The following is a 57,671-nucleotide window of genomic DNA, read 5'->3' on the forward strand; positions in this document are numbered from 1 at the left end:
GATCGGGCGGACGCAGTGGCCGGGGCGGATGCGCGATCTCAGCTAATGTCCTTCACGATCCGGCCGCGCTGGACCACCGTTTTGACCTGGCCGGGGTCGTCGAAGACGGGCGGACCGGAGCCGAAGACCGTGAAATCGGGCAGTTTCCCGGACCGATGGTGCCGATCTGGTTCTCCATGCGCAGCACTCGAGCGTTGTCCCGGGTCGCGGACAAGAGTGCCTGCACAGGGGACTCGACATCGGATCGCAACACCAATTCGCGCCCACGATGTGCCTTGTTCGGGCCGACGTAGTCCGAACTGGAGCCGACGAGCACAACGGCTGCGCGCGCCACGCGGATGACATCGATCATCCCTTCGAGGGCCTTGCCGATCCGGCCACCCATGTGCGCCGACAAGCCGACGTCGGCGGGGTCCGTCAAGAGCGCGTGCACGACGGCCACAGTAGGGACAAGGGCCACGCCGCGCTTGGCCATCATCGTGGCCATGTGATCGTCGATCTGGGAGCCGTGTTCCACGTATTGCCCGCCCACTTCGATGTCCGTGCGCAGGTCGGCGTTATTGTGCGCCTGCACGTACGGTATCGATCGTCCATTGTGGAACGCATGGTTGCTCTTCTCGCTCGCAAGCGTCGATCCGATCTCGACCGCCTGTTTCGTTCACGACCACCGTCATTCGTTGTCGAGAGAGAGCGTGGGCCGCGACAGTTGTCTACCGCGGCCGGGGCTATTCGCCCAGCAGAATTGGCGAGACCGCGGATGCGAGGGAAACGGCCCGGAAAATGCTCCGGGAACCGTCAGGGAGGAAAGATGAGCGCGGAACTCGGCGCAGACGCAGTGGTGGTGGGCGCGGGGGTGATCGGCTCGGCCATCGCGCTGGAGCTGGCCAGAGCCGGACGCCAGGTGCGGGGTTGTTCGCGGTGCTCATCGGTTTGACCGAGGCTCCTTCGTGGGGCTGGTCGTCCACGAAGTTCGTTGCGCTCCTCGCGGCGGGAGCGGCGCTCCTGGTCGCGTTCGCAGTGGTCGAAGTGAAGATCGAGCGGCCATTGATCGACCTGCGTATCGGCGGGAAGCCGGTGATCGTCACCTGCGTGGCCGCATTCGCGGTCGGCTGGGCGACGTACGCGGTCTTCCTTTCCATCCCGACGATCGTGGCGGCGCCTCCCGCCGCCGGATACGGACTCGGCGGGACGGCCGCCACCGCCGGATTGCTGTTGCTGCCCGTGGGCGTGGTCGGTGCGGTAGCGGCGACCGTGACCGGACGGCTGGAGCGGCTGCTCGGCAGCAAGACGCTGATGACCTTGTCCTGCGTGCCGGTGGTGGCCTCGTCAGCGATCCTGTTCCTGGCCCGGCACGACGCCGTCGTGCTGGCGCTCGCCGCGGGTCTGGGAGGGCTCGGCGTCGGCGTCGGGCTGACCGAGGCGATGAACATCGTGTCGTCGTCCGTGCCCGCGGAGCGTCTGGCCAGTGCCAGCGGCTTCATTCTGATCGTGCGCACCGTTGCCGGGACGCTGGGCGCGCAGGTGTCAGGCAGTGTCCTGGCCAGCGACCTCGTTCCGGGGACGCCCTTGCCCACGTGGGGTTCCTTCAACGCGACCTTCGTCATCGCGAGCGCGGTAGGCCTCTTGGCGATCATGGCGAGCCTGACGCTGCCGCGACGACTGGCGGCGGCATGATCACCCGCCACAACGACCAGCCAGCCGCGACCGCAAGCCAGTCCGGCTCGGAGCGCACGAGCGCACTAGGAGGATGCATGGACCACCACGCTGTCGCGAAGGACTGGGCAGGAGAATTGACCGCGGTCCGGCACGATGAGAAGACCGGCGCGCACTTCGTCATCGCGGTGCACTCGACGCGGCTCGGTCCTGCGACGGGCGGTACCCGCGCGATGGTGTACCCGGACGTTGCGGATGCCGTGGTGGACGCCCGGCGGCTCGCCGGCGCCATGACCTACAAGACCGCACTCGCCGGATTGCCGATGGGCGGTGGGAAATCGGTCATCGCGCTGCCGGCGCCGCGGGCGGAACTCGACTCCGCGACCTGGCGGCGCATCCTCGACGTGCACGCCGCGAACCTCCAGCTGTTCAACGGTTCGTTCTGGACGGGCCCTGATGTCGGCACCGAGTCCGCCGACATGGACGTCCTGCGTCGCAGCACCGATTACGTGTTCGGCCGCTCGCCCGAGGCCGGCGGCCCCGGTTCGAGCGCGGAGAACACGGCGGTGGGCGTTTTCGCCGCCGTTCGAGCCGCCGCGCGGGAGGCCGGCTGCGGGGAACTCGCCGGACTGCGAGTGCTTGTCTCGGGGCTCGGTGCCGTCGGGTCAAGGGTGGCCGAGTTCGCCCGCGAGGCGGGTGCCCGGCTCATGGTCGCGGACATCGCCGACGACCGCTGCGCGCCGTTCGCGGAGCAAGGTGCCAGGCTGGTGCCGGTCGACGAGGTGACCACGACCGAATGCGACCTGCTCGTTCCGTGTGCCACCGGCGGGCTGATCACCGAGCAAGTAGCCGAAACCGTGCCGTGTGCGGCGATCGCTGGCGCGGCGAACAACATCCTCGGCGACGACGCCGCCGCTGAGGTGCTGCGGCGGCGTGGAATCTGCTATGCGCCTGACTTCGTCACCAACGCCGGCGGGGTGATCCACCTCGTCGGACGTGAGATCCTGGGGTGGTCCGCGGACGAGGTGCTAGCACGGGTGCAGGAGATCGGCCAGACCGTCGAAACGATCTTCAAGACGGCCAGTACCCAGGACATCAGCACGGACGCCGCGGCGCGGCAGCTCGCGGAATCCAACCTCGCCGCCGCCCCGCCCGGTCGGGTCAGCTGATTCGGCACCGATCGAGGGGCTCCGGACCCGCCGGAGAGCCACGCAGACGCTTCCCGGGAGCGGGCGAATCGCCCGCACACTGCCGCAGGCCCGCCACGCTCTACTAACGACCGATAGTATTGCCTGGTCGGGCACTGTGGCGCGAGGAGGTCGTTCATGACAGCGGGGATTTCCGAGCCGGGGCCTGGCTGCGCTGATCGGTCGCCCGCCGTATCGACCACCTCACCGTTCCTGCTCACCGAAGATCCGTCGGTCGCCGACCGGATCGCCGCGCTGGGCGAACCGCGCCGGTACCGGGCCGGCGAGTTCGTCTACCGCCAGGGCTCCACCTCGGAGTACTTCTACCAGGTCAAATGCGGGCGGTTGCGGCTCTATCTCACCCGTGCGGACGGCTCCGAGCGCGTGCTGTCGTACGCCGAACCCGGCGCCGGGTTCGGCGAGTCGACGTGTTTCGACGGACTGCCGCGGTACGCGTCCTGCGTCGCGATCACCGACAGCGAAGTCCTGGCCATCAGCCGGCAGGCGATCGTCGACATCGGCCGCCGGCGTCCGGAAATCCTGCTCGAGATGACCCGGCGAGTCTCGCGCAAGTCGCGGCTGTTCGCCATGCACATCGCCGCTGACGGCCTGCCGGCCCGCGGCCGGGTCGCCCTGCTGTTCGACCACCTGGTGGAGGCTTATGGCGTCGAACGGCCCGACGGGTCCGTCGGGCTGCGCGTGCAGTACTCCCTGGACGAACTGTCGTTGATGGTCGGCGTGACCAGGGTGACCATGAGCCGGGTGCTGGCCCAGCTCATCGAGGACGACATCGTGCGCCGCTGTGGGCGGCAACTCGTGCTGCCGAGCCTGGACGCGCTGCGGCGGGTGGCCGGCGACTACCGGCCCTGACCGGAATACGCCGGCCGAATTCGCGGCCGCGTATCGCATGTTACGGACAGTCCCGCCGGTCCGGAGAGACGCTCTCGGTCGTTCGTCACCTACGAAGTCGTGGAGTGTGCATGACGATCGACGCCAGGCCGGTCGACCGGCCTCACCAGGCGGACGTCGCGCTGGAGGACCGTTTCCGGCTGGAGGATGGCCGCGTCTTTCTCACCGGCGTGCAGTCGCTGGTCCGCGCTCCGATGGACCAGGCGCGGCGGGACCGTCGGGCCGGGCTCAGGACAGGCACGTTCATCAGCGGGTATCCGGGCTCGCCGCTCGGCGGATACGACTTGGCGCTCCAGCAGAACCGCGAGCTTCTCGCCGAGTACGACATCGTGCACCAGATGGGCCAGAACGAGGAGCTCGCGGCGGCGGCCCTCATGGGAACGCAGTTGCTGGAACGGTATCCGCACAGCCGGTACGACGGGGTGACGGGGTTCTGGTACGGCAAGGGGCCCGGCCTCGACCGCGCCGGGGATTCCCTGCGCCACGGCAACTTCGGCGGCACGACCGCCAACGGCGCCGTGGTGATCCTCAGCGGCGAGGACCACGAGGCGAAGAGCTCGTCGCTGCCGTACGAGCAGGAGTTCGCCTTCGCCCACGCCGGCATCCCCGTGCTCTATCCGTCCTCGGTGGAGGAGTTTCTCTCCTACACCCTGCACGCGGTCGCGATGTCCCGGTTCTCCGGCTGCTGGGTCGCGATGAAGCTCATCGGCCAGCTGTGCGACGGCGGCCAGACGATCGACCTGTCCCCGGACAGCCCCCGCATCGTGGTGCCCGAGTTCGAGATCGACGGCAAGCCGTTCCGCAAGCGGCAGGAACACAATTTCTTCCCCGGCGCGGTGGTCGAGACCGAGCGGCACGTGTTCACCGAACGCCATCCGGCGGCGATCGCGTACGCCCGGGCCAACGGCCTCAACGAGGTCCGGGTCCGCAGCTCTGCCGACACCCTCGGCCTGATCACCGCCGGGAAGAGCTACACGGACACGCGGCAGGCGCTGAGCGATCTGGGGATCGGGGAAGACGACCTCCGGGCCGCCGGCGTCCGGCTGATCAAGGTCGGTGCCCTCTATCCTCTCGACGACGAGTTCGTCCGCTCGGCGACCGCTGGCCTCGACGAGGTCCTCGTCATCGAAGAAAAGCGGCCCATCCTCGAAGACGCAGTCAAGGCCGCGGTGTGCAACCTCGCCGACGGCCCGCAGGTGCACGGCAAACGCGACGCCGGCGGCAAGCCCCGGTTCGCCGAGTACGGCAGCCTCGACGCTGATGCGGTCACTGCCGGGCTGGCTCCGGTCCTGCGGGCGCGCCTCCGCGAACGGATCAGCATCACCCGCCGGCTCGACGAGTTGGAGAAGACGCGTGCGCGCGACTATGCGGCCACGTTCAAGCGAGCCCCCAACTACTGCTCAGGGTGCCCGCACAACGTCTCGACGAAGGTGCTCGACGGTCAGGTGGCGTGGGGCGCGCCGGGCTGCCATATTTTCGCCGGTATCATGGAGCAGCCGGAACGGCGCATCGACGCGGCGTTCCCGCTCGGCGGCGAAGGCGTGGCCTGGATCGGCCTGAGCTCCTTCACCGATCGGGACCACGTCATCCAGAACCAGGGCGACGGCAGCCTGTTCCACTCCAGCTACTTGAGCATCCGGTTCTCCATCGCCGCGGGCGTCAAGATGACCTACCGGATCCTCTACAACGGCGCCGTGGCCAACACCGGGGCGCAGAAACCCATCGGTGCCTCGGAAGTCCCCAAGCTGGCCAAGTTGCTCGCGCTCGAAGGCGTCACCAAGATCGCGATCATCGCCGAGGACCCGAAGGTCTACCGCAAGGCCGATCTGCCCGCCATCGCGTCCGTGCACGATGCCGGTGCGGTCGATGCGGTGCTCCGCGACTTGGAGCAGACCGACGGCGTCACGATTTTCCTGTATGACGGTGAATGCGCCAACGAGCGCCGGCGCCGCCGCAAGCGCGGTACCGCGCCGAAGGCGACCAAGTTCGTCGTCATCAACGAAGACGTGTGCGAAAACTGCGGTGACTGCGGCGAGATCACCAACTGCATGTCGCTGCACAAGACCGACACGGAGTTCGGCCCGAAGACACAGGTGCACCAGTCCTCGTGCAACCAAGACCATTCGTGCCTCAAGGGCGACTGCCCGTCCTTCCTGACGGTGTACAGCGAGGACGGTCTCGCCAAGCCGGCCTACACCCCGGTAGGCCCAGACGAATTGCCGGAACCTGAACGGCCCGCGCTGGATCGCCCGTACCACGTCTTCATTCCCGGGGTGGGCGGCACCGGCGTGCTGACGCTCAACTCCATGCTCGCGTGGGCCGCGCTCATCGACGGCGCCGAGGCGGTCAGCTACGACCAGACCGGAGCGGCTCAAAAGTGGGGCTCGGTGCTCAGCAGCCTGGTGCTCAGCCCGCGCGGCACCCGGGCCGCCGGGAACAAGGTCGGGGTCGCCAAAGCGGATCTCTACCTCGCGGCCGATGTCATGGCCGCGGCCGACCCGGCGAACCTGGACCGCTGCTCTCCCGAGCACACCGCGGCCGTGATCAACACTGGCCTGCTGCCCAGCGGCGAGATGATCCGCAACAGCCGGCTGGAAGTCTCCGCCGATCCGATGGCCGAGTCAGTCGCGCGATTCAGCTCGCGGGTGGTCACCGTGGACGCGCGGGCGATCGCCGAAACGGTGTTCGGCGATTATATGGCCACGAACATGGTCTCCCTCGGTGCCGCGTACCAGGCAGGGCTCCTCCCGATCTCCGCGACGGCGATCGAACGCGCCATCGAGCTCAACGGGACGGCGAAAGCCCAGAACCTGCAGGCATTCCGGTACGGCAGGCTCGCCATGACCGACCCGGGCCGCGTCCGCGACCTGATCTCCCCGCGGCCGCGGGACGCCGAAGCCGAGAGGCAGCACGCGCGAGGGCAACTGAAGGAAAAGGACCGGGCCGCGTACGACGCTCTGATGGACCGGGTCGGTCCATTGTCCGAAGAGGACCGTCGGCTGCTGGCCGTGCGGATCGGCGAGCTCATCGCGTATCAGGATGCCGGGTACGCCACCCGTTACGTCGATGTCGTTCTCGACGTCGCCGAACGAGAACGCGCGCGGCTGGGCGAGCGGACGGGCCTGGTGATCACCCGGGAAGTCGTCCGCAATCTGTACAAGCTCATGGCCTACAAGGACGAGTACGAAGTCGCCAGGCTCCACCTGCGGGCGAGCCGGGAGCAGAAGGCGGCCAGCGTCTTCGCCGGTGCCACCAAGGTCAAGTACAACCTGCACCCGCCGATACTGCGCGCGATGGGGATGAAGAACAAGATATCGATCTCGGAGCGCTGGCTGAATCCCGCCTTCACCGGCTTGACCTGGATGCGCCGGCTGCGCGGGACACGGCTGGACCCGTTCGGCCGCGACCGCGTGCGCGTGGAGGAACGCCGGCTCATCGGCTGGTACATCGACCTCGTCCAGTCCGCGATGGACGAACTGAAACTGCAGAACAAGGCCGCGGTGCTGGACATCGCGCGGCTGCCCGACAGCATCCGCGGCTACGAGGACATCAAGCTGCGCTCGGCCGCGGAAGCGGTGGCCCACGCGGAGGTCCTTCGCGGACGGCTCGCGAACACGTTGTCCCTGCCCCTGCTGACGAACACGGAGAACTGACCGCCATGCCCGACAAGACCACCACTGCCGACTTCACCGGCGACTTCGAGAAGGATTCGGCTCTCGCGTCGGAGCACTTCGCAGCCCTGGACGTGGAGATCGCCGCGCTGCCGCCCAAACCCGAACGCTCCGCCGACGACCAGGCCCGCGCCGACGAGATCCTCGAGCGGGGCCGCGCGGCACGGGAGAAGTTCCTCGGCTGGCACGTCGAAGCCGTGTACGACGCGGTGACTGAGCACTGCACCCGCAACCTCCGGGTCGCCGAGATGGCCTATGCGGTCGCCGACCTCGTGCCCGGTCTCGTGCCGACCCGTGCCCGCATCGCCGAAGAACGCCGGCACCCGCAGAAAGACAAGGAAGGCTGGGAGTTCGACCAGGGCATCCTGATTTCCCGGGTGCTCGACAACGCGCGTACCGGCTACCACCTGATGCACGCGATGACTCAACCGCGCCGCGAAGCCCTCGAACTGCTCGACGAACTGCGCCGGACCGACCGGGTCGACCTGGGCACCAGCCTGGTCGAGCGGCGCGGCAACGTCGGGCACCTGACGATCCAGCACCACAAGTACCTCAACGCCGAGGACGACGAGTCCACCGCGGCGATGGAGACCGCGACGGACCTCATCCTGCTCGACGACCGCATCGATGTCGGCGTGCTGCGCGGTGCCGAGGCCGTGCACCCCAAGTACGCGGGCCGTCGCGTCTTCGACAGCGGCGTGAACCTCACCCGGCTCTACCACGGCGAGGTCTCGCTGATCGAGTTCTTCGTCGAACGCGAACTCGGTCTGATCAACAAGTGGTTCCGGGGACACTCCCTCGGCACGGGCGAGGTGTCGATCGTCGAGAACCGGCACGAGAAGCCGTGGATCGCCGCCGTCGACACCCACGCCATCGGCGGCGGCTGCCAGTACCTGCTGGTCATGGACCGAGTCGTGGCCCGTTCGGGCGCCTTCGTGAACCTGCCCGCTCGCAAGGAGGGCTTCCTTCCCGGCTGCGGCAACATGCGGCTGCCGCGGTTCGTCGGCGAGAAGGTGGCCCGCCAGGGCATCTTCTTCAACCGCGACATCTACGTCGACTCTCCGGAAGGCCGCCAGATCGTCGACGACCTCGTCACGGACGAAGCCGGGATGCAGGCGGCGATCGCGGAGGCGGTGGACGCCCTGTCCGCCACCGGTTCGGTCGGGGTCAACGCCAACCGCACGCAACTGCGGGTGGGCGCCGAACCGCTCGAGATGTTCCGCCACTACATGGCCAACCACGTGATCGGCCAGGCGCGGTGCATGTACTCCCCGGCCATCATCCGCAACCTCGAGTTGGCCTGGGACCCCAAACGGCGCGGCGGTGTCAAGTGAGCACCAGTGAACCAGGCTCTGCGGCAATATCGGGACGGTCCGGCACCGTCGCGAAGATCGTCGGCGACGCGGACTGCGTGCACCGGGGCGGCTACGACGTCCTGTCCACGCCCTCGGTCGTGCGGCTGCTCGAGGAGGCCGCGATGGCCGCCATCGAACCCGCCATCCGTCCAGGCCAGGACAGCGTCGGCACCACGGTCGACATCGCCCATGTACGCCCGAGCGTGCGCGGCCAGTCAGTCACCGCGCGGGCCACTGTGACCGCCGTCGACCGGCGCCGCATCTCTTTCGAGGTGGAAGTGACCGACGACGTGGAGGTCATCGCGCACGGCCGCCACGAGCGCTTCATCGTCGACGACACCGCGCTCGAGGGAAGGCTCGCCGAGAAAGCCCGCTTGGCGGAACGGACGCGCGAAGAACAAGGGACGACGGCGTGAGCACCCCGCCAGCATCCGCGTTGTCGTACGCCTGCGGCGTCGCCGACCGGCCGCTGCTGGGGGAGACCATCGGGGCCAACCTGCGGCGGATCGCCGACCGGCACGGGGACCGCACCGCGCTGGTCGACCTGACCCACCACGCCCGCTACACCTTCGAGGAGCTGTGGGCCGAGACCGGGCGGGTCGCGGCCGGGCTGCACGACCGGGGCGTGCGGCGCGGCGACCGCGTCGGAGTGTGGGCGGCCAACCGGCACGAGTGGGTAGTACTGCAGTTCGCGGCGGCGCGGCTCGGCGCCGTCCTGGTCACGCTGAACCCGACCTATCAGACCGCCGAGCTCGCCTATGCCCTCGCGCAGTCGGAGACGTCGCTTCTGCTGCACGCCGCGTGGTTCAGGACGACCGACTGCCGCCAGGTCGTGGCCGACGCCCGCGAACGCTGCCCCCTGCTGCGCGAGACGATCGTGTTCGAAGAAGGCTGGACCGACCTCGACGGAGACCTTTCCGCGGTCGAACGCTGCGAGAGCGAAGTCGACTTCGACGATCCGGTCGCGATCCAATACACCTCGGGCACTACCGGGCGGCCCAAAGGCGCCACCCTCACCCACCACAATCTGCTCAACAACGGGTACACCGTCACGTCGGCCATCGGCTTCACCGAACGCGACCGGGTGTGCGTGCCGGTGCCGCTCTTCCACTGCTTCGGGATGGTCCTCGGCACGCTCGGCGCGAGTTCGCACGGAGCCGCGCTCGTGCTGCCCGGCGGGACGTTCGACGCCCTTCGCACCCTGGAGGCCGTGGCCGCCGAGCACTGCACGGCGGTCTACGGCGTGCCCACGATGTACCTGGCCATGCTCGAACATCCGGACGTGGCCGACTTCGTCCACGACGACCTGCGCACCGGCCTGATCGGCGGTGCGCCGTGCCCGCCCGACTTGGTGCGGCGGATCCGCACCGAGTTGCACGTGCCCGAGCTGTCGACGGTATGCGGCATGACGGAGACCTCGCCGATCTCCACCCAAACCTTGCCGAGCGACCCCGTCCGAGCGCGCGACGGCACAGTCGGCCGGCCCGCCCCGCATGTCGAGGTCAAGATCGTGGATCCGGTGACCGGACTCACGGTGCCGGTTGGCGCCGTCGGAGAGCAATGCACCCGCGGGTACGGAGTGATGGCCGGTTACTGGGACGACGACGCCGCGACGCGCGAGTCGATCAGCCCCTCCGGCTGGATGCGGACGGGCGACCTGGCTGTGATGGACGAGAGCGGCTACGTGACTCTCGTCGGCAGGCTCAAGGACGTCATCATCCGCGGTGGCGAGAACATCTATCCTCGCGAAATCGAAGAACTGCTGCGCGAACACCCGGCCGTCAGCGATGTATATGTCATCGGCGTGCCGCACGAGCGCTACGGCGAACAAGTGATGGCTTGGGTCCGGCTGCGCACTGGTGCGCACGCCGTGGCCGACGAGCTCGCCGAGTTCTGCTCCGGCCGCATCAGCCGTTCGAAGATTCCTTCGCTGTGGCGGTTCACCGACGACTTTCCCGCTACGGGCAGCGGAAAAATCCAAAAGTTCCGCATGCGCGAAATCGCCGTCGCTGAACTCGGGCTCGGCGAATCCGCCTCGCCCGCGCTACCGCATCAGCAGCCGACGTCCGTGTAGCCCTTTGCTTCCCCGCACCTCGCCCGGAAGGAACCCCATGGTCAGAACAGACGGACCGCGCGGCAATCCGATGACAAGGATCGCCCTGGCGAGCATGATCGGAACCGTCATCGAGTTCTACGACTTCTTCGTCTACGGCACCGCCGCGGCCTTGGTGTTCAACAAGGTCTTCTTCCCGGAACTGGGCGCTGCGCGTGGCACTGCGCTCGCCTTCGCCACGTTCGGTGTCGCCTTCGTGGCCAGGCCGCTGGGGGCAGTCGTCTTCGGCCACTTCGGCGACCGCATCGGGCGCAAGCGCACGTTGGTGACCACACTGCTCATCATGGGGTTCGCCACCGTCGCGATCGGGCTCCTGCCGTCGGCGAGTTCGGTCGGGATCGCCGCACCGCTGGCGCTTGTGGTCCTGCGCGTCGCCCAGGGCGTGGCTGTCGGGGGAGAGTGGGCCGGCGCGACGTTGCTGACCGCGGAGAACGCTCCGAAGGCCAAGCGGGGCAAGTACGCGTTGTACCCGCAGCTGGGGCCGTCGGTGGCCTTCGCGTTGTCCAGCGCGACCTTCCTGGGCACCGCGTTGACGATGAGCAACGAGGCTTTCGTCGCATGGGGCTGGCGTCTGCCGTTCCTGGGCAGCCTGCTGCTGGTGGCGCTAGGGCTCTATGTCCGGTTGAACCTCGAGGAAACCCGCGAATTCGCGACGGCCAAGGCGAAGAACTCGGTTGCCAAGATTCCGATGTTCGAAGTGGCCACCCGTCAGCCGTTGCAGGTACTCATGGCCGCCCTCACCACAACGACGGTCTTCGCGTTCTTCTACATCGGCGTCACGTATCTGACCACCTATGGCACTGCCGTGCTGCACCATCCGCGCACGACAGTGCTGGCGTTCGGGATTTTCGGCGGAATCGCCTTCGCGGTGACCACAATCCTCGGCGCAATCGCGTCGGACCGGTTCGGTCGCAGGCGGACGGTCCTTGTCGGCAACCTGGCGTCGGCGGCGGTCGGCCTGGCCATCTTCCCGATACTCGACCTCGGGACCCCGCTGGCGTTCGTCGTCGGGCTGTGCGTGCTGCTAGGGGTCGTCGGCATCGCGTACGGCCCGGTCGGGGCCTTGCTCCCGGAACTGTTCGCCGCCCGATACCGCTACACCGGTGCTGGCCTCGCCTACAACCTCGCCGGTGTCGTCGGCGGCGCGGTTACGCCGCTGTTCGCGACGCAGCTGGTGGTTGCCTACGGGAGCACCGCCCTCGGCGGGTTCCTCTGCGGACTGGCTCTGCTCAGCACGCTTTGCACCTTGGCGCTGCGCGACACCCGCGACCTCGACATGGCCGATGCCCCTGTCGGCTCTGGCACGGGACAGCCGGGGACCGGGGCATCGCTATCATCACCGGGTGGCGAGTTCCAAGACGTCGGCGGGGCGTAGCGAGGGCAAGACGGCCGTGAGTCCCGGTGCCGTCCGAGAGGCCGCGTTGACGCTGTTCGCCGAGCGGGGCTATCACGGCACCGCGCTGAGCCAGATCGCCGAGGCGCTGGGCATCCGCACGCCGAGCCTGTACAACCACATGAAGGCCAAACAGGACCTGCTGCGCGACATCATCCGGGAAACCAGCGAGCAGGTGTGGTCGGACCACGAGCAGGCGGTGCACGGGGTGGGCGACGTCGTCGAACGCTTGCGACGGTCCGTGCGCGTCTACGCCCTGCGGCACGCCACGCGCCGCCGCGAGGCGCTGATCGTGAACCGCGACGTCGCCAGTCTCGAAGAACCCGTTCATTCGGAGGTTCTCGAACTCCGTCGACGCCACGCGAACGCGATCCGGGACCTGATCGAGGAGGGGGTCGCCGCCGGCCGGTTCACGGAGGAAGACCCCACCCTGGCCGCCTTCGGCATCCTCGAGATGTGCGTGAGCATCGCCCGCTGGTTCCGCGAGGACGGCCCGCAGTCCGCCGAAGCCGTCGCCGAGACGTACAGCCGCTACGCACTCCGCATCGCCGGCCTGCACTGAGCGAGCCTGCCACCGGGCAGGGCTGAGGCCGCGAGGGTGCGGAACCCGCCTGCTGAGCCCTGGCCTTCTCGTCGCGACTGGCATCGAGTGCCCGGGCGTTCTCCTCTTGTGGGTTCGGGAAGCGCTGACTATGCTCTTGAAGCTAACTATCATTAGTTAGTCGCAGGAGTGCTCATGCTCAAAGTCGAGCTGATCCGTCCCGTGCCCCAGCTGCTCGTCGAGCAAGCCGAGCGATGGGGAGACAAGATCGCTTTCAGCGACGACCGCCGATCGGTCGGTTACCGGGAGCTGGCCGAGCGGACCCGCAGGGTGGCGGGCCACCTCGCCGCCGCGGGGGTCGCCAGCGGCGATCGCGTGTTGATCTACCTGGACAACAGCACTGACATCGCCGAGGCATACCTCATGACGACGAGGGCTTCGCTGGTCGGCGTTTGCGTGAACGCCGATGCCGCTCCTGCGGAGATCGAGTACATGTTCGCTGATTCCGGCGCATCGGTGATCGTCACGGACCGGGCGCACGCCGCGCACGCGCGCCAGCTGGCGGGCGTCGGGGGAGCTGTGGTCCTGGTGGTCGGATCCGGGCGGATCGACGGCGCACAGTCCTATGAGGAGCTGGCCGGAACCGAGCCCGACCGGCCGCCGCGCGACGACCTCGGCCTGGACGAGGTCGCGTGGATGCTCTACACGTCGGGCACCACCGGCCGGCCGAAAGGGGTGCTGCTGACCCAGCGAAGCTGCCTGTGGGTGGTCGCCGCCTGCTGGGCTCCGATCGCCGGACTGTCCGAAGAGGACCGGGTGCTGTGCCCGCTCCCGCTGTTCCACTCGTACGCGCTGGTCCTGTGCGTGCTGGGCGTGTTCGCCACGGGAGCGTCCGAGCACATCATGACCAAGTTCTCGCCGCGACGGGTGCTGGAGCTGGTGGCGGCGGAGAACTTCACGATCTTGCCCGGGGTGCCGACGATGTTTCAGTACCTCGTGCATTCCGCGCGGGAGCGCACTGTCCGCAGTGGTGGGTTGCGGTTGTGCGTTTCGGCCGGGGCGATCCTGCCCGTCGCCCTGAACTCCGAGTTCGAACAGGTTTTCGGGGTGCCGCTGATCGAGGGCTACGGGATCACCGAAACCTCGACGATGGTCACGATGAACACCGTCGAAGGCGGGCGGGTGCTGGGCTCGTGCGGACTTCCGATGCCGGGCGTCGGCGTGCGCCTGGTGGATCCGGCGACCGGCGACGACGTGGCTGTGGGCGAGGAGGGCGAAGTCTGGGTCAGCGGACCCAACGTGATGCGTGGCTATCACAACCGTGTCGAGGCGACCGCCGAGGTGCTGCGCCACGGCTGGTACCGGACCGGGGACCTGGGGCGGCGTGATCCCAACGGGTTTCTGACCATCAGCGGCCGGACCAAGGAGCTGATCATCCGGGGCGGGGAGAACATCTACCCCGCGGAGGTCGAAGCCGTGCTCCTCAAGTCGCCGCAGGTCCGCGACGCAGCCGTGGTGGCGCGCGACCACGCCGACCTCGGCGAGGTGCCGGTGGCGTTCGTCGTCGCGGAGAATCCCGGGACGCTGGACGTCGAGGCGCTGCTGCGGGAGTGCGCTCGCGAGCTCTCCGGGTTCAAGGTGCCCGCCGAAATCGTCGAGGTCGAGGCGATTCCCCGAACGGCATCGGGGAAGATCATGCGCTTCCTGCTCCGGGAGCAGCTGCCCGCGTCCACCTGAAGACCCTCGCGCGCCATTGACCCGGGCACCTTCTGCCTCTACAGTACAAACTAACGTTAATTAGTAAGGTGGCTTCTGTGGAGCTTTCCCACACCTTCACCGTGAACCTGCCGGTCGACGACGCGTGGCGGGTCCTGACCGACCTGGAACGCGTCGCGCCCTGCCTGCCGGGCGCGTCGCTGCACGGCGTAGAAGGCGACGTGTACAGCGGTTCGGTGAAGATCAAGGTCGGCCCTGTCGCGGCGCGGTACAGCGGGACCGCCCGATTCGCCGAGAAGGACGCGAACGCGCACCGCGCGGTGGTTCGGGCCGAAGGCAAGGACGCGGGCGGACAGGGCAACGCCGCGGCGACGGTGACGATGCTCCTGGCCGAACAGGGCTCGGGGACCAAGGTCGACGTCCGCACCGAACTCGACCTTTCCGGTCGCGTGGCCCAGTTCGGCCGCGGAGTGATCTCCGACGTGACCAGCAGGCTGATCGGGCAGTTCGTCCAGCGGCTGGAGGCCGAATTCGCCCCCGGCGCCGCTTCGGCCGACGCGCCGCCAGCGCCGCAAGCGGTCCATTCCGACGGCGAATCCGATGCCGACGTGCTCGACGTGTTCTCCGGCATGGGTGGTCTGATCGCCAAGCGCGCCCTCCCGGTGGCTGCCGGGCTGCTCGCCGTCCTGGCCGGGATCCTGTTGCGCCGCAACCGCAAACCCACGCGCGCCGGCTCCGCGTCGGCCGGCGCGCCTGTCGTGATCAATCTGTCGTTCCCGGCCCAGGGCACCCGGGTCTACTCCGAGGAGACCGTCCGATGACTGACCAGCTGATCCGTGAATCCTCGCTCTACATCGGCGGTGACTGGGTCGCCGGGCACGGCGACGACAGCGAGGTGGAGAACCCGGCTACCGAACAGGTCACCGGCGTGGTGACTCAAGGTTCGGAGTCCGACGTCGAGGACGCGGTGGCCGCCGCCCGCACGGCCTTCCCGCGATGGTCGGCGACCTCGGTGGCGCAGCGGGCCGCCGCGCTGCGCCGCCTGCATGACGTCATCGCGGAGCGGGCCGACCTCTTCGCCGGCCTCATCACCCGGGAACAGGGTTCCCCGCCGCCGATCGCACGGAAACTGCACGTGGACGTGCCGCTCGCAGTCATCGCCCGCACCGCCGACGCGCTCGAGGAATTCCCCTTCCGCCGGGACCTCGGCCACTCGGTGATCCTGCGCGAACCCGTGGGTGTGGTCGGCGCGATCACTCCGTGGAACCTTCCGCTGAACCAGGTGGTCGTCAAGGTCGTGCCCGCGATCGCGGCGGGTTGCCCGGTCGTGCTCAAACCGGCGGCACTGACGCCGCTGAGCGCCTTCGAGCTCGCCAGGGCCTTCGAGACCGCCGGGTTCCCGCCCGGGGTGCTCAACCTGGTTACCGGCGGTGGCCGGGTGGTCGGAGACCTCTTGTCCCGCCACCCCGGCATCGATCACGTGTCGTTCACCGGATCCACTGCGGTCGGTCGGCAGGTCGCCGCGGCCGCCGCCGAGACCGTCAAGGGCGTCACCCTGGAACTCGGCGGCAAGTCCGCGAGCGTGGTGCTCTCGGACGTGTCCGATGAGCTGCTGGCGAAGGCAGTCAAGGTGACCGTCGCGAACTGCTTCCTCAACGGCGGCCAGACCTGCACGGCGTTGTCGCGCCTCATCGTCCCGGCTTCCCGGCTGGCGCAGGCGGAAGAGCTCGCCGCGGCGGCGGCGGCGAAGTACGTGCCCGGCGAGCGGCTCGGCCCCCTCATCTCCGCGGGGCAGCGCAAGGAAGTGGAGAGTTTCCTCGAGCCGCAGGGGGCGAAGCTCGTCACCGGCGGCGGCGCGTTGCCCGAGAAGGGGTATTTCGTCGCCCCGGCGGTGTTCAGCGACGTTGACCCGTCGTCGCGGCTCGCGCAGGAAGAGATCTTCGGTCCGGTTCTGTCGATCCTGTCCGCCGAATCGGACGACCACGCGGTCGAACTGGCCAACGATTCGATCTACGGGCTGGGCGGCGCGCTGTGGATCGAAGACAAGGAACAGGCGCTCGACTGGGCCGCACGGATCCGCACCGGTCAGCTCGACGTCAACGCGGCTCCGTTCAACCCGCGCGCGCCCTTCGGCGGCTACAAGCAGTCAGGCATCGGGCGGGAGATCGGCGACTACGGCATCGAGGACGTTCTCGAGATCAAGGCGGTGCAGCTGTGACAGACGGATTCCGGGTGGAAGTGAACGCGCTCGTGTTGCGTTCGACGGAGAAGCCGATGGAGGTCGAGCGGATCCGCCTGCGCGACGTAGGCCCGGGCGACGTCCGGGTGCGGATCGAAGCCACCGGGGTGTGCCATTCGGACCTTTCGCTCGCGCGCGGCGTGCTGGCGCAGCAGCTGCCCGCCGTCCTGGGCCACGAGGCGTGCGGAACCGTCGTGGAAGCGGGCTCGGATGTCGAGAACCTGCGGGAAGGCGACCGGGTCATCCTGCTGTGGATCACGCCGTGCGGCCACTGCGCCAGCTGCGCGCGCGACGAGCCGCACCTGTGCGTCAACGGTTCCGCCCGCGGTGCCGAGCCGTATGCGCTCGACTCGTCCGGAGAACCGGTCTATCCGGGGCTGACCGTAGGCTCGTTCGCCGAGCAGACCGTGGTTCCGGCCGCGGCCGCGGTCAAGGTTCCCGACGACATCAGCACCGCGGACGCCGCCCTGCTGGGCTGCGCCGTCACCACGGGCGTGGGAGCCGTCACCAAGACGGCTGCGGTCACCGCCGGTTCGTCCGTGGTGGTCCTCGGACTCGGTGGCGTCGGCCTCGCCGCCGTGCAGGGAGCCCGGCTCGCCGGCGCCACGACCGTGATCGGCGTGGACCGCAACCCCGACAAGGCGGAGCTGGCCGCTCAGCTCGGCGCGCACCACTTCGTGCCCGCCGACGACAACACCCGGAAAGCCGTCCGTGCGCTCACCGGCAAGGAGGGCGCGGACTTCGCCTTCGACTGCGTCGGTTCCGCCCGCACGATCCGCGAAGCCTGGGGGATGACCCGGCGCGGCGGAACCGCGTGCGTGGTGGGCATCGGAGGCAAGGAAGACCAGGTCGCCTTCAGCGCGCTCGAACTGTTCCACTTCGCCCGCACCTTGGTCGGATGCGTTGCCGGCTCCCTGGACGCCAACCGCGATCTGCCGCGCTACTTCGACCATATCCGGGAAGGACGGCTCGACCTCGCGGCCATGGTCACCGGCAGCGGCAAACTGTCCGATGTGGACGCCGCGCTGGAAGAAATGGCGGCCGGCAGGGGGATCCGCACTCTTGTCGTGCCGGAGAGCGCGCAATGAAGGTCGGAGCGCTGAGCGTCGAGCCGGTATACGACGGCTACGGCCGGGAACCCGCCCGCGAAGTGCTCACCCTTGCCGGCGTTTCCGACCCGTGGTCGTGCCACGAGCACCTCCTCGACGAATCGGGCAGGCTGCATCTGGAACTCGGCGGTTTCCTCGTCCGGACGGGGGAAAGGGTCATTCTGGTCGACGCGGGCGTCGGCACGATCGACAACGACAAGTACCACGGCGGGCAGTTCCTGGAGAGCCTGCGCGCACTCGGGGTGGATCCCCCCGAAGTCACCGACGTCGTGTTCACGCACTTGCATTTCGACCATGTCGGCTGGGCGACCAAGAAGGGCCGAGTCGTGTTCCCGAACGCGACCTACCGCGTGCATCGAGCCGACTGGGCCCACTTCGTGGAGAGCCCCGATGCCGATCCGGGCGCGGTGCGCAAGCTCTCGCCGTTGACCGATCGCCTGGAAACGTTCGAGTACGACACCAGCCTCGCTCCTGGCTTCGACGCCAGGCACCTGCCCGGGCACACCCCCGGAACCGCGGTGTACGTCGTGTCGAGCGAAGGCGAGCGGGCGATGCTGCTCGGCGATGTCGCCCATTCTCCGGTCGAACTCACCGACCCGGCGTGGGAAGCGGTGTTCGACCTCGATCCGGTGGCCGCCCGCAAGGTGCGCGCGGAACTCGTCGAGGTCGTCGCCGACCGGCCCGACGTGCTTGCCGCGGCGCACTTTCCGCCCGGACGGCTGATCACAGTGGACGGCGAGCGCCGGTTCGCCCAACTCGAAAAGGAATGACCATGGATCTTCAGCTCCAAGGGAAGAACGTCCTCGTCACCGGTGCCGGGCAGGGGCTGGGGCGGGCGATCGGGCTCGCCTTCGCCGGGGAAGGCGCCAACGTGGCTTTCCACTACAACTCCTCGGCCGATGGCGCGGAGGAAGCCGCCAAGGAAGCAGCCGCGCTCGGCGTCAGGGCGATGGCCGTGAGTGCGAACCTGCAGGACGGCGAGTCGGTGGCGCGGGCCGTGTCCGAGGTCGCCGACCAGCTGGGCTCGATCGACGTGCTGGTCAACAACGCCGCCGCGACCCAGAGCAAGCCCTTCCTCGAGACCACCGAGGAGGACTGGGCGCCGCAGATCGGGGTCACGGTCGAGGGGACGCTCCGCGTCACCCAGGCCGTGGCCCGGCAGATGGCGGACAACGGGGGCGGATCGATCGTCAGCCTGATGGGCGACTCCGGCCGCGTCGGCGAGTCGCGGCTGCTCGTCACCGCGACCACCCGCTCGACCACTGTCGGCCTGACCAAGTCCCTTGCCAAGGAACTTGCGCGACACAAGATCCGCGCGAACGCCGTCTCGATCGCACTGGTGCGGACCCAGAGCCTCGACGCGCACACCGGCAACGCAGACGACGACAAGATGAAGAAGATCCTTTCCGCATACCCGCTGCGCCGCCTTGGCACGCCCGAGGACATCACCCCGACCATCCTGCTGCTGGCCTCGCCGCGGTCGTCGTGGACCACGGGACAGATCGTGTCGGTCAACGGCGGGTACGCGATGCCATGACCGCGCACCGCGAGGAACCCGACGACGGACACGCGGTCGGCCGGACCGTCCGTCGCAAAGAGGACGCCCGGTTGCTGACCGGGCGGGGCCGGTACGTCTCTGACCTGCAGCTGCCGAGGATGCGGCACATCGCATTTCTGCGCAGCCCCTACGGCCACGCGCGCATCAACTCCGTCGACACCTCGGCCGCCGAGGGCGCGGCGCGAGCGGTGTTCAGCGGCGACCACCCCGCATTCGCGGCTGTCTCCCTGCGCGCACGGTCCGCGCTCCCGTCCTATGTGGAGACTGAACAGCCGATACTCGCCAAGGAAAAAGTACGTTTCGCCGGAGAGCCGGTCGCCGTCGTGGTGTGCGATGACCGGTACCAGGCAGAGGACGCCCTCGAGCTGATCGACGTGGACTACGAGCCGTTGCCCGCCACGGTCACCGCCTGGACGGAACCGGCGGAGCCCTTGCACGCCGACGCGCCCGACAACGTCTTGCTGGAACGCACCTTCGACACGGGCGAGGTGGCGGAGGCGATGGCGGGCGCGCACCTCGTGGTCGAGCGGGAGCTGATCACCAACCGGCACGCGGGCAACCCGATGGAATGCCGGGCCGGGGCAGCGGTCTGGGATGGCGAGCGCCTGACTTTCTGGTCCGGGACTCAGGTTCCCCACCTAGCGCGGAACATGCTGGCCGAACTGCTCGGCCTCCCCGAAGGCACGGTGCGCGTCATCGCACCCGACGTCGGCGGCGGGTTCGGCGTCAAGGCGGTCTTGTACCCGGAGGACGTCGCCGTGTGTCTCGTGGCGCGGCGGATGCCCGGCGTTCCGGTGAAGTGGGTCGAAGACCGGGCGGAGCACTTGCTCGCCGCTACCCACGCCCGTGACCACCGATACCGGATGCGGGCCGGGTTCACGGCGGAGGGCGCGCTGGTCGCCGTGGACGCCGACGTCACGTGCAACGTGGGGGCGTATTCGGTCTATCCCTGGACGGCGGGGATCGAGCCGTTGATGGCGGGCGGGCTGCTGTCCGGCCCGTACCGGTTGCAGCACTACCGCTGCACGGTCCGAGGAGTCGCCACCAACACGGCTCCTTCCGGCCCCTACCGCGGTGTCGCCCGCCCGGCGAGCGTTTTCGCCATGGAATCCGTGCTCGACGAAGCGGCCGGCCTTCTTGGAATGTCCAGTGTGGACATTCGGCGGCGGAACCTGATCACCCCGGCCGAAATTCCGTACCGGATGCCGTCGCGGCTCGTCGACGACTCCGGCTGGTACGGGGAATGCCTGGAGAAGGCGATCGCCGCGATCGGCCACGAGGACTTCCTCGCCGAGCAGCGCCGGCGGCGCGAGCGAGGAGAGAACCCGATCGGGCTCGGAATGGCCTGCTACAACGAGCTCACCGGCCTCGGCCGGGCCGCCGCGGCGGGTCCGCGGATGCCGTTCCGCACCGGGCACGACGCGTGCACGGTGCGGGTCGACCCGGACGGCCGGGTGACCGTTCTGTCCGGGGTGACCTCGCAGGGCCAGGGCCTGGAAACCACCGTCGCGCAGGTCGTGGCGGACGCGGTCGGCGTGCGCTTCGAGGACGTCGACGTGCGCATCGGCGACACGAACGAGTCTCTCTGGGGTTTCGGCGCGTTCTCGTCCCGTCAAGCGGTGATCGGCGGCGGTGCCGCCCACCGCGCCGGGCAGACGGTCCGCGAGAAGATCCGCAGGCTGGCGAGCGAGCTGTACGAGGTCAGCCCGGACGATTTGGAGATCCGGGCGGGCGAGATCTGCGTCGCCGGCGACCCGAAGCCCCTCGGCACTCTCGCCGAAGTCGCCCGGGTCGCCTACCTCGAGTCCAACCGGCTGCCCGAGGGCATCGAGCCCGGCTTGGAGGCGACGAAGTTCTACGACCCGATCCGCGGGGCGTTCGCCGCCGGCGCGCAGGCGGCCGTTGTCGAAGTCGACCGGGCGACCGGGGAAATCCGGATCCTCAAGTGGGTGTGCGTGGAAGACGCCGGCACGGTGATCAATCCGCAGATCGTCGAGGGACAGATAGCCGGTTCCATCGCACAGGGCATCGGGGGAGCGCTGTACGAGCACCTGATCTACGACGACGCCGGGAACCTGTCCACCGGCACGCTGATGGACTACCTGATGCCCAGCAGCGCCGAGGTCCCGGACCTCGTCATCGATCACCTGTCCAAGCCCGCGGACAACCCGTTGGGGGTGCGCGGAGTGGGGGAGGGAGGCACGCTGGGGCCGAACGCCGTGCTGGCCGGAGCCGTCGCCGACGCCCTCGGAGTCCGGATCACCCGCCTGCCGCTGTCGCCCGCTGCGGTCTGGGAGGCATTGCGATGATCACCGCGGAGGAGAAGGAAGGCGTCGGGCTGATCGTTCTCGACCGCCACCGCAAGCGCAACGCCCTCGATGTCGGACATCTCGACGAGTTGCGCGCGGCGGTCGAGAAGTTCGCCGGTGCTGTCCGGGCGATCGTCGTGACCGGCGCGGGCACCAGCTTCTGCGCCGGTGCCGATCTCGGCGGCGTCTACGGCGAAGGGTTCCGGACCGCGCTCTATGCCACGTTGCGAGCCATCGTCGCAGCGCCGGTACCCGTGATCGCGGCGGTAAACGGTCCCGCCATCGGCGCCGGGACGCAGCTCGCGATCGCCTGCGACCTTCGCGTCGCCGCCGACACCGCCGTTTTCGCCGTGCCGACGGCGCGCAACGGCCTCGCCGTCGACCCGTGGACCGTGCGGCGGCTCGCCTTGCTCGCGGGCGGAGGACCGGCACGCGCGATGCTGCTCGGGGCCGAAACGCTGGATGCGCGCCGGGCGCAGAGCTGCGGCTTGGCGGACCGGCTCGGTCCGCTGGCTGATGCGATGGCGTGGGCGCGGGAGATCGCGGAACTCGCGCCGCTGTCTCTCCAGTACGCCAAAACCGCACTGGAATCGATGTTCGAGCCGCGCCCGGTGGAGCCACGGCTCGGTGAGCTCTTCGATTCTTGCTGGAGCAGCGAGGATTTCGCGGAAAGCCGGCGTGCCCGCGCCGAGAAACGCGCCCCGCGTTTCGAAGGGCGCTGAAAGGTCTGTCATGAAACCCGCACCGTTCGACTACCACCGGGCCACTTGCGTCCGGGACGCCGTTCAGGCATTGGCCGACGCGGACGGCGACGCCAAGATCATCGCTGGCGGCCAGAGCCTGGTGCCAGTTTTGGCGGTGCGCATGGCCCGGCCCAAGGTGCTCGTGGACATCAACCGCATTCCCGGCCTGTCGATGATCGTGCCCGTCGACGGGGGCGTCCGGATCGGCGCGCTGGTCCGCCACGCCCGCCTGGCGGAGCAGACCGCGCATCCGATGCTGGCCGAAGCGGCCCGTTGGATCGGCCACGCGGCGATCCGGTCCCGCGGCACCAGCGGCGGGAGCCTCGCCCACGCCGATCCGGCAGCCGAACTGCCCGTGGTCGCCGCGGCGCTGGAAGCGACCATCCACCTTGCGAGCCCGCGAGGCACCCGCACGAGTTCCGCGGCGGATTTTTGCGTCGGCGCCCTCGAGACCACGCTCGAGGAAGACGAGATGATCACGGCGATCGACATGCCGTTGCCGCAGCGGTGGGGCTTCGCGGAATTCTCCCGCAGGCATGGCGACTTCGGCCTGGTCACGGTCGCCGCCGCGGAGGTTGGCGGGCACTGGCGGATCGCGGTCGGCGGAGTCGGCGGAGTTCCGGTTCGCGTCAAGGAGGCTGAACAGTTGCACGACTCGGGCGCGCCTCTGGAAAAGGTGACGGCCGCCGCCGTCGCCGCCATCTCGCCCGGCTCGGACATCCACGCCTCAGCCGAGTACCGGAGAGCGATGACTGCGGAGTTCGTCCGCCGTGCCCTTGTCCAGCAGAAGGAGCGTGCCGCGGCATGAAGGTCGAATTCACCGTCAACGGCGATCGCCGCACCGTCGAGGTCGAACCGCGGCGCACCCTCGCCGACGCTCTCCGCGAGGATCTGGGCCTCACCGGCACCCATGTCGGCTGCGAGCATGGAGTGTGCGGCGCGTGCACGGTGCTCGTCGACGGGGAGCCGGTCCGCGCGTGCCTCATGTTCGGCGTCCAGGCCGACGGCGCCTCGGTCACGACCGTGGAGGGCATGGCTGGGGAGGACGGCAGCCTGCATCCGCTGCAGGAAGCTTTTTCGACCCGCCACGGGCTCCAATGCGGTTTCTGCACTCCGGGCATGCTGATGTCCGCGCTCGACCTGCTCAACCGCGAGGAACGGCCGTGCCGGGCGCGCATTCGCGAGGAGCTGTCGGGCAACATCTGCCGTTGCACCGGATATGTCGGCATCGTCGACGCGGTCGAGGCCGCAGCCGGCGAGCTGGGCACCGGAGCGGAGCCGGCGTGACGCGTCACGGCGCCGTGCTGCGGCTTCGCGGGCGGCCCGCGGCCGAGCTGCGACGGACCTGCGTGGCGCTCGACGAGGCGGGCTGCGACACGATCTACCTCGAGCAGGACTTCACCGCTTGCGCCGCCGTGGCCGCGCTGGCCCGGCGAGCGCGCGTCTGCTGCCTCACCACGTCCAGGGACTCCGCGGCCGTGGCGCGCGCAGCGGAAACTCTGGACTACTTCAGCGACGGCCGCTTCATCCTCGGACTCGGCCCGCTGGCCGCCGAGGACGGCCCCTACAGCGACGCGGCCGCGGCTGAAAGAACGATCGAGGAAGTGCTCGAGCGGGTAAGGAAACTCCCGGTACTCGTGGCCGGCGACGGTCCCGGTCCCGGGCGGCTGGCAGCCCGGGTGGCCGGATCCTGGCTGACCGCCGCGTCGCCGGACGGACTCCGGGACTGGCGCGGCGAGGTGCGGCGAGCCAGCCGGCTCGGCGCAAGCATTCCTCGCAGCGACGGTGCGGTCGCCCATGTCCGGCCTGAGGCTGAGGAGGTCGTGGCACCGCTCACGCGTGTCTTGCGATCAGCGGACGAGGCGGTCGCCTGGCTCGAAGCGGCCACGGCCTGAGCGCGGCCGAATCGCGCCCTCCCGTCAGCGAGGGTGTGGTGTTGGAGGCGCTGTCCGCCATGGCGCACCTGCCGACGTGAGTGAATACGGCGTTGCTCCCAGCTGTCCCCCAGCCCGGAAGTCGCGAGGGTCCGACCGCAGCGCGTTGATCCGGCATGGCCCTGGCTGCCTCCGGAACCTCGAGCCGTCAAGCACTCATCCTGCATGAGGAGGCAGGATATTGCCCTGTAGTGCAATTTATGAGCATGAGATGCTTCTCAAGTGCAAGATACGGGGTTGAAGATAGCATCGAATGCTATGTCTTTTGAATTATCGTGCTATGTATGAGCGAGTTGGTGTTGACCGAAGGTGAGCGGGTCAGGGCAGGCGAGCGTCTGCTGGCCCTCCTGGACCGGTACGAGCGAGAGCTCCCGCAGGCGGAGGTGCTTCCCGAGCCGGACCGGGAGCGGCTGGCGGATCTGCTGGCGAATTCGATGCCCGACAAGGGGATCGGCGTCGACGGCCTGTTCGACCGGTTCGAGGACACGATCCTGCCGAGCTCGACCAGGGTGGCCCACCCTCGCTTCCTCGCCTATGTGCTCGGGCCGCCCAACGGAGTCGCGGCCTACGCGGAGGCAGTCGCAGCCACGATCAACCAGAACTGCAACTTCTGGCAGCTCTCGCCGGCCGCGAGCGTTGTCGAGCGGTCCGTAGTGGAGTGGCTGGCCGGGGTCGTGGGTTTTCCGACTGCGGCCAAGGGCATTCTGACTGCGGGCGGTTCTCTGGCTACTCTGCAGGCTCTCGCTACCGCGCTGAACGATCGGGTGCCGGGGTTCCGGCAGAGCGGCCTCCAGCGCTCGGCTGCCCCGCTGGTTGTCTACACCTCCGTCGAGGCGCACCGCAGCGTCGACAAGGCCGCAGTGATTTTGGGCGTCGGCATCGAGAACGTGCGCCACATTCCTACTGACGACCAGAACCGGATGGACGTCGCCGCTCTGGCCGCGGCCATCGATGCGGACCGCCGAGCAGGCCGCGAGCCGTGGTGCGTGGTGGCGACCTGCGGCACTGTCGCAACCGGCTCGGTCGACCCGCTCGAGGCGATCGCCGACCTGTGCGCCGAGCAGGAGCTGTGGCTGCACGTCGACGGTGCCTACGGGGCTCTTTTCCTGCTGTGCGAGGAAATACGCGAGCTCATGGGCGGTGCCGCGCGGGCGGACTCGATCACCCTGGACCCGCACAAGCTCCTGTTCGCCCCGATGGAAGCAGGATGTCTCCTAGTGCGTGACGGCGCTAAGCTGCGCGCGGCGCACGCATTCGATTCCTCGTACCTTACTGTCACCGAAGATCCCTTGATGACCGACTACATGGACTACGGGTTTCAGCTGTCACGGAACTTCAAGGCTCTCAAGGTCTGGAGCGCGCTGCAGGCATTCGGAGTGGATGCCTTCCGCGACGCCACCCGCCGCACGCTCCGGCTCGCGCAGCACCTCGGGCGGGGGATCGAGGCCGTTCCCGGCTTGACCCTGCTAGCACCCGTCACGCTGACAGCCGTTTGTTTCGTGGTCGATGGGGCTTCTGAAGCCGAGCAGACCGCACTGATCAAGGCCTTCGCCGAGGAGAACACCGCTCTGCTCGGGCCGGTGGTGATCAACGGCAAGCACGGCATCCGGGCTTGCATCACCAATCACCGCACCACAATCGACGACATCGAGTTAATCCTCACGCGCCTGCGGGAGGTCGTCGAGAAGCGGGAGGCGGGGTGCCTGCCGGCCTCCCTGGGCTGAATGGCGAATCGTCGGTGTCGAGGGGCGTCCTCCAGTCACTCGGCTGGCGGATACCCAGTCCATTCTCCTGCCGGCAACAGCACTGGGCATTCCGGGACTGGCCGCGGTGAATGTCCATTTCAGTCTCGAGGTCATCGGCAGGCGTTCCGCACCCTGAGGGAGGACGAGGGGCGCACGCCGCGTCGTCGAGACTTTGGGCACGCCACGACTCACGCCCGACCAGGGCTGCTGCTTTCGTCCCGGATCAACGGCTCAAAGGTCGGATAGCCCGCCTCCGCGAGACGGGCCGTCGTTCCGGCGCGCGGAACGCGGACGCGGGCAATGCGGGAGGCAAGCCGATTCCTCTTTGTCGGATCCGTTCATGGAGGGATTGACGTTGTGTGTGTAACGTTCACTATAATTAGTGCGAGGATACCCGGAAGGCTGCGGCAGTGGCCTGGCTCGCAGGGAGTCGGGGTTCGCCTCAGCAGGAGGACGGGGCCGAACATGCAACGCGAGAGGAGTTGACCATCAAGATCTTCGTGACGGGCGGCAGTGGGTTCGTCGGCCGGCACTTGGTGCGGCGACTCGCCGGCCAGGGCCACACGGTGCTGGCGCTTGCGCGGTCCGATCGTGCCGCCGAGCTGGCCAGTGCTGCCGGCGGGGACGTGGTGAAGGGCGATCTGGCCGACTTGACCCCCGGCAGTACACCGCCCGGGTGGACATCCGTCCTGTCCGGCAGCGACGCTGTCGTTCACGCGGCGGCTCGGATGGAGTTCTGGGGTAATGACGCAAGCTTCCGCCGGGACAACCTTTTCCCCTCGGTTGCGCTGCACGAGGCTGCGGCCGCGGCCGGGGTCGGCCGGTTCGTGGTGATCAGCGCGGCGAGTGTCTCCACCGGCAGTCAGCGCGCGGCGGTGGTGGACGAACGCACCGACAACGGCCGGCCCAACATCGCCTACAGCCGCGTCAAGCTCGCGACCGAGCAGGCCCTGCTGTCCGCGGACGCCCCGGCAATGGACACAGTGGTGCTGCGCCCGCCGTTCGTCTGGGGCGCCGGGATGGCCACTGCGTCCGAGCTGGCAGATCTCGCGCGGGCTGGCGGATGGACGTGGATCGATCAGGGGCGCCGCATTATGGACTTCATCCATGTCCGCAACTTGGCCGCGGCCGTCGAACTCGCATTGACCCGCGGCCGGCCCGGTGGCATTTACTACGTCACCGACGCCAATCCGATGCCGATTCGCGACTTCATGACCCGCCTTGTGGCCACTCAGGGCGTCGACGTGAGCGGGGCGCGCAGTGTTCCGCTCGGTGTCGCCGCGCCGCTGGGAGCCGTGCTCGACGGCGGTGCCCGGTTATTGCGCCGACCGAAGCCGCCGATGCTGACCAACTGGCTGGTCGCGTTCTTGGGCCGCGACCGCAGTTACGACATCACAGCCGCACGCCGCGAACTCGGCTACGCCCCTGGGATGGATCTTGCCGAGGGATTCGCGGAAATGACTCTCGCGCAGCCCTGACGTCGCGGCACCGCTGCCGCGCGTCCCGTCGTTTGCCGAAACCTGGAGGCACCCACTCCGTGGACTCCGTCGGCACCGGCGTCTCGCCGAGCTCCGGGTTGAGCGGGCTGGCGGACCTCCGCTAGCAACGGGCACGGCCGGCACCCTGTCGCTGTGGGCCGGACTAGTGCCTCGCCTTGCCGAACGCTACCGGGTCCTCACCTTCGGCAACCGCGATGCGGCGCTAGTTCACCTACTCGCCGAAACCCGTGAGCAAGCAGCATCATGGCCCCACCCGCGACTCTCGACGACGTCCGCGACGCATCCGCCCGGTTGGCCGGTGTCGCTCACCGAAACCCCTGTCGTGCGCTCCCGGGCTCTCGACGAGCTCGTCGGCGCCGAAGTGTTCTTGAAATGCGAGAACCTCCAGCGGGCCGGTGCCCGAAGACCCGCCGAAGTCCAAAGTGGACGCTAATCGGGAGTGCTGCGCCGAGACCGTCACCTGCGACCGGTACACCGGCGACCGCGTCGCGCTCGGCGAGGCGTTGGCGGCAGAGCGGGGCCTGGCGCTGATCCGCCTCACGAGGCCCCCGCACGTGATCGCCGGCCAGGGAACCGCGGCGCTGGAACTGCTCGAGGACGAGGGGCCCTCGACGTTCTCGTCGTCCCGGTCGGGGGAGGCGGTCTCGTCGCGGGCAGTTGGACCGAAGCGAAGGGCCTGCGGCCCGGCATCCGTGTCGTCGGGGTCGAACCGGTGGCGGGCGACGACACCAAGCGCTCTCTCGACGCGGGCAAACGCGTGTCGATCCCCGTTTCTCGGACCATCGCAGACGGCCAAGCCGCCGAAATCCCGGGCGAGCTGACCTTTTTGATCAACCGGAACCTGGTCGACGACATCGCCCTGGCCACCGACGGTGCCGTGCGCGAGGCGATGCGGTGCGCCTTTGAACGCTTCAAGCTCGTCCTCGAGCCCAGCGGCGCGACCGGTCTGGCGGCGATGATCGGCGGGCAGATCCCGGCGGCCGGCCGAGTCGGGGGTAGTCATCAGCGGCGGGAACGTCAGCCCCGGAGCGCTTCGCCGAACTGATCGCCGCGTAGTTCGGCCGCGGCTATGTGCTCGCCCGGACAAGGCGGGGCCAGGGTACTGCCGGGGTTGAGTCCTGGTCCACTCCACGAGCGCTCGACACCTTCGAGGCCGACGGCAGACGGTGCCCGTCGGAGGACGCCGACTGGAGCCATAAAGAACGACCATTCGTTTTTTGTGGTAACGTCCGAACCGTACTCACCGTTCGTGCATCGAGGAGATCCCTTGCGCTATCAGACATTCGGTCGGCAGAGCGGCTTGCGAGTCTCGGAATACGTGCTGGGCACGGCCAGCTTCGGCTCGGCGCCGGGTGCGTCGGGTCGCGCGGGGGCCAAGGCGATCTTCGAGGAGTTCGTCGCGGCCGGCGGCATCGCGTTCGACGTCTCGAACATCTACCAGAACGGCGAAGCCGAGACCGTGCTTGGCGAACTTCTCGGCCGCGAGCGCGACGGCTTCGTGGTAATCACCAAATACAGCGGGACCCGGCGGCCCGATGTCCGGCCGGGGACCACGGGCAACAGCCGCAGGACGATGATCCGCTCCTTGGAGGAGAGCCTGCGGCGGTTGAAGACGGATTACGTGGACGTCTTCATGCCACACTTTCCCGACGGGGTCACCCCGGCGGCGGAGATCCTTGCCGGGTTCGAAGACCTGGTCCGCGCGGGCAAAATCCGGTACGGCGGCCTGTCGAACTTCCCGGCCTGGCGGGTCGCGGGCGCCGCGGTCCGGTCGGAGTCGACCGGGCGCGCGCCGCTGGTCGGCATCCAGACCGAGTACAGCCTGGCCGAGCGCGCCGCGGAGCGGGAGCTGATCCCGATGGCCGAGGCGCACGGCCTGGGCGCCGTCCTTTACTCCCCGCTGGCGGGCGGCCTCCTGACCGGGAAGTACCGCAACGGTGAGCAAGGGCGGCTCAGCGCGCGGGGCGGGCTGCCGGACATCGAGGGCACGGGAAATCGCACCGCCGTGCTGGACGCGGTCCTCGCGGTCGCCAGCGAGATCGGGACCGGCCCGGTCCAGGTCGCCCTGGCCTGGTTGCGCGAGCGCGCCGCTCGGGCCGCCACCTCGATGATCCCCATCGTCGGACCCCGCACCCCGGCCCACCTGCGAAGCTACCTCGACGCGCTGGACGTTGAGCTTGCCGACGAGCACTACCGGCTGCTGAACGAGGTCAGCGCCGTCCGGTTGGGCCCGCCTCACGAAGACGTGGCGGCCGCGTTGGCCGGAGGCGCCGACGGTGCCCGAAGCCTCCTCGACGCGCCGCTCGTTCCCGTGCAGTGATCAGCGTTGCGATCAGGAGGTCTCGAGAAGTCGTCGCCCGGGACTGTGCCGTCATCGTCTAGGACTATGCCAGGGAAACTGCGCGCTGAAGTCCACCGTGATCGCCAGCAGCTTCGCGGCCTAGTGTGCGACGCTCGTCGCGGTTCGTCCGAAGTCGGGCAGTCAGGGCACCGCGATTCGGAGTGGCTGTCCCTGCGGCGGCCAGCTACGACCGGCTGAAGCCGAGTGCGGGGCAAACGGAGTGCACGGCGGTGCCGAGTGCTTGGCGGTGCAGAGGATCGAGCCTTTTCCGGACCACCGCGGATCCGGCGGCCAGGGTGAGTTGGACGGCGCAGGGGACCGGCTGCGTGCGCACCGGCATGGTGGCCTTGAGCTGTCGCAGCAGGTCCGTGGTCAGCCGGTCGAGCCGGGTGCGGATCTGCCCGAGGCCGGGGCGAGCAACAGGAGCTTCGCCGGGGTGCGCCGTCCAGCGGGCGAACAGTCCTCTTTGGACAATCTTGCTCGCGGTGATCTGGTCGCGGAAGAACATCGCCGCCGCGTCCGGGGCCAGCCCGAGTGCGGCCGCCTGCCGTCGCACCTCGTCAAGCACCTGCTGTTCGCGGGCGGGGTCGTCGATCGGAGAGTCCGAGCCGAACTTGGCTGCCGCGACGTCATCGCTCACGCGAAGGCGTTCGATGACGAGCTCGGTGAGCGTGCCGAGCCTGCCGAACGGCTGATGCGTCGCCGGAGCGCCGACCGGAGGAGCGCCCGCGGCGGCTGAGGCCGGGGAAACGGTCAGCGACATCGCGCCGGCCACCGTCAGGGCGGTGGCGGCGATGCCTCGAAACACCTTGCTCAACTGCTCGCCTCGCTCTTTCGTGCGCGGAAGGGAGATGACGGACGTTCCTCATCCGCTCGGACGCTGGCACCTCCGTTTCGCAGAGGCGCGTTGCGGTCTGTATGTAGCGATCACTATACAGTTTTCTTCGACTGATTGCCCATTCCGCTTGTGCGGCCAGTTTCGGCCGGCTCCGCACCTCGCGAGCCGCCGTGGCCGACCCCGAAGCGCCTGCGGCCGTCAGTCGCAGCAGCTCTTCCGTCTCCGCGGGACGAGCGGTGGCGGGACCGGAGAAGGTGCTAGCTAGAACGTTCGGTCTTGACGGTGGTGACGCGAGCGGTGACGATGGAGAGGGATAGAACGTTCGGTATCGCGATCTCGCGATGAAGAAAGGGACCCCTGTCATGAGCACACCTCTTTACGTCGGCATCGCGACCTCGACCGGCGACGGCAGGGCGGGAGGCCAGGCCAGGTCCGCCGACGGCTTGCTCGACGTCGCGTTGGCCATCCCGAAGGAGATGGGCGGCCCCGGCGGCGCGACCAACCCGGAGCAGTTGTTCGCGGCGGGCTGGGCGTCGTGCTTCCATTCGGCGCTCAAAGCCGTTGCGGCGCAGCGGACGACTGCGGTCACCGACTCGGCGGTCGTCGCCGAGGTGCAGGTGCACTCGACGCCGGAAGGCGGATTCACGCTCAGTGCCGCGCTGCACGTCGAACTGTCCGATGTGGACCAGGCGACGGCCGACGAGCTCGTCGAGGCTGCCCACGCGATCTGTCCGTACTCCAACGCGACGCGCGGCAACATCCCGGTGACCGTCGACGCGACCGTGGCCTGATCCGTTCCGGCCGGGCCGATGTGGACGGTCGGCCCGGCCGGAGCGCGCGGAATGCGCTGACGCATCGAGGCTGCCGCGCGCCCGGCGGGGGCAGGTCGGCGAGGCAGACCTATCATGACCGGCATGGTGAGGGATTCCGGCTCCGCGCCGGCTGCGGCGGGGCTGAGCAGCCGAGAGATCATCCTGAACGCGGCTCGCGCCCTCGTCGGCGAAAAAGGCTACGACGGCATGGCGATCTCGGACCTGGGCGCGCAGTCCGGCCTTCCGCCCAGCTCGATCTACTACCACTTCGGGAGCAAGCTCGGGGTGCTGTCGGCACTGCTCGAGCGCACCTTCGAAGAGCTGCACGCGTTGTTCCCGAGTCCGTCGTCGTTCGACGACCTGGCACCGCTCGAGCGGCTCGAGGCGTGGTTCTCGGCTGCCTGCGATTCCCTCGACCGGCGGCCGGACTACCTCCGGCTCCTCGTCGCCATCAGCGTCGGCCCGCAGAAAGACGACGAGGTGATCCAGGCCACCGTGCGCCGCATCCGGGACTACGCGCACGCGTCGTGGGTGGCCGCGCTCGCACCGATCTTCGCGCCCGACGGCGACGAGGAGGGGGAAACCCTCGTCCGCCAGCTGGCCGTCACGGGGCGCGCGTTGACCGACGGCCTTTCGGTGGCCGAAAGCTTCGACGGCACGAGCTACAGCTCGCAAATCGGCCCGTTCGTCGCGCTGATCCGCGGTCTCGCGAAGCAGCGGGCTGGCCGGGCCAAGCGGAAACGCTGAAGTCCGCCGCTTCCAGCGGCCATCTGCGATGGCCTTGATAACGCTGCCGCCGTATGTATAGTGAGCGCTACATACAGGACGATGAGGGCGGCACAATGACGAGCACCTTGGACGTCGGAGACGCGCGTCTGGCCTACACCGAGGCCGGTTCGGGCAGTCCGGTCGTGTGGCTGCACGGCTCGGGGCCGGGCGCCACGGGGATGAGCAACTTCGGCGGGAATCTGCCCGCCTTCGCGGACTACCGGAACATCGTGGTCGACCTGCCGGGCTGGGGCGAATCCCCGCGGCCGGAAAGCGACGATCCGCTGATCTTTCACGCCGCCGACCGCGTGTGCCGCGCGATGACGGCGCTCGGGATCGAGCGGGCGCACCTGGTCGGCAACTCCTACGGGGGTGCGGTGGCCATGCGGATCGCGATGCGGTACCCGGACCGCGTGGACCGGCTCGTGCTGATGGCGCCGGGCGGGGTGCTGCCTGCGGACGCGCCGCCCTGGCCGATCGGACTGGAGCGCCTGTTCGGCTACATGGCCGCTGACAAACCTTCGCGCGAAGCGATGGCAGAGTTCGTGCGGCTGATGGTGTTCGACGAGTCCCTGGCCACTGAAGCACTCATCGACGAGCGCTACGAATCGAGCCTGCGGGCCCATCCGGAGCTGCCGATCCCGCCGAACTTCGGCGACCTGACGCCGGACCTGGGGCTCATCAGCGCTCCCACGCTGCTCGTCTGGGGCCGGGAGGACCAGACCGTTCCGTTGACCTGGGCGGCCAAGATCCTCGCCGGAATCCCCGATGCCGAACTGCGCGTGCTGCCGCATTGCCGGCACTGGGTCCAGTACGAGCGGGCACCCGAGTTCAACCACATCGTTCGCGAATTCCTGCGGGGCGGGGCCGCCGCCGCGGCGGAGGGATGACAACCGTGGGCATCAGGAAGCTGGGCTACGTCGGTCTCCGCGTCACCGACGTCGACGCGTGGACCGACTTGCTCGGGCGCACGCTGGGAGTCGGCGTCAGCCACGCGAAGTCCGGCACGGACGAGGTCGTCCTCGCCGAAATGGACGAGTTCAAGTACCGCGTCGCGCTCTACCCGTCGACCGAGGACGGCCCGCGGGAGCTGGGTTGGATCGTCGACACCCCGGGGGAACTCGACCGGCTGACGCAGCGCTTGGCCGATGCCGGCTACCGCGTCGCCGACGGAACCGCGGAGGAAATGGAGCTGCGCGGTGCCACCCGGCTCCGCTGGTTCACCGATCCGGTCGGCTACCGCGTGGAGCTGGCGGTCGGCGAAGCCAAGGTGCGCCTCGGCGTCGACCGCCCGCCGGGCGGGCCCGGCGTCACCGGCTTGGGGCACTTCGTCCTGGCCAGCCCGAAAGTTGAGGAACTGCGCGAGCTCTACGAATCCGTGCTCGAATTCAAGCTGACCGACTACCGCGCGCCCGGACTGTTCTTCTTCCGCTGCAATCGCGCCCACCACAGCATCGCACTGGCGAGCGCGGAGGCGCCGTCGATCCACCACCTCGAGTTCGAGCACGCCTCGATCGACGACGTCGGGCGCGCCTATGACCGGGCCAAGGCCAACGATGTGCCGATTTCGATCAGCCTCGGGCGGCACATGAACGACAAGGCGATCTCCTTCTACGTCCGGAATCCCAGCGGGTTCCACTTGGAAATCGGCTGCGGCGGCATCGAGGTAGGCGACGACTGGGTCCCGCACGACTTCGGGCGCTCGGACGAGTGGGGGCACCACCACGTCAGCCCCAATCCCTTCGCGGTGCCGAACTCGTGAGCCTGTCGGGACGCCGCGCGATCGTCACCGGCGCGGCGAGCGGGATCGGCGCGGCCGTGGCGACCCGGCTCGCCGGGCTGGGCGCCCACGTCGTGGTGTGCGACGTCGACGCCGAGGGGGCCGCCCGGACGGCGGAGCGGATCGGCGGCGAGGCGCTCGCGATCGACCTGAGCCGGACGGACGACCTGGCGAAGCGCACGTTCGAAGCGGACATCCTGGTGAACAACGCCGGGATCCAGCACGTGGCACCTCTCGAGCGGTTCGAACCGGAGCGGTTCGCGTTCATGCTGCGACTGATGGGCATGAGTTTCTTCCTCAGGAGGGGAGAAGAGAACAGAACGTTCTTTCTTCTATGGGTGTAGCGCTCACTCCACCAAGTTTGCGATCTCAGCGGCGGATCTCGCATCGATACCGACCGTTCTATCTGTTACAGTTGTGCGGATGGTGCACAACGCTCGAGGTCAGGTATCCGAAGCGCGGTCGAGGCTGCTCGCGACGGCCACCCGGATCTTCTACGCGGAGGGGCTGCACTCGGTCGGGATCGACCGGATCGTCGCGGAGGCGAAGGTCACCCGCGCCACGCTGTACCGGCACTTCCCCGGCAAAGAAGACCTCGTCGTCGCGTATCTGCAAGGTGTGCACGAGATGGAGCGCGAAGCGTTCGGCAAGATCCTCGCCGACGACCTTCCGGCCGCCGACATGCTGCGAGCCATCGCGGAATCGATCGCCGAGGGCATTCGCTCGCCGCATTTCCGCGGCTGCGCGTTTCTCAATGCGGTTGCGGAGTATCCCGATCCCGTGCACCCCGTGCATCAAGCCGTCCTCGCGCATCGCGAGTGGTTCCTGAGCACTGTCACGGACTTGCTCGCGCAGGTCGGCGGTACTCCGCCGGAACTGGCGGGCCGGCATTTCGTGATGCTGCGGGACGGCGCGATGGTCTCGGGTTGCCTGGCCGACCCGGCTGGCGTCTGCGACACGTTCCTGCGGGGTGTCGACGGGATCCTTCAGCACCGCGTCGAGCCCGTCTCGAAGTAGCCAGCAGCTTTTGCTCGCTCGCTACTGATCGTCAGGCTGCCGGGCAGTCCATCCACAGAGCGCTTTCTCGGTCTCAGTCTTGCGATGGGAGCGTCGTGGGTGCCGCCGCCAGGACTTTGCGTCGTCGCTGCGGCGGCTCGGCGGTTCCGGAAAGCGGCCGGATCGAGCGCGAGGACTGTCTGAAGTGGACGGAATTCGCGCCGGTGCAGCGATCTTGCCCCGCGGGTTCGCGGCGTCATGCTGCGGCGCTGCTCGCCGCGGCAATCGATCTGGGAAGGCGGCCGTGTTCGCACGGGCTTTCGGCTGCCCGGCTGGGCCGCGAGTTCGCCGGTCCGGCAACGGTGCGAGCGTCGCTCGCGTCAGCTGTAGCCAACAAAGCCCCGACATTGTAGAGTGATCGCTACATACAGAACACGGAGTGCCCCGTACTCGGCGCTTCCAGCGCCAGTGCGGGCTCCTTCGGGGGGCCTGTCCGACCGCCGCAATGAAGCGAGGTTTCCCTTGAACGTTCTCGAGCAGGTCAAGAACTCACCGATGAGCCGTGCCCAGACGAGAGCGGTCGCACTGTGCCTCGTGATCAATCTGGTCGACGGGTTCGATCTCCTGGTCACGTCCTTCGTCGGGCCGTCGATAACCCGTGAGTGGCACCTTTCCCCTTCGGGGGTGGGCGTACTGCTCAGCGGCGGGCTGGCCGGGATGGCGATCGGCGGGCTTTTCCTCGCCCCGCTCGCCGACCGCGTGGGTCGTCGGACGCTTACGCTCGCCTGCCTCGCGCTGGCCTCCCTGGGCATGCTCGCCGCCGCCGTATCTCAGGACTTCGGCCAGTTGCTGGCCTGCCGGGTCGTGACGGGCGCGGCTGTCGGCGCGATGGCGGCCAGCCTGCCGGTGCTCACCTCCGAGTACGCGAACCATCGGCGCAGGGGGCTGGTCGTCGCGCTGGTCACCACTGGCTACGGCCTGGGCTCGTTCGTCGCCGGGATCGCCTCCAGCCTGCTGCTGGGCTCGTATGGCTGGCGATCGGTCTTCGTCTTCGGCAGCGTCCTCACGGCGGTCCTCTTCGCGGCCGGGTTGCGTTACCTGCCCGAGTCGATGGACTACCTCGTCGCCCGCCGGCCGCGCCATGCGCTGGACAAGCTCAACCGCATTCTCGCCTCGATGGGCCGCGCTCCCGAAGCGGAGCTGCCCGCCGCGCGTTCGGTGTCGGCCGCGCGGAAGGTGGTCTTCGAATCGCTGTTCCGCGGCGGCAACGCCGTCCGGACGGTGTTGGTCTGGACGGCGTTCATCGCGGCACAGCTGATGTTCTACTTCGCGAGTTCGTGGACACCCAGCCTGCTGCTGAAGGCGGGGATGTCGAACCAGCAGGGCATCAGCGGCGGCGTGCTCTTCAGCCTCGGCGGCATCACGGGCGCGATCCTGCTGGGGCTGCTGGTGTCCCGGGCCGGGCCCCGGCGGCTGACCGCGGCCTACTTCGGCCTCGGCGCTCTCGCGCTCGTCCTCTTCTCTATTTCGCTCGGAACGCTGGCGACCGCGCTGGTCGCGGCAGTGCTCGTCGGGCTCTTCCTCAACGGCGCGGTGTCCGGGATCAACGTCCTCATCCCGAGCCTCTACCCGGCCGAATCGCGCGCGACGGCTCTCGGCCTGGCCGTCGCGGTGAGCAGGCTGGGCGCGGTGCTCGCACCGCTGATCGCCGGCTTCCTGCTGGAGGCGGGCTGGGTTCCCGGGTCGATGTTCCGGGTCTTCGCGATCCCGGGCGTGCTCGGCGCGGCCGCGGTGCTCCTGCTCGCCCGGTTTGGGCACCCGTCCTCGGATTCCGTGCCCCGCCCCGAAACTGTCGGAAGCGAGGTGGCAGGAGCGTGAGCGCCCCGGTGATCGACGTGGCCCGCACCGCGGTGCTCGTCATCGACATGCAGAACGATTTCGTGGAGGAGGGCGCGCCGCTGGAATTTCCGGAGGGGCGGCGCGTGATCCCCGCGATCCAGAAGATTCTCGCCGCCGCTCGCGACCGGAAGATGCCGGTCGTCCATGCCGCACACGTCCACCGGGCCGGCGGGGCGGACATGGGAGTCCACCGCGAGCTGTACCCGCCCGTGGCGGCCGGGGAGGCACTGGTCGACGGCGAACGCGGCGCGGAGATTCATCCCGAGCTCGCGCCGCTGCCGGGCGAACCCGTGATCAAGAAGCACCGCTACAACGCCTTCTACGCCACCGATCTGGAGATCATCCTGCGCGGGCTCGGCGTGGAGACGGTGGTCCTCACGGGGATGACGACCGAATGCTGCGTGCTCGGTACGGCACGCGGAGCCTTGGAGCGCGGGTTCCGTTCCGTCGTGGTCTCGGACGCGTGCGCGTCCTGCGACTACCCAGACCTCGGCGCCGGGGCCATGTCCGCCGGCGAAATGCACCTGGCCGCGTTGCGGGTGATGTCGCTGACCTCGTCGCGGCTGGTCGGCGCCGACGAATTCCTTTCGCGGCTGCCGTGACGACCGCCCCGACTTACGATCCATTGAGGAGGCTGCAGGTGCCGGCCACATCGGACGAATTCCCCGGGGCGGGCCCCGCTCTCGTGCTGCTGCACGGCGGCGGCCCGGGTGTCGACGCCGCGAGCAACTGGGCGAGCGTCCGCTCCCGGCTGTCGGCCGAATTCCGCTGCCTGACGCCCGATCTGCTCGGGTTCGGCACGCAGATCGCCGGGTCCGGCGGGCTCGCGGGGCCGCGGGCGTGGGCGCTGGCCCGGGCGCGGCAAGTCCTGCACCTCCTGGACCGGCACGGCTTGGAGCGGGTGCACCTGGTCGGCAACTCGGCCGCGGGCGGAGCCGCGGCGTTGGCTCTGCTGTCCGTGGCTCCGGCCCGGATCGAGCGGGCGGTCGTGATGGGCGGAGCCGGAACCGGGCCGTTGCCGCCGGCGGTTCCCTTCTACGACCACCCGACCAAAGTGTCGATGCGGGCCACCCTCGGCCGGCTGGTCGCCGACGAGAGCGTCCACGGCGACCTCCTCGACGAGCTCGCCGACCTCCGGCTGCGGCAAGCCCTGCGCCCGGGGGCCGAAGCGGCGTTCCGGTCGATGTTCGCCGACGTCGCCGGCGGTCCTCCGCCGCTCGATCTCGCGAAGATCGTCCACCCCGTGCTCGTCCTGCACGGGGAGTGCGACCGGGTCTCGCCGGTCGAGGTTTCCGAACGCCTCGTCGACGCCCTGCCCCGCGGCCGGCTCGAGGTGGTGCCCGGGGCCGGGCACTGGATCCACGTCGACCAGCCGGACGAGTTCTGCAAGCTGGTAGGGGAGTTCCTGAGCGCATGACCGAAATCCTCATCGTCGGCGCCGGCCCCGCCGGCCTGACCCTGGCGATCGACCTCGCGCAGCGCGGCGTGCCGTGCCGCGTCGTGGAGGCGACCGGCGAACGGCCCGTCAACCCGCGGTGCAACACGACGTCCGCGCGCTCGATGGAGATCTTCCGGCGGCTCGGCCTGGCCGAAGAGATCCGGCGCGCCGGCCTGCCGGAGGACTACCCGACGTCGATCCAGTACCGGACGGCCCTGGACGGCGAGGAGATCTACCGGATCGACCTGTCGTCCGCGCACGACGTCCTGGCCGGCGTCGGCAAGGAGGGCTGGCCGACACCGGAGCCGCAGCACCGGATCTCGCAGTTGTACCTCGAGCCCATCCTGGAGAGGCGCGCGAGCAAGCTGCCCGGGCTGAGCGTGGAACGCGGCACGCGGCTCGTGGAGCTCCGGCACCGCGACGACGACGTCGAAGCGATCGTCGAATCCGGCAGCGAGCGCCGTGTCCTGCGGTGCGCATACGTGATCGGCTGCGACGGCGCGCACAGCACTGTCCGTCGGCAGCTGGGCATCCGGTACGAGGGCGTCGACGCGATCCAGCAGTTCGTGTCGACCTTCGTCCGGTCGCCGGAGCTGGGGAAGCTCGCCGCCCGGGACCGGGCCTGGACGTACTGGACCTACGGCCGCCGGATCGCGTCGCTGATCGCCATCGACGGCGATTCTCTGTGGCTCAACCACGTGGCTTTCGCACCGGGCCACGACACCGGGAACGAAGACCCGGAACAGCTGTTGCGGGAGTCGGTGGGCCGGTCCATCGAGCACGAGGTGCTCGGCGTGGTGCGCTGGACGGGCCGTCGGCTCGTCGCGCGGCAGTACCGCGTCGGCCGGGTGTTCCTGGCGGGCGACGCCGCCCACATCTGGATACCCGTCGGCGGCTTCGGCATGAACGCCGGCATCCAGGACGCGGCGACACTGGGCTGGATGCTCGCGGCCGTCTGTCACGGCTGGGCCCCGCCGGAGCTGCTGGACGCCTACGAGCTCGAACGCAAGCCGGTCGGTGAGCAGTTCGCCGACGCAGTGGGCGCCCAGGCCCGCACGTCGTTCGCGGACATCTCGCCGGACATCCACCTGACGGGCCCGGAGGGCGAGCGAGCCCGCGCGGAACTCGCCGAACGGCTCGCGGCCACCGAGCCGCGCCGGTATTCGCCCGACGGATTCAGCTTCGGCTACCACTACGCGGGCTCGCCGCTGATCATCGGCGGCGAAGACCAGACCGAGATCGCCATGGGCGGCTACGAGGATCGGGCGCGGCCGGGATTCCGGCTGCCGCACCGGTGGCTCGACGACGGCCGGGCGGTGTTCGACCTGCTCAGCCCCGGCTTCACGCTGCTCCGCACAGACCCGGGCGCCGCAGTGACGCCGTGGACAGTGGCAGCCCGCGACCTCGGGATCCCGCTCGCCGTCGTCGACCTGCCCGGCCGGTACCCCGCCGAGCTGCTGCTCGTGCGCCCAGACCAGCACGTCGCCTGGATGGGCGACGCACGGGTCCGTCCGGACGAGGTCCTCACCACCGTGACCGCTCGCCAGCGGTAAAGAACCAGGAGAAACGCCATGCCATACGCACTGGGCATCGATGTCGGCGGCACCTTCACCGACGCGGTCGCCTCCGACGGCGCGGGCCGGATCGTCTCGGCCAAGACGCCGACGACCCCGCCGAACCGCGAGGCCGGGGTCATGCGCGCGATCGAAGACCTCGCCGGCGAACTCGGCATCGGCGTGGGCGAACTGCTCTCGCAGACCGACTTCATCGCCCACGGCACGACCGCGTCGATCAACGCACTGGTCCAGGGGCAGGTGGCGGACGTCGGGCTGATCGCCACGAAAGGCCACCGCGACGCGATCTACATCATGAACGCCGAGGGCCGCACCCTCGGTCGCTCGGCCCACGAGATCCAGGACACGCTCCGGCAGCGCAAGCCCGCGCCGCTGATCCCGAAGTACCGGGCCCTCGAAGTCACCGAGCGCATCGACCACGCCGGGAAAGTTCTGGTGCCGCTGGACGAAGACGAGGTCCGCCGGGTTGCACGGTCCTTTGTGGACCAAGGCGTCGAGGCGATCGCGGTCTGCCTGCTGTGGTCGTTCAAGAACGGGGTCCACGAGCAGCGCGTCCGCGAGCTGATCCACGAGATCGCCCCGGACATGTATGTCACGCTCTCCTCGGAGGTCAGCCCGCGCATCCGCGAGTTCGCGCGGACCTCCACGACGATCATGAACGCCCAGGTCGGCCCCCGGCTGCGCACCTACCTGCTCCCGCTGCAGAAACACCTGGAGGAGGGCGGGCTCAAAGGGCCGCTGCTGGTCATGCAGAGCGAGGGCGGCACGATCACCGCCGAACGGGCTCCGGAGCACGCCATCACCACGGTCGGATCCGTGCTGTCCGGCGGTGTCGTCGGCGGGATGCGCCTGGCCGAGCAGCTGGGCCACCGCAACGTGATCACCACCGACGTCGGCGGCACGACGTTCCTCGCCGGACTGATCGTCGACGGCGAAGCGGTCATGGCCCCCGGCTCGATCGTCAACCAGTTCCCGGTCAATGCGGCGACGATCCGCGTGCACACCATCGGCTCTGGCGGCGGCGCGCTCGCGTCGGTGGACGAGGGCGGGAACCTGCGGCTGGGTCCGCAGAGCGCCGAAGCCGTCCCCGGCCCGGCCTGTTACGGCAACGGCGGGACCCGGCCCACGAACACCGACGCCAACCTGGTGCTCGGCATCCTCGGCGAACGCGGGCTGCTCGGCGGCCGCAAGCCGCTCCGGCTGGACCTGGCGCGGGAAGCGATCCGCGAGCACGTGGCCGAGCCGCTCGGCCTGTCGGTCGAGGAAGCCGCCATCGCCATCCACGAAGTCCAGAACGCCCAGGCGGGCGACCTGCTGCGGCGCGCCGTGGTGCAGGCCGGCTACGACCCGCGCGACTTCGTCGTCTACGCCTTCGGCGGAGCCGGACCCGCCCACTGCGCCGGCTACTGCCAGGATCTTGGCGTGAGCGAGGTCGTCGTGCCGCTCGGGCCTGTCGCGTCCGCCTTCTCGGCGTACGGGCTCGCGGCCTCGGACGTCGCGCTGAGCGCGGAGCTGTCCGATCCGTCGTCCTTCCCGGTCGACCACACGGTGCTCGAATCCCACTTCGCACGGTTGGAAGCCGACCTGCAGCGCGCACTGGACCGCCAGAAAGTGAAGTTCCACGACGTCTCGCTGCACCGCGAGATCGATCTGCGCTACTCGATGCAGGTCACGGAGCTCGCGACGGCCGTTCCGGACGAGAAGTTCACCGAGCGGACCGGCGACGAGATCCTCGAGCGTTTCGAGGAACAGTACGAGCGGATCAACGGCAGCGGGGCGGGTTACCGCGAAGCCGGCGTGCAGGCGATCACCTACCGGATGCGAGCCAAGGCGAGCCTCGGGTTCCCCGTCCGCCTGCCGGTCGTCCCGGAGGCCGGCAGCCCCGATCCCGCGGAGGCATTCCTCGGGGAACGTTCCGTCTGCCTCGACTCGCAGATCGGCTATGTGCCGACCCCCGTCTACGACTACGCGCGGCTGCGCGCGGGCCACGAGCTGGTCGGTCCGGCGATTGTCGACGTCCCGACCACCGTGGTCGTGGTCCCCGCCGGGGTCACCGGCCGCGTCGACCACCTCGGCAACCTCGTGCTGCGCTACCAGTGAGGACAGTTCCCATGACTTCCAAGATCCCCGGGGCGGACGAATTCACCAGCCGCCCCATGCCGCGCGAGGAACTGCTGCGGCAGATTTCGCCCGCCCTGGCGCTGCACCAGGTCCATGACGCCGACGTCGACGCCCTGACCTACGAAGTCGTCCGGCACCGGCTGTGGGCGATCACCCAGGAGATGGGGGAGACGCTGCGGCGGATGTCGGGCTCGCATGTCGTCACCGAGTCCAATGACTTCAACTTCTCCATCTGCGACGAACTCGGCGAGCAAGTGCAGGTCGGCACCTACAACATCGGTCTCATCGGCTCGATGGACCTCGCCATCACCTGGACCTTGCGCCACCGGAGCGACAACCCCGGCATCGCCGAAGGCGACATGTTCCTGTGCAACGACCCGTGGATCGGCGGCGGCCTGCACCAGAACGACGCCGCGGTCCTGGCGCCGATCTTCCACGACGGCAAGCTGTTCGGCTGGACGACGGCCATCGCCCACCAGGTCGACCTGGGCGGGCCGCGGCCGGGGTCCTTCAGCCCGTCCGCGCAGGACGTCTTCGGCGAGGCGGTCCCGACGCCGCCGATGAAGGTCGTCCGCGGCGGGGTGCTGCAGCGGGACGTCGCGGACGCCTGGGTCCGCCGATCACGGCTCCCGCACCTGGTGGGCCTCGACCTGCGTGCCAAGATCGCCGCGAACAAGAACGCGGCCGAGCAAATCCTCCGGCTCATCGCCAAGTACGGCGCCGACACCGTGAAAGCGGTGATGCACCGGATGATGGACGACGCCGAACGCCGGCTGCGGGCCAAGCTCGAAACCTTGCCAGACGGGACTTGGACCGCGGTCGGTTACCAGGAGCAGTCGCAGACCGGCGACCGCGGCCTGCACGCGATCAAGGTCGCGATGACCAAGGAAGCCGACCGCCTCGTCTTCGACTTCCGCGGGACCGCCGGGCAAGCCGGCATCATCAACTGCCCCTACCCGGGGCTGCGGGCCGGGATCGTCTTCACCATGCTGCCGTTGCTGGCCGGGGACATCCCGTGGGCGGCCGGCGGGCTGATGCGCTGCTTCGAAATCATCACCGACGAGGACACCATCACCAACGCCTCGTTCCCCGCCGCGGTCGGCAAGGGCCCATTCGGCCCGGCCTGGGGGTCGGGCAACCTGGTCGCCGAGGTGCTCGCCAAGATGCTGGACGCCGAACCCGACCACCGCACCGACGTGCAGTCGATCTGCAACGGCACCACCGACCTCTGCGTCGTGTCCGGTGTGGACGTTCGCGGCGGCGGCAGCAAAGGCTTCGTGTCTCCCATCTTCGACGTCATGGCTGGCGGCTACGGAGCCCAGGTCTACCACGACGGCGTCGACACCGGCGGCCGGTTGATCATCCCCTCGGCGCGGGCGCCAGACGTCGAAATGACCGAGTACCTCTACCCGCTCGTGGCGCTGTGGCGCCGCGAGCAGACCGACTCCGGCGGGCCCGGTCGCCAGCGAGGCGGGATGAGCGGCTCGGTCTGCTACGTCCAGCACCCCGATCAGACGGGGACGATGTCCCTGGTCGTGTCCGGAACCGGCAAGGTCGCGAACCAGAACGTCGGCCTGGCCGGCGGCTACCCGGGCAACTCCCAGCTCGATCTGGTCGTGCGCGGAGTGAATGAGCCCCAGCTCGCCCAGGCGGTCGCCATCCCCGCCGACCTGGGCGAGCTGGGCGGGCAGATCGAGGTGCTGCCTTGCGAAGGCGAGTCGCACCTCGGTCCCGGCGACGCTCTCTACCTGCATTGGCAGGCCGGTGGCGGGTACGGCGACCCGCTGCTCCGCGCGCCGGAAAGCGTGCGGGAGGACGTGCGGCAAGTCCGGGTGTCGGCGGATGCCGCGCGGGACGTCTACGGCGTCGTGCTGCGGTCTGGGGAAGTCGACGCGACAGCGACCGGCGAGTTGCGGGAGAAAATCCGGCACCGCCGGGCATCCGGTGCCGGGCTGGCCGGCAACCGGCTCGCGCCGATCGTGGCTCCAGGCCCGCGTTACGCACGCCGGCTCGACGACAACCTCGTAGTTCTGGACAGCGGAACTGTGGCCTGTGTCCACTGTGGAACCGAGATCGGTCCGCTGGAAGGTGGTGCGTTCGTCGCCGGGCTCGCCCGCCGCGACTCGGCGCCGAACGAAGCGGGCCCGCATATCTGGCAAGACCCGCTGGAGTACGTCGACGCGGAGATCGTGTTCCGCCAGTTGTGCTGCCCCGGTTGCCTGACCGCGGTCAACTCCCGTGTCGTCCCCGTCGACCACCCGTTGCCTGTCGACGACTACCGGAGCTGGGTGTGAGTCCGCACCCCGGCACGCTCAAGCCGCTCCTCGCTTGACCGCCCCGCGTCCTCCTCGCCAGGGAAGGGCCGGGAGCGGTTCGCCCGGGCAGCCCGGGCCCTGGCGAGGAGGCGGTCGATCCGACGGCGTGGATCCCTTCGGCGCGGAAGAACTTGGCGGCGGTGCGGAACAGGCGCGAGTCCGCTTCGGCCGGGTGTGCTCGGATTCGTGGCGTTCCACCGTGCGCAAGAAATAAGAAAGAACGTTCTGCCTTGACACTGCCCAGCGTGGTCGCCATGCTGAAGAAAGATAGAACGTTCGGTCTTCCTGGGAAAGTCTTCCAGACGATGAAGGGATCATGGTGACTACTGTCGACTCGACCGCCGTAGGTGGGTTCGCCCCGGCGCTGCGCCGGTTGTACTTCGTGCGGTTCGCGTTCGCCATCGTGTGGGCGGTCCTGGTGTTCCTGACGACCAAGTCGGGCTTGGGGGCGGTCGGCGTTGTGCTGGTCGTCCTGTATCCGCTGTTCGACGTGGGATCGGCCATTGTGGACGCCCGCTCGGCCAAGGGCAGTGGATCGGTCACGGGCCTGTACGTGAACATGGCGATCAGCCTGCTGGCCACGGCCGGGATCGGTGTCGCCGCGGCTTCCGGGATTCCGGCGGTGCTGCGGGTGTGGGGTGCGTGGGCGATCGTGGCCGGGCTGGTGCAGCTGATCGTCGCGATCAGCCGGCGCAAGATGGGCGGCCAGTGGCCGATGATCCTCAGTGGCGGCATTTCGGTGCTGGCCGGCGCCAACTTCATCTTGAGCGCCTCGGCGGCGAAACCCGCACTGTCCAGTGTGGCCGGTTACGCGGTTCTCGGTGGCATTTTCTTCCTCGTCTCGGCGATTCGCCTCGGCCGTCCCGCCAGGGGGAACTGACATGAAACGCCGCTGACCGGATCGTCCAAGGCGGAGTGACCGCCGCGATCATCGAGCGCGAGCTGGTCGGCGGCGAGTGTTCCTACGGGCCTGCGTGTCGACCAAGGCGCTGCTGCGGAGCGGCGCTCCGTGCGGCCCGGCAGGTGCCCCGCGCGCGGGAAGCCGTGACCGGTGAGCTCGACGTGTCGGCCGTGTTTCGCCGCCGTGATTCCTTCGTCTCTCACTGGAACGATGAGGGCCAGGTGTCCTGGCTCGAATCGGTGGCCGGGCCGGCCTGTCGCCCGCGGAGGCCCTGCTGGCCCCCGCGTCGTCGGCCGCCGATTTTCTCGGCCTCGCCGACGTCGGCCGGATATCACCAGGTGCCTGCGCAGACCTCGCTGTCATCGACGGCGATCTTCCCGGGGCGGAGGAGTTCCAGAAAAACCCGCGCTGCGTCGTCAAATCCGGCAGCGTTCGCGCTCGATCACGAATCTGCGGGGACACCGAGTTGCGGCACCAGGGACCAGGTGCGGCACCGGCGTAACCGACTTCGGGAAGCAGACGTGTCGTCGGCGTCAGGTCGGCGGCTCCGCGCCGCGGGGTTGTTCGCGTCAATGGGCACCATCGGCGACCGCTGCCGCCACGCGATGATGGAGTCCTTCTGGGCGCAGGCGAGAGCTCGGTCGCTGGGTGCCGCGCACAATGTGCCGACGCCGCGAAACGTGTCAGGTCAAGGGAATACGGTCGAGGTCGTTGCCGATGTGGACCCGGCCGTCGTAGCCCTGTTGTGCCCAGCGGCGCCACCGCGCGGTGTTGATGGGCCGCACGGCTTGGTCGCCGATGTGCGAGAGGATGAGGCGGGGCACGTCGGAGCGCTGCGCGATGGCGCCGACGTTCTGGACTTCCACGTGGGACTGGAGCAGGTGGCTGCGGAAGGCCGGCGACAAGGTGGCTCCTTGGACGTTGACCGCCTCGTGCACCAGCAGGTCCGAGCCCCGGGCGAGGGTTTCCAGATTGCTGGTGTAGGTGGTGTCTCCGGAGAAGGTGACCGAGCCGTAGGCGGTTTCGAAGCGGAAGGCGAAGGAGGGGAAGACCGGGCCGTGCGGGACCAGCACGGCGCTGACCCGCACCCGGTCGTCCTCCATGACCGGGAACGGGTTCATCGCCGGCGCTCGCTGGCCCAGGGGGTCGGCCCCGACGTCCGGGAGCCGGATTTCGCGTACGTCGACCAGGGTGCGGATGTCAGCGATCCCCGAGTCGCGCAGGAAGACGTTGGTGCTGTAGGCATAGGCGTCGTGACAGGACTGGGTCAGCTCGTACGTTCCCGGAGTGGGGTTGCCGGGGTTGACCGTCGGTGCTTGGCCGCCGCCGAACTTGGCCGGAAGCGCCCCGGCGGGGCCGGGTCCGTAGACCTGGACCGGGGTGGTGATGACGTCGTCACGGCTGTTCGGCAGTCCTCCGGCCATCAGGAAAATGTTGTAGTAGTCCGCGACATGGTCGGCGTGCAGGTGGGTCAGGAAGACGGCCTTGAGGTCGTCGAATCTCAGTCCGGCCCGCAGGTATTGCGTGGTGGCGCCGCGACCGCAGTCGATCAGGTAGGTCGCGCCGTCGACGACCAGCGCGGTCGAGATGCCCATGCGGTCAGGCTCTACCGGGGGTCCGGCCTGGGTGCCGAGGAGGATGAGCTCGGCGGCAGCACCATTGGCAGGCCGCGACGGGGCGGCCGACGCCGGTGCGGCGAAGCCGGTGCCGAGCAGGCCGGCCGCGGCCAGCGCTCCGCCGGCGCCCTGCAGCAGCCGGCGCCGTTGCACTGCCGGCGGACGGCCGCGTTCGACATCGGAAGTTTCCAGTTCGCACATGACTGCTCCCGTGATGAGGGTGGTGGAACCTGAGGGCAGGAGACGACGGGCCGTGGACTGTTCGCGAAAGGTGTTTCCGCCTATGCCCGGGAAGCGGCTGAGCCTTTGACTGTCCCGCGCCGGATCGCAACGGACAGCGGATCGGGTCGCCGACCGGGGCACGGCAAGCAGCACGGGGTCGCTGCCGCACTCAGCGGTCGGCGTGCCGGCGGAGGTAGTGGCTGACCAGTTCGTTGAACTCTTCGGCGCGTTCGACCTGGGACCAGTGCCCGCACTGGCTGAAAAGGTGTGCGTCGGCGTTGGGGATGGCATTCAGCAGTTCCCAGGTCCGCGAGACCGGGATGACCACGTCCTGCATCCCGTGGATCAGCAGGACGGGCATCTCGAGTTCCGAGAGCGCGTCGAGGTCGAGCGGCAACTCGTCCCGGTCGCGGTCGCGGGCCGCGACGACCTCTCGCAGCCGGCTCGACGCGCTGTCGTTCAACGCTGCCTGGTAGCGCAGGTTGACCAGTTCGTCGGTGACCAGGCCGGGGTCCACGACGAACTGCTCCAGCGTGCGGCGGATGCCGGCCGGCGACAGTTCCGGCTTGGCATGGCCTGCCAATGCCGCCGTCTTCTTCGCGCCCCCAGTGCCCATCGAGACGATGCCCAGGAGACGCTCGGGGGCGTCGATGGCGAGTTGCAGAGCGACCCAGCCGCCGATCGAGTTTCCGACGATCCACGTCTCGTCGATGCCCAATGCGTCGAGGACTCGCAGGGCGTGTCGTCCCCACTCTCGGATCCCGTACGCGGTACCCGGCGCGACGACGGTTTGGCCGTAGCCGATGGAGTCGATGGCGATGCACCGTCCCCGCTCCGCGAGGCAAGGCAGATTCAGCCACCAATTGGCGGCGGCGGTGACGCCGGTGCCTGAGCCGTGCAGGAAGAGGATCGGCGTCCCCTCGCCGAGTTCGTGATAATGCGTGAGTTCGCCGTCCGCGGTGGGCAACCACTTGTCGTCGAGGCCGAAGAAGGCGTGCGTTCGGTATTCGGGGATCTCGATGCCGGTCATCGGCATTCCTTTCACTGTGCTGTCCGGCACCGGCCGTGTGGCCGGGTCACGGCCGACGGGTGAGCTTCTCGATGACGGCGTGCACGCCGACGATGTTGTTCACCATCTGTGTCACGCGGACATCCGCGGCAATAGAGCAGAGGCTGTAGGCCTCTTCCGGATCGAGTCCTTCCTCGGACAGCCAGGTCACCAGATCGTCCACCGCGTCCTGGGCGGCGTCCTCGAGGGTTGTCCCGAAACCGAGGGAGATGAAATGAGTCTCGGTTTCGGCCCGGGGAGTGCGCAGCCGCGCTCCCGGCTCCACGGTGAACCGCAACCGCACGTGGTCCATGCCGGTTTCGATGGCGGTTTGGTTCACTTCGCCGTCCCCCTGGACCGCGTGGCCGTCACCGCAGTAGAAGCCAGCGCCGTCCCGAAAGACCGGGAGCCTGAGACGGGAGCCGACGACAAGTTCGGAGAGGTCCATGTTGCCGCCGAAGGGGCCGGGCTCCACCGTGCTACGCGCGCCGTCTTCGGCCGGTGCCACGCCCATGATGCCCAGGAAGGGTTTGAGAGGCACGCTCACCTTGCCTCCGAGCGTGGTGGTCATGGAATCGCGGTCCAGCTCGAAGTGGCGGATCGTCCCCGCGGGGAACCGGTCGCGGAGGACGCCCCTGCCCCGGGGCTGGGCTACGACGAGATTGAATCCATGGGCCGCGGGGGCGAGCGCCAGCACGTCCACCACCAAGGTGTCGCCGGGACGCGCTCCGCGCACGTGAATAGGGCCGGTGAGGGAGTGGGGACCGAGAGCGTCCGGGAAGGACGCCCGGAGGGCGGGAAAGTCCTCCATGACGGTCGCCGGCGTCACGCGATTGCCCCAATGCCCCCACGTCGACAGGGCGACCTCGTCGCCGGGATCGACGGTGAGCACGGGCGGTGCGGCCGTATCGATCACCCCGACCCGGACGGTGTCCGGTCCGGCAGGGAGCTCGTGGAGGCGGCCCACCGGCTCCGGCGAGTCCGCCGGAGCCGGGCAGGCGGACCTGCGCGTCACGCTTCGCCCGTTTCGCTGCGGTCCGGAACCCGTTCCCGTCGGATGGAGGCCAGCAGATGCTGGACCGCGCTGGTGGCGCCGGACTTGTTGTTGGCGAAGAGGATCCGGGCGAACTGCGCCCCGAGGTAGGGGTGGAACCCGAGGTCGTAGAGGGCGCGGAAGTCCCGTTCCTCGATGGCCGTGCGCTCGGCCGGGGTGAGGGGATAGCGGTCGAGCACGGCCGCCTCGTCCTTCTCGAACTCCTGGCGCAGCTCGCCGTTCCACTTGAGGTCCTGCACCAGATCGTGCGAGACCAAGGCTCGGTTGATGCTCTGCAGACTCATCGTGATCTCCTCTTCAGCGCCGGGCAGGCGCCGGGGTCATGTCCCAGCTGACGGCGCCGATGCCGCAGCGCCACTTGTCCCAGGCGGTGTAGCCGAGGACGGTGCAGGGGCGTTCGCCGATGGCTCCCATGACGAGGATCCAGCTCAGCAGCTCTTCGGTGCCGCCGCTGCCGGCCTCCTCCATCCGCTGCAGGGTGACTTCGGCCAGCACCTTGTCGTGGTCGCCGTTTCCGAGCAGGCCGAGGAACCAGTTGTCGAAGTCCTCGTCGATCCAGAAGTCCCGGACCCCTCCCGGCTCGTGGCTCATGCCGCCGGTGGCGAAGAGGCCGACGCGCAGGTCGGATGGGAGGTCGTTTTCGATGAGGTCGGCGAGTTGCCGGCCGATCTCGTAGCAGCGGCGTTGATCGGGGAAGGGCGGAACGGTGACGTTCTGGAGGACGGGGACGATCGGAATTCCGCTCGCCTCGATCTCGGTTTTCACCACCGGAACCGAGATGTTGTCGTCGAAGTTGAGGTTCTCGCGGGTCGCGGAGACGTGCACGCCCCGCCGGTTCAGGCCGTTGAAGATCTTTTCGGCGAGGTCCGGGCGTCCCGGAATCGCGTATTCGCCGCACGCCAGCCAGTCTTTGAAGAATTCGGCCGGGCCGCGGTGCTCGGGCGCCATGCCGACGATGAAATCCGGGTATTCCCGGATGCGATTGTTCGCCATGTGGTCGTTGGCCACCATGATGATCAGATCGAGATCGGCCGCTCGGATCTGCCGGGCCAGCGAACCGTAGGCGGAGCTGACCACCTGTTGCGACTCCCGGGGAGCCTGATCGAACATGCCGACCAGGCCCGGAGCGTGGCTCGCGGCCACGGCAAGGCTGATAGTGGCCATGGTGAGACTTCCTTTCCTGTTCGAACGGAGGATGCGGCGCGCTCGTCAGTTCCCGGCGCGCAGTGTCCGGGTCTGCTCCGGACGGATTTCCAGGGTGCCCGGGTCGATGTCGACGCCGTAGGCCGTGCGGGCCGCCTCGATCGAGACCACGCCTTCCCGGACGTCGCGCAGCACCATTTCAGCGGGGCGCAGACGCGGATCTCCGAAGCCGCCGCCACCGCTCGCGATGACTTCGACGACATCGCCCTTGTTGAGGGTGCAGAACGAATTCGAGTCGACCTCGACAGGCTCGGCGCCGGCCCGGGTCAAGGTCAGTCTCTGGACGATGCCCGGCTGGCCGCCGAGCAATCCCACGGGCGCGGTCTCGGGCAGGAAGCCGCTGCCGTAGGTGGCACAGGCGATGTCGTCGGCCAGCACCCGCCACCGGTAGCGCACGCCGAGACCGCCGCGCCACTGACCGGCCCCGGCGCTGTCGGGGAGGTATTCGAGCTCCTCCAGCAGGTACGGCGTGTCCAGTTCGTGCAGTTCGGGGTCCGGACTGCGCAGCCCGCCCAGGGTGTTCGACGGGGAGAGGTGGTCCCAGCCGTCGAAGCCCTCGGTGGCGCCGCTGCCGCCCTTGCCCAGGAAATGCAGGTCGCCGAAGTGCCGTCCGGTGCGGGGGTTCGTGCCCATCGTCGCGGGCGTGCACCAGCGGGCCCAGCCGGCGTGGGCGCGGCCGGGGACGGCCTGGGCGAGAGCCACCCAGACCGCGGAGGCGATGGCCTCACAGGTCGGGACGGTGCACGCGGCGACGGGTGCCGGGTCCTCCGGCCGCGTGATGGAGCCCTCCATGGCGATGACGTCGATCGGTTCGATGGCGCCGGCGTTGTAGCGAATGTCCGGGTCGATGCAGCCGAACAGGGCCAGGTGGGCCGAGGAGACCGTGTTGGCGATCGTGCTGTTGACGAAGCCTTTCGCCTGCTCGTCGCTCTCGCTGAAGTCGAAGGTGAGATGCTCGCCGTCGACCTTGACCGTCAGGGCGATTCGGTAGGAACGGTCTTTGTCGATGCCGTCGTTGTCGATCAGTGCGTCGGCGCGGTACTCCCCGTCGGGGATCTCGGCTATCGCGGCGCGGACCTGGCGTGCGCTCGCCCGCAGCAGTTCGTCGGCGGCATCGCTGACGGTCTGCCTGCCGTACTTCTCCAGGAGCGCCTTCAGCCGCCGTTCGCCGATCGCGGTGGCGCCGATCTGGCAGTTGAGGACGCTCTCCACGAGGGCGCTCATCCGCACGTTGGAGAGGATCAGCTGCCAGATGTCGCGCCGCGGCCGGCCCTTTTCGACGACGCGGGCGGGAGGGATGCGGAGGCCCTCCTCGAGGACATCCCGGGCTCCGGGGTTGAACCCGACGACGCCGCCACCGCCGACGTCGGCGTTGTGCCCCTTGGTCGTTGCCCAGAAGACCAGCTCTCCGTCCCAGAAGACCGGCCGGGCGATGGTGATGTCCGGCAGGTGCGAGCCGCCGTTGAACGGATCGTTGTGGATGAAGACGTCGCCGTCGTGCACGTCGTCCGCGAAGAACTCCGCGATGGCGCGCAAAGCGAAGGGCGTCGCCCCGCCGATGACGGGAATGTAGTGGGTCTGCGCGAGCAGCCGGCCGTCCGCGCTGAAGAGAGAAGTCGCGAAGTCGCGTGCTTCCACGAAAATCGGCGATCGCGACGTGCGCAGCATAGTCTGGCCCATCTCGCCGGTGATGCCGTCCAGGGCGCTGCCGATCACGGCCACGAGAATGGGGTTCGGCGTGGATTGCGTCGTTGCCATCTGGTTGATTCCCTTCCGGACCGGTCAGTTCGCCGGCTCGATGACGTAGTTGCCCTGCGCGTCCACCGTCATGGCGTAGCCCTCGAGGAGAACGACGGTGGTGGTGGGCTGCTCGATGATCGCGGGGCCGAGGACGCGGTTGTCCCGGCGCAGGGCGAGGCCGTCGTAGACGTCGGTCTGGACGGGCGAGCCGGAGAAGATCGCCTCGCGGGTTCCCTTGTGCGCGGCGGACGGGCACTCGCCCGCGGAGGGGTAGTCGGCGAGGACCGGCTTGGCGGTGCGGCCCAGCGCGGTGAGGCGCACGTTGATCAGCTCGGCTGCCTGTCCCGGCATCGCGTAGCCGTTGAGGGCCTCGTGCCGTTCCTCGAAGTCGGCGACCAGCTGCTTGAGCGACTCTCGGGTGAGCTCCCCGTCGAAGGCCACCGGAACCTCGATCTCGGTGAACTGGCCGATGTACCGCACGTCGGCGCTGAAGAGCAGGTCGATCGCGTCGTCTTCCACGTTCTCCGAGCGGAGCGTTTCGACGGCTTCGTCGCGCATCTCCCGGTACAGCTCGCTGACCCGGCCCAGGTCCAGGGAGTCGAGGTCCGAGACGAAGGTGCGCGCGTAGAGATGCTTGAGGTCGGTGAGAAGGGTGCCGACGGCGCAGAACACCGACGACTCCCGGGGGACGATGATGCGGGTGATCCCGAGTTCCTGCGCGATCGGCACCGCATGGATCGGCCCGGCGCCGCCGGCGACTACCATGGTGAATTCCCGGGGGTCGACACCGCGTTTGACCGACACGGCGCTGACGGCTTCGGCCATGGTCGCGTTCACCACCCGGTAAATGCCTTCGATCGCTTCGGCGACCGAGAGGCCCAGCGGTTTGGCAACCTTCTCCTCCACGGCCATGCGGGCCGCTTCCACGTCCAGGGAGAAGGCGCCGTCTCCGAACAGGCCCGGGTTCAGGTAACCCATGAGGAGATCCGCGTCGGTGGTCGTGGGATTCTCGCCGCCGCGGCCGTAGCAGGCGGGACCCGGGTTGGCGGTCGCGCTTTGCGGACCGACCCGGAGAATGCCGCCCGAGTCCACCCACACCAGCGAGCCGCCGCCCGCGCCCACGGTGTGAATGTCGAGCATGGGCAGGGCAACGCGGTATCCGCCGATCTCGCTGTCGCTGGTCAGCAGCGACTCGCCGGCGCGCACCAGTGCGACGTCGAAACTCGTGCCGCCCATGTCGACGGCGATGACGTCCTCGGAGCCGTGCCGGCGGGCGTACTGCAGAGCCGCGCCCGGTGCTGCTGCCGGCCCGGACATGAGCGCGTTGACCGCCGATTCGCTGGCGATTTCGGGCGACATCACCCCGCCGTTGGACTGCACGATAAGCAGGGTTCCGCCGAAGCCGCGGTCTGCCAGCTGCCGCTTGATATTCGCCAGGTAATTCTGCAGCTTGGGGCCGACGAAGGCGTTCAGGACCGTGGTGCTGTGTCGTTCGTAGGCGCGGATCTGGGGCACGACATCGCTGGATATCGTGACGAAGACTCCGGGGAGCTCTTCGCGCAGGATTTCCGCGGTGCGCCGTTCGTGCGCGGGAGCCAGGAAGGACCACAGATAGGAGACCGCGATCGCCTCGACGCCCTGTTCGCGGAATTGGCGCGCTGCCGAACGCACGTCCTCTTCGTGCAGCGCGATGATCTCATTGCCGGATACGTCGACACGTTCGCGGACCGTGGCGATGAGATCACGGGGCACGAGCGGAACCGGCGGTGCGTACTTGGAGTCGTTCTGCCGCTCTCGGATGCCGCGGCGCATGTTCAGCAGGTCGCGGAAGCCGTGCGTCGTGACGAAGCCGGTTCTCGCCCCTTGCCGGGTCAGGACGGCGTTGGTCGCGATCGTCGTGCCGTGCACGATCGTGGAGACCGTGCCGAGAAAGCCCTCGAGTGACTCTCCGAAGCTGTCCGCCGCTTTGGTCAACCCGTTCAGCAACCCGACGGAGGGGTCGTGCGGGGTCGTCGGGGATTTGTAGATCCGGGAGGCACCGTTCCCCTCGATCACGAATAGGTCGGTGAAAGTGCCTCCGATGTCAATTCCGATCCTTCGTCCGGCCTTGTTGCTTGCGTTCGTCATCGGGAAACTCCATTGCGTCGAACCGGGCATGCGAGAGACCAAGGAGCGCATCAGCACAATTACCGCGGGCGGGTAAAGCGGGGCCGGCGCGAACCACATCCGGTATTCACCGGGGTCGGTGTTTCCGCGACCGTAACCCGCTCGACATCGGGTCGGCAACGCGCCGTTCGGCTCAGCCGAACGCCGGGCGGACAGCGCAGGTCAGGGTGCGTGCTCGGAGAGCCGTCGCGTTGCCTCGAGCACGTCGCGGAGGTAGGCGTCCCCGTGGCTCGCCCGGCGGTGTTCGGGAAAGCTCATGCTCAACGCCCACGGCACGTCGCCGTGCCGGTTGCTGATCGGGGCGGCGACGCAGCACATGCCTTCCACAGCTTCCCCGACGTCCAGTGCATACCCGCGCTGGCGAACCGAGGACAGTTCCGTCTCCAGCTCCGCCAGCGTCGTGATGGACCTGGGCGTGCGGGGCTTCGGCTCTCCGCAGACGTCTCGGAGGTCGCTCGGCGAGAGGCGGGCCAGCAGCACCTTGCCGACCGCCGTGCAGTGCGCCGGAAGCCGTTCGCCCGGCCGGGTCGCATTCACGCGGACGCCGGTGTGCGGTGCGATCTTCTCGAGGTAGACGACTTCGCCGCGGTAGCGGGTCGCCAGCTGAACCGTCTGGTGGTGAGTATCGACCAGGGCGCGCATTTCCGTCCAAGCCGGACCGGAGATCTCCGAGGTCGCCCGCGAGCGGAGGCCGAGCTGGAAGGAGCGCCATCCGAGCCGGTAGCGGCCGCGCCCGGTGCGGCGGAGGAGCCCGAGGTCGACCATGCTCTGCATGCCGTCCCAGACAGTGGTCTTCGGCAGGTCCAGCGCCGCGCACACGTCGGCGACCGTCCACTCGGGAGTGTCGGAGGAGAAGAGATCCAGCATCCGCACGGCCCGTTCGAGACCGTCGATCACGGCGCGTCCATTGCCCGCATGACGGCAGAATACCGCGTCTTCATCGCCGGCGAGCCGACCGGCGGTCGGTCAGGTTCGAGAGGTCGCGGGCGGATCCGATGCGCTGCAACCGGAATCCCGTCCGGCGGACCGCTCGACGCGCCTTGACGAATCGGACGCGGGCAGCGAGGATCGGCGAAGCTGAGCGAACAGGCGTTGTCCGACGGCCTTGACTCGCAACGGTTTCTGCCCGCGCCGTCGCCCGCGGGACTTGCCCGGAAAACCACCGCAAGAGCGCCGGAAGCGTTCGCGATTCGCTAGTGGACCGCGTGCGGCGAGCGAGCGGGTGCGGCGCGGTGCACGGTGGCGTCGGCCGGCGGGACCGGGATCGTCGGCGACTCGGCGGGGTTGACATGCCGCACCGCGCTGATTACGTTCGCCGAACTGGATACACTTCTGTGTTCACTTTTCGCGGGAGGCGCTATGTCAGCCGCCAACAGCCCCTTGCTGCCGGTCCTCCGGACTCGCTCGACCGACGATCCGGACGTGGTCGCCGAACAGCGAGCCGACGACTACAGCAACCACCTCGTCCCCGTCACCGCCCGCGTAGGCCGCTGGCAGTTGACGATGTCTTTCTGGTCGCTGCTGAGCGCGATGGTCTGGTTGTTCTACGGAGCACTGGTCGGCAGCCTGTACGGAACCCGCGACGCCCTGATCGCGATCGCCGTGTCCGTGGCGAGCTACTCGCTGATCAATGCCGTCTTCGCGCGGTGGGGCATGCGCAGCGGCCTCAACAGCACACTGCTTTCGAGACGGATGTTCGGGGCGTACGGCGCATCTCTTACCGCCCTGCTCATCGCTGCGAACACGACCTACTACGCCGTCTTCGAGAGCAGCACGCTCGCCGTCGCCTTCCAGCACTACACGCCGGGATGGGACATCCGGGTCTGGTACGCGATCGTCGCGGTGTGCATGCTGCCGTTGATGCTCGGCAGCGTCCAGACCTGGATGGCGAGGCTGAACTCGATCCTCTTGCCGTTGTACGTCGCCGGCATCGTCGCCGCCGTCGTCGTGGCCGCAGTCCGGGTCCCGGGCACGGCCTGGCTGGGCTTCGCCGGGGTCGTGCCGGACCAGGCGCGCGCGCTGCCCGGCTGGCTGCTCGGAGCGATCTTGTACATGGGCATCTACCTGACGATGCCGACGACCGTGGACTTCGCTCGGCTGGCCCGGCCCGCCGACCGGAAGTTCCATCGCCGGGTGACGTTCACCTGGCCGTTCTACGTCTGGCTGTTCGCCGTCAACGGCGTGGTCGGGATATTCCTGGTCCGCACCGTCCTGCCGCAGGACCCGACGGCCGAAACCGGGGTGGTGCAAGCGCTGCTGGCCACGCTCGGGGTCGGCGGGCTCGTCCTGATCGTGGTGTCGCAGACCAGGATCAACAGCCTCAACTACTACCAGGCGTCCTCCAATCTGCGCCGGGTGCTCAACACCGTGTTCGGCGTGCGGATCCATCGGCTCGTCCTGGTCGTCGTGGTGACCGGCCTGGCGTTCCTGATGATGCTCACGGACGTGTTCAGCTATCTCCAGCGGGCACTGGCGTGGCAAGGCGTGTTCTTCGTCAGCTGGGTCAGCATCATGGTGACGCACTACGCGCTGGTGCCGTCGGACCGGGCGCGCGGACCGGAGTTCCGCGCCCGGCGGCTTCCCGCGGTCACCTGGGGATTGGGGATCTGGGTGTTGTCGTCGGCGGTCGGCATCCTGCTGACGGAGGCCACCTGGGTGGTCCCGTGGCTGAAGGCGGCGGCGCCCTTGGCGGCAGTCGTGGTGAGCGTTCCCGGATACGCCCTCGTGCTCAAGACGCGGACCGGCATGCCCCGGTCCGGGCCTGATCCGCGTCTCGAGGTGGCGGACCCGGGCGGAACCTGGCTCGAGTGCCATCGCTGCGAGAAGTCCTATGTGGTGCTGGAGATGGACCGGGACCCCAACGCACGGAACGCCCCGATCTGCGACGCCTGCGCGACGGCTCGCCGGAGCTGACCGCGGTGTCCGCAAGCCGTGCGGGGCAAGGGAAACCGGCCGGACCTCCCGGCGGCCGTCCCTCGTTCCGGGAACCGGCCCAGTGCCGACGCCGTGCAGAGCGCCCGGGCAACCGCCGGACGCCGGTGCGGCCACGACTCGCGGCCTGGCCGCGGAAAGGATGACCATGGGAGTGCTGGACGGCAAGGTCGTTGTCTCCACCGGTGCCGGGGCGGGCATCGGCCGGGCGACAGTGGCGAGATTCGTGCGCGA

At 68.9% G+C, this 57,671-nt stretch carries 49 protein-coding genes and 1 pseudogene (1 of these 50 cut by a window edge); 40 read left to right on the forward strand and 10 right to left on the reverse strand.

Annotation, left to right across the window (positions count from 1 at the left end; genetic code table 11):
• Positions 1-52: 52 nt before the first annotated feature.
• The gene (locus L942_RS41310; RefSeq protein ID WP_051166592.1) at positions 53-574 is read right to left on the reverse strand and encodes a hypothetical protein; all 522 of its coding nucleotides are present in this window, start codon (positions 572-574) and stop codon (positions 53-55) included.
• Positions 575-780: 206 nt separating this feature from the next.
• Between L942_RS41310 and L942_RS41315 the strand changes: the two genes are divergently transcribed.
• From L942_RS41315 to L942_RS41430, 24 genes and pseudogenes are all read left to right on the forward strand, one after another.
• Entirely contained in the window at positions 781-1,674 is an 894-nt protein-coding gene (locus tag L942_RS41315; protein ID WP_440201370.1) for an MFS transporter, read from the forward strand.
• 77 nt (positions 1,675-1,751) lie between these two features.
• Positions 1,752-2,822 carry a Glu/Leu/Phe/Val dehydrogenase dimerization domain-containing protein gene (locus tag L942_RS41320; RefSeq protein WP_037370806.1) on the forward strand — a complete coding sequence of 357 codons (1,071 nt, stop codon included), beginning with the start codon at positions 1,752-1,754 and terminating at the stop codon, positions 2,820-2,822.
• Between the two features lie 156 nt (positions 2,823-2,978).
• Complete coding sequence (locus L942_RS41325; RefSeq protein ID WP_037370807.1) at positions 2,979-3,710, forward strand: Crp/Fnr family transcriptional regulator; 732 nt, start codon at positions 2,979-2,981, stop codon at positions 3,708-3,710.
• A 110-nt stretch (positions 3,711-3,820) separates the two neighbouring features.
• A complete protein-coding gene (locus L942_RS41330) occupies positions 3,821-7,402 on the forward strand; it encodes an indolepyruvate ferredoxin oxidoreductase family protein (RefSeq protein ID WP_051166594.1) in 3,582 nt (1,193 codons plus the stop codon).
• Between the two features lie 5 nt (positions 7,403-7,407).
• Positions 7,408-8,754, forward strand: a complete 1,347-nt coding sequence (locus tag L942_RS41335) for an enoyl-CoA hydratase/isomerase family protein (protein ID WP_037370808.1) — start codon at positions 7,408-7,410, stop codon at positions 8,752-8,754.
• The gene (locus L942_RS42430; RefSeq protein ID WP_051166595.1) at positions 8,751-9,191 is read left to right on the forward strand and encodes a thioesterase family protein; all 441 of its coding nucleotides are present in this window, start codon (positions 8,751-8,753) and stop codon (positions 9,189-9,191) included. Before L942_RS41335 ends, L942_RS42430 begins: the two co-directional genes overlap by 4 nt.
• Positions 9,188-10,849 (forward strand): AMP-binding protein, encoded by a 1,662-nt coding sequence (locus tag L942_RS41345; RefSeq protein WP_051166596.1) that lies wholly within the window; start codon positions 9,188-9,190, stop codon positions 10,847-10,849. The genes L942_RS42430 and L942_RS41345 overlap by 4 nt, the downstream gene beginning before the upstream one ends.
• A gap of 37 nt (positions 10,850-10,886) precedes the next feature.
• Entirely contained in the window at positions 10,887-12,263 is a 1,377-nt protein-coding gene (locus L942_RS41350) for an MFS transporter (protein WP_081655437.1), read from the forward strand.
• Entirely contained in the window at positions 12,232-12,843 is a 612-nt protein-coding gene (locus tag L942_RS41355; protein WP_037370809.1) for a TetR/AcrR family transcriptional regulator, read from the forward strand. Before L942_RS41350 ends, L942_RS41355 begins: the two co-directional genes overlap by 32 nt.
• A 174-nt stretch (positions 12,844-13,017) precedes the next feature.
• Complete coding sequence (locus L942_RS41360) at positions 13,018-14,559, forward strand: class I adenylate-forming enzyme family protein (RefSeq protein ID WP_037370810.1); 1,542 nt, start codon at positions 13,018-13,020, stop codon at positions 14,557-14,559.
• A 77-nt stretch (positions 14,560-14,636) separates the two neighbouring features.
• Positions 14,637-15,359 carry an SRPBCC family protein gene (locus L942_RS41365; protein WP_063695854.1) on the forward strand — a complete coding sequence of 241 codons (723 nt, stop codon included), beginning with the start codon at positions 14,637-14,639 and terminating at the stop codon, positions 15,357-15,359.
• The gene (locus tag L942_RS41370) at positions 15,356-16,756 is read left to right on the forward strand and encodes an aldehyde dehydrogenase family protein (protein ID WP_037370811.1); all 1,401 of its coding nucleotides are present in this window, start codon (positions 15,356-15,358) and stop codon (positions 16,754-16,756) included. The genes L942_RS41365 and L942_RS41370 overlap by 4 nt, the downstream gene beginning before the upstream one ends.
• Positions 16,753-17,865 carry a zinc-binding dehydrogenase gene (locus L942_RS41375; RefSeq protein WP_200863086.1) on the forward strand — a complete coding sequence of 371 codons (1,113 nt, stop codon included), beginning with the start codon at positions 16,753-16,755 and terminating at the stop codon, positions 17,863-17,865. Before L942_RS41370 ends, L942_RS41375 begins: the two co-directional genes overlap by 4 nt.
• Positions 17,862-18,656, forward strand: a complete 795-nt coding sequence (locus L942_RS41380) for an MBL fold metallo-hydrolase (RefSeq protein WP_037370813.1) — start codon at positions 17,862-17,864, stop codon at positions 18,654-18,656. Before L942_RS41375 ends, L942_RS41380 begins: the two co-directional genes overlap by 4 nt.
• 2 nt (positions 18,657-18,658) lie before the next feature.
• Entirely contained in the window at positions 18,659-19,423 is a 765-nt protein-coding gene (locus tag L942_RS41385) for an SDR family NAD(P)-dependent oxidoreductase (RefSeq protein ID WP_037370814.1), read from the forward strand.
• Positions 19,420-21,753 carry a xanthine dehydrogenase family protein molybdopterin-binding subunit gene (locus L942_RS41390; protein ID WP_037370815.1) on the forward strand — a complete coding sequence of 778 codons (2,334 nt, stop codon included), beginning with the start codon at positions 19,420-19,422 and terminating at the stop codon, positions 21,751-21,753. The genes L942_RS41385 and L942_RS41390 overlap by 4 nt, the downstream gene beginning before the upstream one ends.
• On the forward strand, positions 21,750-22,475 hold the full coding sequence (locus L942_RS41395; protein WP_037370816.1) for an enoyl-CoA hydratase: 726 nt from the start codon (positions 21,750-21,752) through the stop codon (positions 22,473-22,475). Before L942_RS41390 ends, L942_RS41395 begins: the two co-directional genes overlap by 4 nt.
• Before the next feature lie 10 nt (positions 22,476-22,485).
• Positions 22,486-23,304: an FAD binding domain-containing protein gene (locus L942_RS41400; protein ID WP_037370817.1), complete on the forward strand. Its 819-nt coding sequence runs from the start codon at positions 22,486-22,488 to the stop codon at positions 23,302-23,304.
• Positions 23,301-23,783, forward strand: a complete 483-nt coding sequence (locus L942_RS41405) for a (2Fe-2S)-binding protein (RefSeq protein WP_037370818.1) — start codon at positions 23,301-23,303, stop codon at positions 23,781-23,783. The genes L942_RS41400 and L942_RS41405 overlap by 4 nt, the downstream gene beginning before the upstream one ends.
• Positions 23,780-24,391: an LLM class flavin-dependent oxidoreductase gene (locus L942_RS41410; protein ID WP_037370819.1), complete on the forward strand. Its 612-nt coding sequence runs from the start codon at positions 23,780-23,782 to the stop codon at positions 24,389-24,391. The genes L942_RS41405 and L942_RS41410 overlap by 4 nt, the downstream gene beginning before the upstream one ends.
• 323 nt (positions 24,392-24,714) lie before the next feature.
• Positions 24,715-26,154, forward strand: coding sequence for a pyridoxal phosphate-dependent decarboxylase family protein (locus L942_RS41415; RefSeq protein WP_051166597.1), 1,440 nt, complete (start codon positions 24,715-24,717; stop codon positions 26,152-26,154).
• A gap of 503 nt (positions 26,155-26,657) precedes the next feature.
• Complete coding sequence (locus tag L942_RS41420; RefSeq protein WP_200863087.1) at positions 26,658-27,653, forward strand: NAD-dependent epimerase/dehydratase family protein; 996 nt, start codon at positions 26,658-26,660, stop codon at positions 27,651-27,653.
• Positions 27,654-27,917: 264 nt separating this feature from the next.
• A pseudogene (locus tag L942_RS41425) lies at positions 27,918-28,730 on the forward strand (pyridoxal-phosphate dependent enzyme).
• Positions 28,731-28,941: 211 nt separating this feature from the next.
• Entirely contained in the window at positions 28,942-29,994 is a 1,053-nt protein-coding gene (locus L942_RS41430) for an aldo/keto reductase (RefSeq protein ID WP_037370820.1), read from the forward strand.
• 205 nt (positions 29,995-30,199) lie between these two features.
• Here the strand turns inward: L942_RS41430 and L942_RS41435 are convergent, their stop codons facing one another.
• Positions 30,200-30,823 (reverse strand): chorismate mutase, encoded by a 624-nt coding sequence (locus tag L942_RS41435; protein ID WP_235079673.1) that lies wholly within the window; start codon positions 30,821-30,823, stop codon positions 30,200-30,202.
• Between the two features lie 392 nt (positions 30,824-31,215).
• Here L942_RS41435 and L942_RS41440 point away from each other — a divergent pair, with 392 nt between their 5' ends.
• The 14 genes from L942_RS41440 (at position 31,216) to L942_RS46245 (ending at position 45,959) form a co-directional block, all read left to right on the forward strand.
• Complete coding sequence (locus tag L942_RS41440) at positions 31,216-31,644, forward strand: organic hydroperoxide resistance protein (protein WP_037370822.1); 429 nt, start codon at positions 31,216-31,218, stop codon at positions 31,642-31,644.
• A gap of 123 nt (positions 31,645-31,767) precedes the next feature.
• Positions 31,768-32,412: a TetR/AcrR family transcriptional regulator gene (locus L942_RS41445; protein ID WP_037370942.1), complete on the forward strand. Its 645-nt coding sequence runs from the start codon at positions 31,768-31,770 to the stop codon at positions 32,410-32,412.
• A gap of 95 nt (positions 32,413-32,507) precedes the next feature.
• The gene (locus tag L942_RS41450) at positions 32,508-33,323 is read left to right on the forward strand and encodes an alpha/beta fold hydrolase (RefSeq protein WP_037370823.1); all 816 of its coding nucleotides are present in this window, start codon (positions 32,508-32,510) and stop codon (positions 33,321-33,323) included.
• A complete protein-coding gene (locus L942_RS41455; RefSeq protein ID WP_235079663.1) occupies positions 33,320-34,195 on the forward strand; it encodes a VOC family protein in 876 nt (291 codons plus the stop codon). Before L942_RS41450 ends, L942_RS41455 begins: the two co-directional genes overlap by 4 nt.
• Complete coding sequence (locus L942_RS41460; RefSeq protein ID WP_235079665.1) at positions 34,192-34,557, forward strand: SDR family NAD(P)-dependent oxidoreductase; 366 nt, start codon at positions 34,192-34,194, stop codon at positions 34,555-34,557. Before L942_RS41455 ends, L942_RS41460 begins: the two co-directional genes overlap by 4 nt.
• A 79-nt stretch (positions 34,558-34,636) precedes the next feature.
• Entirely contained in the window at positions 34,637-35,230 is a 594-nt protein-coding gene (locus L942_RS41465; RefSeq protein ID WP_037370825.1) for a TetR/AcrR family transcriptional regulator, read from the forward strand.
• Between the two features lie 534 nt (positions 35,231-35,764).
• Complete coding sequence (locus L942_RS41470; RefSeq protein WP_063695861.1) at positions 35,765-37,087, forward strand: MFS transporter; 1,323 nt, start codon at positions 35,765-35,767, stop codon at positions 37,085-37,087.
• Entirely contained in the window at positions 37,084-37,710 is a 627-nt protein-coding gene (locus tag L942_RS41475) for a cysteine hydrolase family protein (RefSeq protein WP_037370827.1), read from the forward strand. The genes L942_RS41470 and L942_RS41475 overlap by 4 nt, the downstream gene beginning before the upstream one ends.
• Positions 37,711-37,748: 38 nt before the next feature.
• Positions 37,749-38,525, forward strand: a complete 777-nt coding sequence (locus L942_RS41480; protein ID WP_037370828.1) for an alpha/beta fold hydrolase — start codon at positions 37,749-37,751, stop codon at positions 38,523-38,525.
• Positions 38,522-40,099, forward strand: coding sequence for an FAD-dependent monooxygenase (locus tag L942_RS41485; RefSeq protein WP_037370829.1), 1,578 nt, complete (start codon positions 38,522-38,524; stop codon positions 40,097-40,099). The genes L942_RS41480 and L942_RS41485 overlap by 4 nt, the downstream gene beginning before the upstream one ends.
• A gap of 18 nt (positions 40,100-40,117) precedes the next feature.
• Entirely contained in the window at positions 40,118-42,220 is a 2,103-nt protein-coding gene (locus L942_RS41490) for a hydantoinase/oxoprolinase family protein (RefSeq protein ID WP_037370830.1), read from the forward strand.
• Between the two features lie 11 nt (positions 42,221-42,231).
• Positions 42,232-44,535 (forward strand): hydantoinase B/oxoprolinase family protein, encoded by a 2,304-nt coding sequence (locus L942_RS41495; RefSeq protein WP_037370831.1) that lies wholly within the window; start codon positions 42,232-42,234, stop codon positions 44,533-44,535.
• Positions 44,536-44,872: 337 nt separating this feature from the next.
• Positions 44,873-45,436, forward strand: a complete 564-nt coding sequence (locus tag L942_RS41500) for a membrane protein (RefSeq protein ID WP_037370832.1) — start codon at positions 44,873-44,875, stop codon at positions 45,434-45,436.
• A gap of 295 nt (positions 45,437-45,731) precedes the next feature.
• On the forward strand, positions 45,732-45,959 hold the full coding sequence (locus L942_RS46245; RefSeq protein ID WP_369094770.1) for a hypothetical protein: 228 nt from the start codon (positions 45,732-45,734) through the stop codon (positions 45,957-45,959).
• Between the two features lie 181 nt (positions 45,960-46,140).
• Here L942_RS46245 and L942_RS41505 read toward each other — a convergent pair whose 3' ends face one another.
• From L942_RS41505 to L942_RS41540, 8 genes are all read right to left on the reverse strand, one after another.
• Positions 46,141-47,274, reverse strand: coding sequence for an MBL fold metallo-hydrolase (locus tag L942_RS41505; protein ID WP_081655438.1), 1,134 nt, complete (start codon positions 47,272-47,274; stop codon positions 46,141-46,143).
• A 190-nt stretch (positions 47,275-47,464) separates the two neighbouring features.
• On the reverse strand, positions 47,465-48,325 hold the full coding sequence (locus L942_RS41510; RefSeq protein ID WP_037370833.1) for an alpha/beta fold hydrolase: 861 nt from the start codon (positions 48,323-48,325) through the stop codon (positions 47,465-47,467).
• Positions 48,326-48,371: 46 nt separating this feature from the next.
• Entirely contained in the window at positions 48,372-49,259 is an 888-nt protein-coding gene (locus L942_RS41515) for an acetamidase/formamidase family protein (RefSeq protein WP_158684618.1), read from the reverse strand.
• 95 nt (positions 49,260-49,354) lie between these two features.
• The gene (locus L942_RS41520) at positions 49,355-49,681 is read right to left on the reverse strand and encodes a hypothetical protein (RefSeq protein ID WP_037370834.1); all 327 of its coding nucleotides are present in this window, start codon (positions 49,679-49,681) and stop codon (positions 49,355-49,357) included.
• Between the two features lie 13 nt (positions 49,682-49,694).
• Positions 49,695-50,561, reverse strand: coding sequence for a hypothetical protein (locus tag L942_RS41525; protein ID WP_037370835.1), 867 nt, complete (start codon positions 50,559-50,561; stop codon positions 49,695-49,697).
• 45 nt (positions 50,562-50,606) lie between these two features.
• Entirely contained in the window at positions 50,607-52,358 is a 1,752-nt protein-coding gene (locus tag L942_RS41530; protein ID WP_037370836.1) for a hydantoinase B/oxoprolinase family protein, read from the reverse strand.
• A 24-nt stretch (positions 52,359-52,382) separates the two neighbouring features.
• Positions 52,383-54,467, reverse strand: a complete 2,085-nt coding sequence (locus L942_RS41535; protein WP_037370837.1) for a hydantoinase/oxoprolinase family protein — start codon at positions 54,465-54,467, stop codon at positions 52,383-52,385.
• Between the two features lie 201 nt (positions 54,468-54,668).
• Entirely contained in the window at positions 54,669-55,403 is a 735-nt protein-coding gene (locus tag L942_RS41540) for an IclR family transcriptional regulator (protein ID WP_037370838.1), read from the reverse strand.
• A 462-nt stretch (positions 55,404-55,865) separates the two neighbouring features.
• Here L942_RS41540 and L942_RS41545 point away from each other — a divergent pair, with 462 nt between their 5' ends.
• Both L942_RS41545 and L942_RS41550 read left to right on the forward strand, forming a co-directional pair.
• On the forward strand, positions 55,866-57,419 hold the full coding sequence (locus L942_RS41545; protein ID WP_051166599.1) for a purine-cytosine permease family protein: 1,554 nt from the start codon (positions 55,866-55,868) through the stop codon (positions 57,417-57,419).
• Between the two features lie 166 nt (positions 57,420-57,585).
• On the forward strand, positions 57,586-57,671 hold the 5' end (the start) of the coding sequence (locus tag L942_RS41550; RefSeq protein ID WP_037370839.1) for an SDR family oxidoreductase. It continues 721 nt past the right edge of the window; the window shows 86 of its 807 coding nt (coding positions 1-86); it begins with the start codon at positions 57,586-57,588; its stop codon lies off the right edge, out of view.

Origin of the sequence: Amycolatopsis orientalis DSM 43388 (genome assembly GCF_000411975.1) — a bacterium.
In the GTDB taxonomy this organism is placed as follows: Bacteria; Actinomycetota; Actinomycetes; order Mycobacteriales; family Pseudonocardiaceae; genus Amycolatopsis; species Amycolatopsis orientalis_D.

Excerpts from the sequence above, each read along its gene's own strand:
- L942_RS41315 (WP_440201370.1), top strand. The coding sequence starts at position 781 with ATGCTCCGGGAACCGTCAGGGAGGAAAGATGAGCGCGGAACTCGGCGC.
- L942_RS41320 (WP_037370806.1), top strand. The coding sequence starts at position 1,752 with ATGGACCACCACGCTGTCGCGAAGGACTGGGCAGGAGAATTGACCGCG.
- L942_RS41325 (WP_037370807.1), top strand. The coding sequence starts at position 2,979 with ATGACAGCGGGGATTTCCGAGCCGGGGCCTGGCTGCGCTGATCGGTCG.
- L942_RS41330 (WP_051166594.1), top strand. The coding sequence starts at position 3,821 with ATGACGATCGACGCCAGGCCGGTCGACCGGCCTCACCAGGCGGACGTC.
- L942_RS41335 (WP_037370808.1), top strand. The coding sequence starts at position 7,408 with ATGCCCGACAAGACCACCACTGCCGACTTCACCGGCGACTTCGAGAAG.
- L942_RS41350 (WP_081655437.1), top strand. The coding sequence starts at position 10,887 with ATGGTCAGAACAGACGGACCGCGCGGCAATCCGATGACAAGGATCGCC.
- L942_RS41360 (WP_037370810.1), top strand. The coding sequence starts at position 13,018 with ATGCTCAAAGTCGAGCTGATCCGTCCCGTGCCCCAGCTGCTCGTCGAG.
- L942_RS41370 (WP_037370811.1), top strand. The coding sequence starts at position 15,356 with ATGACTGACCAGCTGATCCGTGAATCCTCGCTCTACATCGGCGGTGAC.
- L942_RS41380 (WP_037370813.1), top strand. The coding sequence starts at position 17,862 with ATGAAGGTCGGAGCGCTGAGCGTCGAGCCGGTATACGACGGCTACGGC.
- L942_RS41385 (WP_037370814.1), top strand. The coding sequence starts at position 18,659 with ATGGATCTTCAGCTCCAAGGGAAGAACGTCCTCGTCACCGGTGCCGGG.
- L942_RS41390 (WP_037370815.1), top strand. The coding sequence starts at position 19,420 with ATGACCGCGCACCGCGAGGAACCCGACGACGGACACGCGGTCGGCCGG.
- L942_RS41395 (WP_037370816.1), top strand. The coding sequence starts at position 21,750 with ATGATCACCGCGGAGGAGAAGGAAGGCGTCGGGCTGATCGTTCTCGAC.
- L942_RS41400 (WP_037370817.1), top strand. The coding sequence starts at position 22,486 with ATGAAACCCGCACCGTTCGACTACCACCGGGCCACTTGCGTCCGGGAC.
- L942_RS41405 (WP_037370818.1), top strand. The coding sequence starts at position 23,301 with ATGAAGGTCGAATTCACCGTCAACGGCGATCGCCGCACCGTCGAGGTC.
- L942_RS41415 (WP_051166597.1), top strand. The coding sequence starts at position 24,715 with ATGAGCGAGTTGGTGTTGACCGAAGGTGAGCGGGTCAGGGCAGGCGAG.
- L942_RS41440 (WP_037370822.1), top strand. The coding sequence starts at position 31,216 with ATGAGCACACCTCTTTACGTCGGCATCGCGACCTCGACCGGCGACGGC.
- L942_RS41445 (WP_037370942.1), top strand. The coding sequence starts at position 31,768 with ATGGTGAGGGATTCCGGCTCCGCGCCGGCTGCGGCGGGGCTGAGCAGC.
- L942_RS41450 (WP_037370823.1), top strand. The coding sequence starts at position 32,508 with ATGACGAGCACCTTGGACGTCGGAGACGCGCGTCTGGCCTACACCGAG.
- L942_RS41455 (WP_235079663.1), top strand. The coding sequence starts at position 33,320 with ATGACAACCGTGGGCATCAGGAAGCTGGGCTACGTCGGTCTCCGCGTC.
- L942_RS41465 (WP_037370825.1), top strand. The coding sequence starts at position 34,637 with ATGGTGCACAACGCTCGAGGTCAGGTATCCGAAGCGCGGTCGAGGCTG.
- L942_RS41470 (WP_063695861.1), top strand. The coding sequence starts at position 35,765 with ATGAGCCGTGCCCAGACGAGAGCGGTCGCACTGTGCCTCGTGATCAAT.
- L942_RS41485 (WP_037370829.1), top strand. The coding sequence starts at position 38,522 with ATGACCGAAATCCTCATCGTCGGCGCCGGCCCCGCCGGCCTGACCCTG.
- L942_RS41490 (WP_037370830.1), top strand. The coding sequence starts at position 40,118 with ATGCCATACGCACTGGGCATCGATGTCGGCGGCACCTTCACCGACGCG.
- L942_RS41495 (WP_037370831.1), top strand. The coding sequence starts at position 42,232 with ATGACTTCCAAGATCCCCGGGGCGGACGAATTCACCAGCCGCCCCATG.
- L942_RS41500 (WP_037370832.1), top strand. The coding sequence starts at position 44,873 with ATGGTGACTACTGTCGACTCGACCGCCGTAGGTGGGTTCGCCCCGGCG.
- L942_RS41505 (WP_081655438.1), bottom strand. The coding sequence starts at position 47,274 with ATGTGCGAACTGGAAACTTCCGATGTCGAACGCGGCCGTCCGCCGGCA.
- L942_RS41510 (WP_037370833.1), bottom strand. The coding sequence starts at position 48,325 with ATGACCGGCATCGAGATCCCCGAATACCGAACGCACGCCTTCTTCGGC.
- L942_RS41520 (WP_037370834.1), bottom strand. The coding sequence starts at position 49,681 with ATGAGTCTGCAGAGCATCAACCGAGCCTTGGTCTCGCACGATCTGGTG.
- L942_RS41525 (WP_037370835.1), bottom strand. The coding sequence starts at position 50,561 with ATGGCCACTATCAGCCTTGCCGTGGCCGCGAGCCACGCTCCGGGCCTG.
- L942_RS41530 (WP_037370836.1), bottom strand. The coding sequence starts at position 52,358 with ATGGCAACGACGCAATCCACGCCGAACCCCATTCTCGTGGCCGTGATC.
- L942_RS41535 (WP_037370837.1), bottom strand. The coding sequence starts at position 54,467 with ATGACGAACGCAAGCAACAAGGCCGGACGAAGGATCGGAATTGACATC.
- L942_RS41545 (WP_051166599.1), top strand. The coding sequence starts at position 55,866 with ATGTCAGCCGCCAACAGCCCCTTGCTGCCGGTCCTCCGGACTCGCTCG.